The 48,650-nt window shown below is 31.9% G+C and carries 46 protein-coding genes and 2 pseudogenes; 46 read left to right on the top strand and 2 right to left on the bottom strand.

Annotation, left to right across the window (positions count from 1 at the left end; genetic code table 11):
* Nucleotides 1-20: 20 nt before the first annotated feature.
* The 36 genes and pseudogenes from atpF (at nucleotide 21) to adhP (ending at nucleotide 34,194) form a co-directional block, all read left to right on the top strand.
* Nucleotides 21-515, top strand: coding sequence for a F0F1 ATP synthase subunit B (gene atpF / locus HMPREF1984_RS04825; RefSeq protein WP_021766792.1), 495 nt, complete (start codon nucleotides 21-23; stop codon nucleotides 513-515).
* 4 nt (nucleotides 516-519) lie between these two features.
* Nucleotides 520-1,047 carry an ATP synthase F1 subunit delta gene (atpH, locus tag HMPREF1984_RS04830; RefSeq protein WP_021766793.1) on the top strand — a complete coding sequence of 176 codons (528 nt, stop codon included), beginning with the start codon at nucleotides 520-522 and terminating at the stop codon, nucleotides 1,045-1,047.
* An 18-nt stretch (nucleotides 1,048-1,065) separates the two neighbouring features.
* Entirely contained in the window at nucleotides 1,066-2,571 is a 1,506-nt protein-coding gene (gene atpA / locus HMPREF1984_RS04835) for a F0F1 ATP synthase subunit alpha (RefSeq protein ID WP_021766794.1), read from the top strand.
* Between the two features lie 9 nt (nucleotides 2,572-2,580).
* Nucleotides 2,581-3,441 carry an ATP synthase F1 subunit gamma gene (gene atpG / locus HMPREF1984_RS04840; protein ID WP_021766795.1) on the top strand — a complete coding sequence of 287 codons (861 nt, stop codon included), beginning with the start codon at nucleotides 2,581-2,583 and terminating at the stop codon, nucleotides 3,439-3,441.
* A 77-nt stretch (nucleotides 3,442-3,518) separates the two neighbouring features.
* Nucleotides 3,519-4,916, top strand: coding sequence for a F0F1 ATP synthase subunit beta (atpD, locus tag HMPREF1984_RS04845; RefSeq protein WP_021766796.1), 1,398 nt, complete (start codon nucleotides 3,519-3,521; stop codon nucleotides 4,914-4,916).
* Between the two features lie 25 nt (nucleotides 4,917-4,941).
* Complete coding sequence (atpC, locus tag HMPREF1984_RS04850; protein WP_036099822.1) at nucleotides 4,942-5,331, top strand: ATP synthase F1 subunit epsilon; 390 nt, start codon at nucleotides 4,942-4,944, stop codon at nucleotides 5,329-5,331.
* 59 nt (nucleotides 5,332-5,390) lie between these two features.
* A complete protein-coding gene (locus HMPREF1984_RS04855; RefSeq protein ID WP_021766798.1) occupies nucleotides 5,391-6,566 on the top strand; it encodes a DUF4912 domain-containing protein in 1,176 nt (391 codons plus the stop codon).
* A gap of 222 nt (nucleotides 6,567-6,788) precedes the next feature.
* Nucleotides 6,789-8,309 carry a cardiolipin synthase gene (gene cls, locus HMPREF1984_RS04860; RefSeq protein WP_021766799.1) on the top strand — a complete coding sequence of 507 codons (1,521 nt, stop codon included), beginning with the start codon at nucleotides 6,789-6,791 and terminating at the stop codon, nucleotides 8,307-8,309.
* A 48-nt stretch (nucleotides 8,310-8,357) separates the two neighbouring features.
* Nucleotides 8,358-9,374, top strand: a complete 1,017-nt coding sequence (gene truB, locus HMPREF1984_RS04865; RefSeq protein ID WP_036099823.1) for a tRNA pseudouridine(55) synthase TruB — start codon at nucleotides 8,358-8,360, stop codon at nucleotides 9,372-9,374.
* A 135-nt stretch (nucleotides 9,375-9,509) separates the two neighbouring features.
* Complete coding sequence (gene ruvC / locus HMPREF1984_RS04870; protein ID WP_021766801.1) at nucleotides 9,510-10,079, top strand: crossover junction endodeoxyribonuclease RuvC; 570 nt, start codon at nucleotides 9,510-9,512, stop codon at nucleotides 10,077-10,079.
* Between the two features lie 14 nt (nucleotides 10,080-10,093).
* Nucleotides 10,094-10,558: a tRNA (cytidine(34)-2'-O)-methyltransferase gene (locus tag HMPREF1984_RS04875; protein ID WP_021766802.1), complete on the top strand. Its 465-nt coding sequence runs from the start codon at nucleotides 10,094-10,096 to the stop codon at nucleotides 10,556-10,558.
* A gap of 74 nt (nucleotides 10,559-10,632) precedes the next feature.
* Nucleotides 10,633-11,502 (top strand): thymidylate synthase, encoded by an 870-nt coding sequence (thyA, locus tag HMPREF1984_RS04880; RefSeq protein ID WP_021766803.1) that lies wholly within the window; start codon nucleotides 10,633-10,635, stop codon nucleotides 11,500-11,502.
* Nucleotides 11,503-11,551: 49 nt separating this feature from the next.
* Complete coding sequence (locus HMPREF1984_RS04885) at nucleotides 11,552-12,034, top strand: dihydrofolate reductase (protein WP_021766804.1); 483 nt, start codon at nucleotides 11,552-11,554, stop codon at nucleotides 12,032-12,034.
* Nucleotides 12,035-12,058: 24 nt separating this feature from the next.
* Entirely contained in the window at nucleotides 12,059-12,619 is a 561-nt protein-coding gene (locus HMPREF1984_RS04890) for a TetR/AcrR family transcriptional regulator (RefSeq protein WP_021766805.1), read from the top strand.
* Nucleotides 12,620-12,645: 26 nt separating this feature from the next.
* Nucleotides 12,646-13,290 (top strand): lysophospholipid acyltransferase family protein, encoded by a 645-nt coding sequence (locus HMPREF1984_RS04895; RefSeq protein WP_021766806.1) that lies wholly within the window; start codon nucleotides 12,646-12,648, stop codon nucleotides 13,288-13,290.
* 46 nt (nucleotides 13,291-13,336) lie between these two features.
* Complete coding sequence (gene metG / locus HMPREF1984_RS04900) at nucleotides 13,337-15,238, top strand: methionine--tRNA ligase (protein ID WP_021766807.1); 1,902 nt, start codon at nucleotides 13,337-13,339, stop codon at nucleotides 15,236-15,238.
* A gap of 38 nt (nucleotides 15,239-15,276) precedes the next feature.
* On the top strand, nucleotides 15,277-16,698 hold the full coding sequence (locus HMPREF1984_RS04905) for a tetratricopeptide repeat protein (RefSeq protein WP_021766808.1): 1,422 nt from the start codon (nucleotides 15,277-15,279) through the stop codon (nucleotides 16,696-16,698).
* 131 nt (nucleotides 16,699-16,829) lie between these two features.
* A complete protein-coding gene (locus tag HMPREF1984_RS04910; RefSeq protein WP_021766809.1) occupies nucleotides 16,830-17,360 on the top strand; it encodes a TlpA disulfide reductase family protein in 531 nt (176 codons plus the stop codon).
* Between the two features lie 148 nt (nucleotides 17,361-17,508).
* Entirely contained in the window at nucleotides 17,509-17,772 is a 264-nt protein-coding gene (rpsO, locus tag HMPREF1984_RS04915) for a 30S ribosomal protein S15 (RefSeq protein WP_021766810.1), read from the top strand.
* A gap of 102 nt (nucleotides 17,773-17,874) precedes the next feature.
* Nucleotides 17,875-18,732, top strand: a complete 858-nt coding sequence (locus HMPREF1984_RS04920; protein WP_021766811.1) for a lysophospholipid acyltransferase family protein — start codon at nucleotides 17,875-17,877, stop codon at nucleotides 18,730-18,732.
* 83 nt (nucleotides 18,733-18,815) lie between these two features.
* Nucleotides 18,816-19,217, top strand: a complete 402-nt coding sequence (locus HMPREF1984_RS04925) for a hypothetical protein (RefSeq protein ID WP_036099824.1) — start codon at nucleotides 18,816-18,818, stop codon at nucleotides 19,215-19,217.
* 12 nt (nucleotides 19,218-19,229) lie between these two features.
* The gene (rny, locus tag HMPREF1984_RS04930) at nucleotides 19,230-20,804 is read left to right on the top strand and encodes a ribonuclease Y (protein ID WP_021766813.1); all 1,575 of its coding nucleotides are present in this window, start codon (nucleotides 19,230-19,232) and stop codon (nucleotides 20,802-20,804) included.
* Between the two features lie 291 nt (nucleotides 20,805-21,095).
* Entirely contained in the window at nucleotides 21,096-21,860 is a 765-nt protein-coding gene (locus tag HMPREF1984_RS04935; protein WP_021766814.1) for a class I SAM-dependent methyltransferase, read from the top strand.
* A gap of 296 nt (nucleotides 21,861-22,156) precedes the next feature.
* The gene (locus HMPREF1984_RS04940) at nucleotides 22,157-23,383 is read left to right on the top strand and encodes a YARHG domain-containing protein (protein WP_021766815.1); all 1,227 of its coding nucleotides are present in this window, start codon (nucleotides 22,157-22,159) and stop codon (nucleotides 23,381-23,383) included.
* 31 nt (nucleotides 23,384-23,414) lie between these two features.
* A complete protein-coding gene (locus tag HMPREF1984_RS04945; RefSeq protein ID WP_021766816.1) occupies nucleotides 23,415-24,194 on the top strand; it encodes a TIGR00282 family metallophosphoesterase in 780 nt (259 codons plus the stop codon).
* A gap of 3 nt (nucleotides 24,195-24,197) precedes the next feature.
* Complete coding sequence (prmA, locus tag HMPREF1984_RS04950; protein ID WP_021766817.1) at nucleotides 24,198-25,121, top strand: 50S ribosomal protein L11 methyltransferase; 924 nt, start codon at nucleotides 24,198-24,200, stop codon at nucleotides 25,119-25,121.
* A 21-nt stretch (nucleotides 25,122-25,142) separates the two neighbouring features.
* Nucleotides 25,143-25,790, top strand: a complete 648-nt coding sequence (gene cmk / locus HMPREF1984_RS04955; protein ID WP_021766818.1) for a (d)CMP kinase — start codon at nucleotides 25,143-25,145, stop codon at nucleotides 25,788-25,790.
* A 169-nt stretch (nucleotides 25,791-25,959) separates the two neighbouring features.
* Nucleotides 25,960-26,234 (top strand): annotated as a pseudogene (locus HMPREF1984_RS04960) (HU family DNA-binding protein).
* Between the two features lie 86 nt (nucleotides 26,235-26,320).
* Nucleotides 26,321-27,550, top strand: coding sequence for a 3-deoxy-D-manno-octulosonic acid transferase (locus tag HMPREF1984_RS04965; RefSeq protein ID WP_021766820.1), 1,230 nt, complete (start codon nucleotides 26,321-26,323; stop codon nucleotides 27,548-27,550).
* Nucleotides 27,551-27,603: 53 nt separating this feature from the next.
* Nucleotides 27,604-28,302, top strand: a complete 699-nt coding sequence (trmB, locus tag HMPREF1984_RS04970) for a tRNA (guanosine(46)-N7)-methyltransferase TrmB (RefSeq protein ID WP_021766821.1) — start codon at nucleotides 27,604-27,606, stop codon at nucleotides 28,300-28,302.
* Between the two features lie 114 nt (nucleotides 28,303-28,416).
* Entirely contained in the window at nucleotides 28,417-28,725 is a 309-nt protein-coding gene (gene rplU / locus HMPREF1984_RS04975) for a 50S ribosomal protein L21 (RefSeq protein ID WP_036099825.1), read from the top strand.
* A gap of 16 nt (nucleotides 28,726-28,741) precedes the next feature.
* Complete coding sequence (locus HMPREF1984_RS04980) at nucleotides 28,742-29,080, top strand: ribosomal-processing cysteine protease Prp (protein WP_021766823.1); 339 nt, start codon at nucleotides 28,742-28,744, stop codon at nucleotides 29,078-29,080.
* Nucleotides 29,081-29,083: 3 nt separating this feature from the next.
* Entirely contained in the window at nucleotides 29,084-29,377 is a 294-nt protein-coding gene (gene rpmA, locus HMPREF1984_RS04985; RefSeq protein WP_021766824.1) for a 50S ribosomal protein L27, read from the top strand.
* Between the two features lie 149 nt (nucleotides 29,378-29,526).
* Entirely contained in the window at nucleotides 29,527-32,352 is a 2,826-nt protein-coding gene (gene uvrA, locus HMPREF1984_RS04990) for an excinuclease ABC subunit UvrA (RefSeq protein ID WP_036099826.1), read from the top strand.
* Between the two features lie 159 nt (nucleotides 32,353-32,511).
* Entirely contained in the window at nucleotides 32,512-33,048 is a 537-nt protein-coding gene (locus HMPREF1984_RS04995; protein WP_232219686.1) for a DUF1439 domain-containing protein, read from the top strand.
* A 90-nt stretch (nucleotides 33,049-33,138) separates the two neighbouring features.
* Entirely contained in the window at nucleotides 33,139-34,194 is a 1,056-nt protein-coding gene (gene adhP / locus HMPREF1984_RS05000; protein ID WP_021766827.1) for an alcohol dehydrogenase AdhP, read from the top strand.
* Nucleotides 34,195-34,523: 329 nt separating this feature from the next.
* On the opposite strand, the gene HMPREF1984_RS11635 is transcribed toward adhP, so the two are convergent.
* Together HMPREF1984_RS11635 and HMPREF1984_RS05010 are read right to left on the bottom strand one after the other, a co-directional pair.
* Nucleotides 34,524-34,931: a DUF333 domain-containing protein gene (locus HMPREF1984_RS11635; protein ID WP_021766828.1), complete on the bottom strand. Its 408-nt coding sequence runs from the start codon at nucleotides 34,929-34,931 to the stop codon at nucleotides 34,524-34,526.
* A gap of 30 nt (nucleotides 34,932-34,961) precedes the next feature.
* On the bottom strand, nucleotides 34,962-36,056 hold the full coding sequence (locus HMPREF1984_RS05010) for a S1C family serine protease (RefSeq protein ID WP_021766829.1): 1,095 nt from the start codon (nucleotides 36,054-36,056) through the stop codon (nucleotides 34,962-34,964).
* 234 nt (nucleotides 36,057-36,290) lie between these two features.
* Between HMPREF1984_RS05010 and HMPREF1984_RS05015 the strand changes: the two genes are divergently transcribed.
* From HMPREF1984_RS05015 to HMPREF1984_RS05060, 10 genes and pseudogenes are all read left to right on the top strand, one after another.
* A complete protein-coding gene (locus HMPREF1984_RS05015) occupies nucleotides 36,291-37,025 on the top strand; it encodes a DeoR/GlpR family DNA-binding transcription regulator (protein ID WP_021766830.1) in 735 nt (244 codons plus the stop codon).
* 71 nt (nucleotides 37,026-37,096) lie between these two features.
* The gene (gene pfkB / locus HMPREF1984_RS05020; protein WP_021766831.1) at nucleotides 37,097-38,014 is read left to right on the top strand and encodes a 1-phosphofructokinase; all 918 of its coding nucleotides are present in this window, start codon (nucleotides 37,097-37,099) and stop codon (nucleotides 38,012-38,014) included.
* A gap of 3 nt (nucleotides 38,015-38,017) precedes the next feature.
* Nucleotides 38,018-39,952, top strand: a complete 1,935-nt coding sequence (locus tag HMPREF1984_RS05025; protein WP_021766832.1) for a fructose-specific PTS transporter subunit EIIC — start codon at nucleotides 38,018-38,020, stop codon at nucleotides 39,950-39,952.
* A gap of 309 nt (nucleotides 39,953-40,261) precedes the next feature.
* Nucleotides 40,262-41,296, top strand: a complete 1,035-nt coding sequence (locus HMPREF1984_RS05030; RefSeq protein WP_036099827.1) for an ABC transporter ATP-binding protein — start codon at nucleotides 40,262-40,264, stop codon at nucleotides 41,294-41,296.
* A 1-nt stretch (nucleotide 41,297) separates the two neighbouring features.
* Nucleotides 41,298-42,245: an ATP-binding cassette domain-containing protein gene (locus HMPREF1984_RS05035; protein WP_036099830.1), complete on the top strand. Its 948-nt coding sequence runs from the start codon at nucleotides 41,298-41,300 to the stop codon at nucleotides 42,243-42,245.
* A gap of 1 nt (nucleotide 42,246) precedes the next feature.
* Nucleotides 42,247-43,209 carry an oligopeptide ABC transporter permease gene (gene opp4B, locus HMPREF1984_RS05040; RefSeq protein ID WP_021766835.1) on the top strand — a complete coding sequence of 321 codons (963 nt, stop codon included), beginning with the start codon at nucleotides 42,247-42,249 and terminating at the stop codon, nucleotides 43,207-43,209.
* A 10-nt stretch (nucleotides 43,210-43,219) separates the two neighbouring features.
* Nucleotides 43,220-44,128: an ABC transporter permease gene (locus HMPREF1984_RS05045; protein ID WP_021766836.1), complete on the top strand. Its 909-nt coding sequence runs from the start codon at nucleotides 43,220-43,222 to the stop codon at nucleotides 44,126-44,128.
* 173 nt (nucleotides 44,129-44,301) lie between these two features.
* Nucleotides 44,302-46,089 (top strand): oligopeptide ABC transporter substrate-binding protein, encoded by a 1,788-nt coding sequence (locus HMPREF1984_RS05050; protein WP_021766837.1) that lies wholly within the window; start codon nucleotides 44,302-44,304, stop codon nucleotides 46,087-46,089.
* Nucleotides 46,090-46,269: 180 nt separating this feature from the next.
* Nucleotides 46,270-48,072, top strand: a complete 1,803-nt coding sequence (locus HMPREF1984_RS05055; RefSeq protein WP_021766838.1) for an oligopeptide ABC transporter substrate-binding protein — start codon at nucleotides 46,270-46,272, stop codon at nucleotides 48,070-48,072.
* Between the two features lie 199 nt (nucleotides 48,073-48,271).
* A pseudogene (locus tag HMPREF1984_RS05060) lies at nucleotides 48,272-48,650 on the top strand (oligopeptide ABC transporter substrate-binding protein); the annotation flags it as partial.

Consider the following 48,650-nt stretch of genomic DNA (forward strand, 5'->3'; position numbering starts at 1 on the left):
AAATATTAAGGAGAAAAGAAATGTCAGAAGGAGCAAAATTAGTAAATATAGATTTTACAATGGCTATTCAAATAATAAATTTTCTAGTGCTAGTTTATTTTTTCTGGAGAGTTTTTTCAAAGAAAATAGGTAAAGTCCTTGAAGATAGAAAACATCTTGCCTTATCAGAAATGGAAATAGTAGAGGAAGAAAAAGAAAAACTTGATGAACAGAAAAAAGCGATGGAAAAACTGAAAAGGGAATCAAAAAGAAGAGCCAATGAAATACTTATTAAAGCTGAGAGACAGGCAGATGAAAGAAAAGACCAGATTGTTTCTTCAGCAATGAACAATAGGGAAAGAATGATGATGAAAGCTGAAGCGGATATTGAAAAAATGCGACAGAATGCTAAATTTGAACTTCAGAAGGAAGTCGGAGAAATGGCTGTCGAGCTTGCAGAAAAAATTATTAAGCAAAATATAAATGACAAGCAGGATGAAATAATAGACAACTTTATTAATGAAATAGGAGATTAACAGAATGGACAAGGAGGCAATAGCTAAAAGATATGCAACGGCTATTTATGATATAGCTGAGTCTTCAGGTAAAATAGGTGAAATAAGGGAGGCACTTAATATTCTGGCTGAAAACTACAGGGAAGATGAAGATTTTAAATTATTCCTGCTGGATCCGTCAATAAAATATGACAAAAAAGTGGAATATTTACATAAATTTTTTGATTTTGTAAGTGAAGATGCCTTCAATGTAATAAAATATCTTGTAAAAAAAGGAAGAGTTGCCCTTTCTGATAAAATAAGGGACAGCTATTTAAAAATTTATTATGAGAAAAATAACAAATTGCCTGTAAATGCAACTTTTGTAAAGGAATTGTCAGAGAATCAGAGAGAGGCACTTATAAAAAAACTGGAAGGAAAATATAACAAGAAAATAGTATTAAACCTTTCTGTTGATGAAAATCTTATAGGTGGAGGAATTATAAAAGTAGGTAATCAGGTAATAGACGGTTCAATTAAAAATCAGATTGAAAACATGAAGAAAATATTTTAGAACAGGAGGTGTTTTTTCTTGAGAATTAAACCGGAAGAAGTCAGTAAAATTATCCGTAATGAAATAGAAGGATATAATAAATCGCTGGATGTTGCAAATACAGGAACTGTATTGGAAGTAGGAGATGGAATAGCCAGAGTATATGGATTAAGCAAGGCAATGTCAGGAGAACTGCTGAAGTTTGAAAATGGTGTCATGGGAATGGCACTTAACCTTGAAGAAGATAATATAGGAGCAGTTATTTTTGGTGAATCCAGAGGAATAAAAGAAGGAGGAACTGTAAAGAGTACCGGAAAAGTTGCAGAGGTTCCTTCGGGAGAAGGCCTTCTAGGAAGAGTTGTAAATGCTTTGGGAGAGCCTATTGACGGGAAAGGAAGCATTGAAGCTTCAAAATATATGAAAATAGAAAGACCAGCTTACGGAATAATAGATAGAAAACCTGTAAGTGAGCCACTTCAAACAGGAATAAAGGCAATTGACGGAATGTTTCCAATAGGAAAAGGACAGAGGGAACTTATTATAGGAGACAGACAGACAGGAAAAACAGCTATTGCAATAGATACAATAATTAATCAGAAAAATAATGATGTAGTTTGTATATATGTAGCAATAGGTCAGAAAAGATCAACAGTAGCACAAATATATAAAAAGCTTGAAGAACTTGGAGCATTGGAATATACAATAATAGTTGCCGCAACAGCTTCAGAATCAGCTCCTCTGCAATATCTTGCACCATATGCGGGTGTTGCAATGGGAGAATACTTTATGGAGCAGGGAAAACACGTACTTATAATTTATGATGACCTGTCAAAACATGCAGTGTCATACAGGGAAATGTCGCTTCTGCTTAGAAGACCGCCAGGAAGGGAAGCGTATCCTGGGGATGTATTCTATCTTCACTCAAGATTACTTGAAAGAGCCGCTAAACTTAGTGATGAACTTGGTGGAGGTTCTATAACTGCATTGCCAATTGTAGAAACAAAGGCAGGAGATATTTCGGCATACATACCTACAAATGTTATTTCAATAACAGATGGACAGATATTTTTAGAAACAGATCTGTTTAATTCAGGATTCAGACCGGCAATAAATCCAGGAGTTTCAGTATCAAGGGTTGGAGGAAGTGCACAAATAAAAGCAATGAAACAAGTTGCATCAAAAGTGAAACTGGAACTGGCACAATATAATGAACTGCTGGCATTTACACAGTTTGGGTCAGATCTTGATAAAGCTACAAGAGATCAGCTTAACAGAGGGGCAAAAATAATGGAGGTTCTGAAACAGAGCCAATATAATCCATACAGAGTTGAAGAACAGGTTGTATCCTTCTTCTGTGTTACAAATGGTTACTTTGATGATATCCCAACAGAAAAGGTAAAGGCATTTGAACATGACCTGATTGGAAGTCTGAGAACAGAAAATGAAATTTTATCTGAAATAAAGAAGGAAGAAAAAGTTACAGATGAAATTAATGAAAAACTGATTGCATACGTTACAAACTACAAGCAGGATTATGTATGGTAGGTGACATAAATGGCTGAAAATATGAAGGAAATAAAGGAAAGAATTGACAGTGTAAAAAATACCAGTCAGATAACTAATGCAATGAATATAGTTTCTTCGACTAAATTTAAAAAATTTCAGGTTCTTACATTGAAATCAAGGGAATATGCAAAGACAATTGGAATAGCCTTTGATAATCTGGTTGCAGGAATGAAAAGTCATAACTATGAAATATTTGATGGAAAACCTGAAGTGAAGAAAATAGGTATTATTGTAATGACATCTGACAGGGGATTATGCGGAAGCTTTAATTCAAATACCCTTAGAAAACTTGAAGGAATGAAAAAGAATTTTGAAAAGGAAAATAAGGAAGTTTCGGTAATTACAATAGGTAAAAAAGCAAAAGATTACTGCAAGTCAAGAAATATACCGGTAGACAGTGAATATACACAGTTAATACCTGAAACTATGTTTGAAAAAGGAAAAAAAATAAGTGAAGATATTGTACAGTTTTATCTGAATGATTTTTATGATGAAGTGTACATAATTTTCTCAAGATTTGTTTCTGCAATAGAATACAGTATTCAGGTAGAAAAAATTCTTCCAATTGAAAAAAAGGAAGGACTTCCTAATAAGGAATATGTATTTGAACCTTCGGAAGAAGAGGTTTTACGTTCTTTTATTCCTAAAGTGCTGAATATAAAAATATATCAGTCATTACTTGAAAATTCTGCCAGTGAACATTCGGCAAGAATGTCTGCCATGAAACAGGCAAGTGACAATGCTGAAGAAATGATAAACAAACTTACTGTTAAGTATAATAGGGAACGTCAGACAATGATTACACAGGAATTATCTGAAATAGTAAGTGGTTCGGAAGCATTGAAATAAAATTAGGAATAAAGAATAAAAAACTGAAGAAATATATGAAAGAAAAAGATATGAAATAAGCATAGGAGGTTAAAAAGTTGCTTAACAAGGGAAAACTGGTTCAGATAATAGGACCGGTCATAGATGTTAAATTTGAAGATCAGCTGCCAGATATATATAATGCCCTGGAAGTGTATGATGATAATGGCCAGAAGTTAGTTGCCGAAGTGCACTCCCATAATGGTAACAATGTTGTCAGGGCAGTTGCAATGACAGGGACAGACGGACTAAGAAGAGGTCTGGAAGTAGTAGACACAGGAAAACCTATACAGGTTCCAGTGGGAAGACAGACACTTGGAAGAATATTTAATGTATTGGGAGAACCTGTTGATAACGGGGAACCAATCAGTGCAGATTTGATGGATTCAATACATAAGGAAGCCCCTTCATTTGAACAGCAGGGGACTGACAGTGAAATACTTGAAACAGGAATAAAGGTGGTAGATTTACTGGCTCCATATCTTAAAGGTGGAAAAATAGGACTGTTTGGTGGTGCGGGAGTAGGAAAGACCGTACTGATACAGGAACTTATAAATAATATTGCAAAAGGACATGGAGGACTTTCTGTATTCGCAGGGGTAGGAGAAAGAACAAGAGAAGGAAGAGACCTTTATAACGAAATGAAGGAAAGTGGAGTTATTAATAAAACAGCATTAGTTTATGGCCAAATGAATGAGCCACCTGGTGCAAGACTTAGGGTAGGTCTTACAGCACTTACAATGGCAGAATATTTTAGGGATAAGGAAGGACAGAATGTATTGTTATTTATTGACAACATATTCAGATTTACTCAGGCAGGAGCAGAAGTTTCAGCCCTTTTAGGAAGAATGCCTTCAGCAGTGGGATATCAGCCAAATCTGGCAACAGAAATGGGAGCACTGCAGGAAAGAATAACTTCCACAAACACAGGGTCAATAACTTCTGTACAGGCAGTTTACGTACCGGCAGATGACCTTACAGATCCGGCACCTGCAACTACGTTTGCACATTTGGATGCGACTACGGTTCTGTCAAGACAAATTGCATCCCTGGGAATTTATCCTGCTGTGGATCCACTTGATTCCACATCAAGAATACTTGAGCCTGAAATAGTAGGAAATGAACATTATAAAGTTGCAAGGGATACTCAGAAGGTATTACAGAGATATAAGGAACTTCAGGATATAATTGCAATACTTGGAATGGACGAACTGGATGAGGAAGATAAACTGACTGTAAACCGGGCAAGAAAAATTCAGAGATTTTTCTCACAGCCGTTTTCAGTAGCAGAACAGTTTACAGGAATGAAAGGAAAATACGTTCCTTTAAGGGATACAATAAGGGGATTCAAGGAAATTCTGGATGGCCTTCATGATGACCTTCCTGAACAGGCATTCCTATATGTAGGAACTATTGATGAAGCAGTAGCAAAAGCAAGAAAACTTATGAGTGAATAAAAATCTAAAGACAGGAGAATACTATATGGCAACAGAATTTATTGCAAAAGCTGTAACGCCTGAAGGTCTTGTTTTCAGAAAACCTGTAACTTTTTTAAAGATAAGAACAGAGAATGGAGATATTGGAATATTGGCAAACCATATTAATTTCATATCTCCTCTTGGTGCAGGTGAAATGCTTATAAGAGAAAAAGATAATAAGGAAACTTCCTATTATATATCGGGAGGTTTTCTGGAAGTTAGACAGGATAAGGTAGTTATTCTAGGGGAAGATGTACTGGAGGCTACAACGGCAGAAGCTATAAAAATGGCAAGACAGGCTGCAATTGAGCAGGCAAAACAGCATAAAATAAGAGAAGAACAGGATATTTTAGGAAGTAAGAAAAAAATTCAGCAGAATTTGAAAAGAAAATAGTGCAATTATTTCATTTATATGCTAATATATAAATAACAAGTATAAATGGAGATTGATTTATGAAAAAATATCTGGATGAAATGACAAAGGAAGAATTAATACATCTTGCAATGCAGGAATGCGTCCTTCTTGAATTGACTTTTGATAAGGAAAAAATTATGAAAAAGCTTGAAAAGAAAGGATATGAACGTATTAAGGAAACTGAAAGTTTACCTAAAAAAGAAAAAGTTTCAGCAGAAGAGAAAGAAATTTATCTGGATGAAAAAAATGAAAATATAGAAAAAAAGGGAGGCTACGAAGATATGAAAGAAGATTTAAAATTAAAGGGTACAGAAGTAATTGAAGAAGAAATTCAAGTTGAAGAAGTAGACTTTTCTGTAGAATCTATATTTCCTTACAGAAGTAGAAGCTATTACAGAAACTATCCTAACAGAAAGTTAATAAGATCTGTCATAAGAATTCATAGAAGAAGCAGAAGGGATTCTTTTCAGGAAATTTCTTTTAACTATAAGGATATAGATGAAGAACAGATAAAAAAGAGAGAAATTGAAACAGCTATTAACAGTTCAAAATTTGAAAAAGGAAGAGATTATGAAAATAAGTCAAAAGAAGAAGAAATCTATTTTGATAAGGCATATCTGCCTAGTTCTTATTTTGTAGATGAAGTAGTGTTAATGCCTAAAAATCCTACAACATTGTTTGTTTACTGGGAAATAAGGGATGACACGTTTGCAAGATTGTCAGAAAATAATCATGTACTGGATAATGTTGTAATTAAGCTTATGAAAGAGGGTCATGAATATAGAAAAATAATAAGACATGAAAGAATAGGTTCACATTACATTACTGAAGTTGATGCAAGTCAAAGTTATGAAGTGCTTATAGGATATGAAGATCAGTATGGTAACTTTTCAGAAGTTGCCCATTCTCAAGAAGCAATAGTTCCTTCAGATAAATTATCTGATAATTTTGATTTATTATGGGGAACTGTTAAGGAAGATAAAAATACTAATCAGATAATAAAATATATTAACAGTCCTATTCCTACACCTGAAAATCAGGAATTTATAGAGCTTTCCAATGGTGGAAGCGGCATAGCTGATGATGAAGAATTTACAGTGGAAGTTTTGGAAAGACTTTTAAAGGTAGGAGCTTCAGAACAGCTTGTTGAAAGAAGTGAAAGAAAAATAAAACCTGATAAACTGGTAATGATTGGTTCCAGCAGTTCGAGATAGAAGTTAAAGGAAAGTTTATAAAAGTTTTTTATAAATAAAATAACAAGTGAATAAATACTCTAAATAAAGTAAAAAACTCTATAAATTTTGATTTTTTACTTTATTTTTATATTTAGAATATCATATGAATAAATGCGTATAATTTTGTATTTGAAAAAGGCTCATAAAAATGTTAATATATAAAAATATTATAAAATCAAAATATAAATTTTAGGAGGTCAAATGTTTCAAAATCTTGAAAGTTTATTAATATGGATAGTTTCCATAGAGCATATACATTTAGCGATTTATATAATGTTCCTAGTAGCTATTTTAGTTTCAGAAAGATCACCTGAAACAATAGTTGCATGGATTTTTACAATAACTGTTTTTCCAGTTTTTGGATTTATACTGTATCTTGTATTTGGAATAAACTGGAGAAAAAACAGGATAGAATCTCTACAAAATAAGAATCGGAGAAGTTTATTCAAAGGGTTTCCGAGCCTTACAAAATATGATCCTACAGAGATTTTTCATTCCCGTAAAGTAAAACCCGAAGATTTAGATATACTTATGAATAATGCAGGAATTTCCCAGGAAGAAAGTGAAATTGTTAAACTTTTATATGCTTCAGAAGGTACATATCTGACTCACAACAGTTCATATGAAATGTTTTATAATGGGAAAGAAGCTTTTGATTCCATTATTCAGGATCTGGAAAATGCAAAAGAAACAATTTATATGGAATACTTCGTATGGAAATCGGATAAGCTTGGAGAAAAAATAAAGGATATACTAGTAAAAAAAGCAAAAGAAGGTGTAAAGATAAGACTTCTTTTTGATGGAATGGGATCTCTTGGAACAATCTCAGAAAAATACAGGAAAGAACTTTTAAAAGTTGGCGTAGAATTTAAATATTTTCTGGATATAAAATTTGCCCTTTCAAAATTTAATTATAGAAATCATAGAAAAATAACGATTGTAGACAATAGAATTCTTCACACCGGAGGAATGAACCTTGGAGAAGAGTACATAACAGGGGGAAGAAGATTTGAAAGCTGGAGAGATACAAATGTGAGAATAAAAGGGGAACTTGTATTGCATTATCTAGCAATATTTGTAACAGACTGGCTTAACAGTGGTGGGAAACAGGATTTTAAAATGGATGATATAGAAGAAGTAATAGAAGAACATAAAAATCTGCGGAATGAAAGTCCTTATATTATGCAGGTATCATCAAGCGGACCTGATACGATATGGACGACGTTGAAGTATACATATTCAAAGCTTATAACATCAGCTAAAAAGGAAATACTTATTCAGAGTCCATACTTCATACCTGACACTTCCCTTGTAAGCCAGCTGAAGATAGCCGCCCTTTCAGGAGTAAAAATAAAACTCATGATAGCAGGAGTTCCAGATAAGAAGATACCTTACTGGATTGCTGAAACATATTTTGAGGAACTTCTTATGGCAGGAGTTGAAATATATAGATATAAAGCTGGATTTATACATTGTAAAAATATAGTGGTTGATGGAAAGATGTCTACTATGGGAACATGTAATTTTGATATGAGAAGTTTTGAAATCAACTATGAAATAAATTCCATTTTTTATAATGAGGAAATAAGTCAAAGTATAAGAAATCAGTTTTATAAGGATTTAGATTTTTGTGAGGAAATAAAAGAGGAGAATCTGAAAAAAACAGTATTCTGGAGAAAAATCAGAAATTCCCTTTTCAGGGTAGTTTCACCTTTAATGTAATTAAATGGCTGGACTATATTTGTTAATGTGATAAGGCAGGGATGTGAGATGAAAGGAAATAGTATATTTAAAAGTGATGGAATAGTTCTGCTGAATAAAAGCAGAGGGATTTCTTCATTTAAAGCGATAAATAAACTGAAATGGATTATAGGTTCCAGCAAAGTTGGTCATGCAGGAACTCTTGATCCCATAGCTGAAGGACTTCTTATAGTAATGGTAAACAATGCTACAAAATTTTCTGATAATCTCATGAAAAGGGATAAGGAATACTTTGTGGAACTTGAATTAGGTTATGAAACTGATACGTATGATACAGAAGGGGAAATAACTGAAAAATATGAAGGAAATATAGATGTTTCCACAGAAGGGATAATTGAAGCTGTTAACAGCTTTACAGGGGAAATAATGCAGGTACCTCCCATGTATTCTGCCATAAAGATAAACGGAGAAAAGCTTTATGAGCTGGCACGTAAAGGAATTGAAGTGGAAAGGGAAGCAAGGAAAGTAAAAATCTACTCAATAAGGGAAATAAATGTAGAGTATAAGGAAAAATGCAAGATTTCCTTTTATACAGAAGTAAGCAGCGGAACATATATAAGGTCACTTGTGAGGGATATTGGGAGGAAACTTGGTGTTTATGCAACAATGACAAAGCTGGTACGGACAAAAATTGATAAATACAACATTAAAGAGTCTGTTTCACTGGAAGAAATAGAAGAAAAACTAGATAAAGATAAGGAAACATCTGGAGAAAATGTTTGTAAAGATATCTCAAATAATATGGAAAAAGTAAAGGAAATTATTAAATTTAAAAATATAGAATGCATATTTAATTATGAAAAAATAAGTGTTTCAGAAGAAAAATATAAAAAACTGAAAAATGGGATGACAGTTCTTGTGGGATTTAAAAAGTTTAAGGAAATACACACTGTTACAGAGAACAAGCTATACTGTATATATGTAAAAAATGAAATGACAGAACAAAAGGAATTTAAAGGAATTGTAAAAGTTATAAGAAAAGGCCATGATAAAGTGTATTTGAAAAGGGAAAAATATTTCATATAAAATAATATAAAATGAAGTTTTCAGAATATGAAAAAAATATTGAATTTATTAATCGTAATTAAATTTTTGTATTTGAAAAAATAACATTTGTGTGTTATAATAATAAAACAGTAAAAAAATAGAAATGAGGAAAAAATGCGAATTTTGGGTATTGATCCAGGAACTGCTATTGTAGGGTATTCCATTATTGAGTTTGATAAAGGGAAATATAATGTTTTAGATTATGGATGTATCTATACTGATAAGGATGAAGATATGCCGGTAAGACTGGAAAAAATATATGATTCTCTTGACAATCTTATAAAATTATGGAAACCAACTGATATGGCTATTGAAGATTTATTTTTCTTTAAGAACCAGAAGACAATAGTAAAAGTTGGCCAGGCAAGAGGAGTAATAACCCTTGTCGGTCAGAAAAACAGGCTGAATATATTCAGTTATACACCATTGCAAGTTAAAATGGGAATAGCCAGCTATGGAAGGGCAGAAAAGAAACAGATACAGGAAATGGTCAAAATTATTCTTAAACTTGATGAAATTCCGAAACCTGATGATGCTGCAGATGCTCTGGCAATTGCCATAACACATATAAATTCTAAAAACAGTTTTGGAGGATTTACAAGAGGAGACAATATAAGCAAAAAACTTGAAAAACTCAATTCTAATAAAATAAAACTGGAAGATTATAAAAAGCTCATAAGATAAGGAAGGTAAGGGAAATGAATATAGTTCTTTTATATCCTGAAATACATGTCAACACAGGAAATATCGGAAGAACATGTGTTTTAACTAATACAAAACTGCATCTGATAAAGCCGTTGGGATTTTCTCTTGATGCAAAGGAAGTACGAAGGGCAGGACTTGATTACTGGAAGGATGTTCAGTTACATGTATGGGAAAGTTTTGAACATTTTTTTCAGGAAAATATAGAAGGAAAAGACAATGTAAAGCTATATTTTGCAACAACTAAAACAAAACAAAAATACACAGATGTAAAGTATGGTGAAAATGACTACATAATGTTTGGACCTGAATCAAGGGGAATACCGGAAGATATATTGAATAAATACAAGGAAGACAACATTACGATACCAATGCTTCCTTTGGGAAGATCACTAAATCTGTCAAACTCTGCCGCAATAATTTTATATGAGGCATTGAGGCAGAATGGGTTTAAGTTTTAAAAGAATTACATAAATTGATATTGAAATTATAATTTATTCCGGATAAATGATGAAAAGGAGGAGAGAAAAAATAAATGAAAGTATATTTAGACCTTGTAAAATACGTTCTTGAAAATGGAGTGAAAAAGGAAAATAGAACAGGAGTGGATACTATTTCTACATTTGCCTATTTTTATAAAGTTGATTTGAGCGAAGGATTTCCACTCCTGACAACAAAAAAGATGTATTTTAATTCAATGTTACATGAACTTTTCTGGTATCTGACCGGAGAAGAGCATATAAAAACATTGAGAGAAAAAACAAAAATATGGGATGCATGGGCTGATAGTGAAGGAAGACTTGAAACTGCCTACGGAAGATTCTGGAGAAGGTATCCTGTACCTGAAGTTTCACTGGATGGAGAAGTTTTTGCAGATGAAAATAACAAATGGACAAAAAGGGAAGAAAATGGTCAGCTAGTTTTTGATCAGATTCAGTATGTGATTGATACATTAAAGGAACTGAAGGTTAACCCAAATCATAAAAATGGAAGAAGAATGATTGTTCTTGCATGGAATCCAGGAAACGCTTCTATCAGTAAATTACCTCCATGTCATTATACTTTTGCATTTAATGTCTCAGGAAATAAACTTAATTGCCATTTGACACAGAGAAGTGGGGACATTGCCCTTGGAATACCATTTAATCTGGCATGTTATTCATTACTGACAATGATGATAGCTAAAGAATGTGGATATGAACCGGGAGAGTTTGCCCACACTATAATAGATGCACATATTTATGAAAATCACGTGGAAGGGCTTAAGGAACAGCTGAAAAGGGAGCCACTGAAATTGTGTAAAGTTAAAATAGCCGATAAACCTTTTGACGAACTGACTTTTGATGATATAAAACTTGAGGATTATGAAAGTCATCCTGTTATAAAATTTGAAGTTGCAGTTTAACAGGACTAAAATTAATAGAGATTGAAATGAAAAATGAAAAGGAATTGGAATGTTTAGTATAATAGTTGCAATAGGAAAAAATAGGGAAATTGGTAAAGGAAACAAACTTCTATGGCATATACCGGAAGATTTGAAAAATTTCAAGGAGATAACGACAGGAAAAACAGTTATAATGGGGAGAAAAAACTTTGAAAGTATAGGAAGGCCACTACCAAACAGGAAAAATATAGTTTTATCAAAAAATGGGGATAAAGAATCATTTGAACAAAAAGGAATAAAGCTTTACCAAAATTTAGAAAACTTAATAGCAGATTATAAAAATTCTGAAGAAGAGATTTTTATAATTGGTGGAGAGCAGATATACAGGGAATTTATGCAAAAAGGACTGGTTAGAAGACTGTATATAAGTTATATTGAATTTTCAGATTCAGAAGCAGATACTTATTTTCCGGAAATTGACTATAACAGCTGGAAAATAATAAAAGAAAAGAATTATGACAACTGGAAATTCTGTATGTATGAAAAGGAATAAAAATAAGGATTAGGAGAAGGAAATATGCCAAGAGTAAAATTCACAAAAAAAGATATTTTAAAAGCTACTTATGATATTATGAAACAGGATGGAATTCAAAATATAAGTGCAAGGAAGATAGCAAACAAATTTAAAGGGTCGACAGCACCTATATATGCAAATTTTTCAACAATAGAAGAACTTAAAGATGAAATTATAAAATTAGCAGAAGACAAATTAAAAGAATATTTATATGGAAATTATTCTGAAAGAAAACTTATGAATGGAGCAATAGGATTTATACTGTTTGCAAGAGAAGAAAAAGAACTTTTCAGGGCAATTTTCCTGGATGGAGCAAAGGGATTTGAAACATTGTTTAATGAAACTATGGAATCCCTTCTTAAGGAAGAAGTTCTAATGGTAAGTTTTCCAACATTAACTTATGAAACGGCAAAAATGGCTGTACGTAGATTATGGTACTGGGCATTTGGATATGCAACACTTACATGTGTAGGTTCAATGAAAAATGAAACAAATGAAGAAATTGAAAGAAAAATAATAGACATTGCAGATCAATTTAGAAAATTATATGGAGTTGAGGAATAATCTCAATAAATATAAATGGAGAAAATATGAATAAATATAAATTTCTTGGAATGCTCTTTCACTTTATATACAGGGCATTGAGCGGAATAACGAAAAAAGAGTATTATTATGAGATTGAAAATTTTGATATGAACAGCCAGAATATAGTTGTATTTTGGCATAGGAAAATATTTACGGTATGTAATGCTACAAGAGTTATAAAAAAGAAGGCATCAATGGTAAGTGCTTCAAAAGATGGAGAAATATTATCTGAACTTTTAAGAAGAGAAGGAAATGCACTTATAAGAGGTTCTTCAAACAGGGATAATATAAAAAGTCTGAAGGAATCTCTGAGATATGCAAAGGACGGGTATACTCTGGGAATTGCAATTGACGGGCCTAAAGGACCTATATTTGAACCAAAGGCAGGAGCTATTTATATAGCCCAGAAGACAGGATTACCTATTGTGCCTGTAAGTTCCTACTGTAATAAAAAATGGATATTTGAAAAAATATGGGATAGACTTGAAATACCGAAACCCTTTTCAAAAAATATTCATTTTGTGGGAAAACCTTTTTATATAGACAAGAAAATGCCTCTTGATGAAGCAACAGAAATCGTTAAAAAAAATATACATGATGCAGGATTGAAGGCATATGAAATATATAAAGAAAAATACCTTGAAAAATAATTTAAATTACAAATAAATTTAACAATACTGGAAGGAGAAACAAATAATGTCCAATTCATTTTATTTAACAACCCCAATATACTATCCAAATGCAGCTCCACACGTGGGAACAGCATACACTACAATAATTTGTGATGTTATTGCGAGATACAAGAGAATAATGGGATACGATGTATCATTTATGACAGGTGTAGATGAACATGGTCAGAAAATACAGGAAGCTGCAGTAAAAAATGGATTTACTCCACAACAGTGGGTGGATAAAATGTCCTTAAATTTCACTTCCTTATGGGAAAAGCTTAATATTTCCAATACTGATTATTTGAGAACGACTCAGGAAAGACATATTAACAGTGTTAAGGAAATAATAAAAAGAGTATACGAAAAAGGGGATATATACAGAGGAGAATATATAGGAAAATATTCTGTTTCAGAAGAAACATTTGTTCCTGAAAATCAGCTGGTTGATGGGAAATATATGGGAAAAGAAGTTATCGATGTAAAGGAAGCTTCGTATTTCTTCAGACTTTCAAAATATGAAGATGCCCTTTTAAAATATATAGATGAACATCCTGATTTTATAAAGCCTGAAAGCAAGAAAAATGAAGTTGTGGCATTTATAAAACAGGGATTACAGGATTTATCAATATCAAGAACAACTTTTGACTGGGGAATACCACTTGAATTTGAAGAAGGCCACGTAATATATGTATGGTTTGACGCTCTGACAGTATATCTTACAGGAGCAGGTTTCCAGCAGGATGAAAATGAATTTGCAAAGAGATGGACTAATGGAAGGGTAACTCACCTTATTGGAAAGGATATATTGAGATTCCATGCGATAATCTGGCCTGCAATGCTCATGTCTGCAGGAATAAAACTTCCTGATACAGTAGCTGCCCATGGATGGTGGACTGTAGAAGGTGAAAAAATGTCTAAGTCATTGGGAAATGTAGTAAATCCTGAAGAAGAAGTTCAGAAATATGGACTGGATGCCTTCAGATATTATCTGATGAGAGAAGCAACTTTTGGACAGGATGCAGATTATTCTAAAAAAGCCATGATTCAGAGAATAAATTCAGATTTGGCAAATGATTTGGGAAATCTTCTTAACAGAACAATAGGAATGCAGAAAAAATATTTTGATTCAAAAGTAGTTCTGAATAAAGTTGAAGACAAATATGATATGGAAATAAAAGATTTATGGGAAGAAACACTTGTAAATCTGGATAATCACATGAATGAATTCCAGTTTTCTGAAGCGTTGAAGGATATATGGAAATTCATTGGAAGAATGAATAAATACATTGATGAATGTGAACCATGGAATCTGGCAAAGGAAGAAAGTAAAAAAGACAGGCTTTCAACTGTAATGTATAATCTTGTTGAAGGGTTATATAAAATTGCAGTGCTTATAGCACCATTTATGCCTGATACAGCTAAACAAATGATTAGACAGCTTGGACTGGACATAAATCCTGAAGAAATTAAAATTGAAAATGTTAAGGAATGGGGAGTATACCCTGAAGGAAATTCTTTAGGAGAAGCAGTACCATTGTTCCCAAGAATTGAAGTTGAAGAAGAAGCAAAAAAAGAGTATAAGGAAGACCTTAAAATTGAAAATCCTATAACAATAGATGATTTTTCTAAAGTAGAAATAAAAGTCGTTGAAATAGAAAAAGTCAGCAAAGTTGAAGGGGCAGACAAACTGCTTAAATTTATTGTAAATACAGGAAGTGAAAAGAGACAGATTATTTCAGGAATAGCAAAATATTATCCGGATGAACAGGAACTTGTAGGAAAGAAAGTGCCTGCTGTACTTAATTTAGAACCTGTAACATTAAAAGGGGAACTTTCACAGGGAATGCTTCTTACGACAGCCACAAAGAAAAAAGTGACTTTAATAGAAATTGATAATGGGATAAAAACAGGAGCGGTAATAAAATAACATATTAAGATGTAATTAGAATGGGATGATATAATAAAATGAGAAAATTTATATTTTATGTATTTTTAATTTCTCTATTGATAGTATCATGTTCTCAGGATAAAAAAGGGTATGATGCGTTAGAAAAAGGATTAATAGGAATTCTTGAGAAAAAAGATGAAGGATACATATTGCAGCAGCTTGAAAAATCTGCTGAGCAGAAAAATGAAGATGTATTTGCACTGGCGTATGTATATCTGGGAACACAAGGGGAAGAATTTTATAATAAATTTTTAAAGAAAAGTAACGGATATGCAGAATATTATAAAGCAATGTTCCTAAAGGAAACAAATGGTATGGAAGATGAAATTATAAATCTTCTTGAAAGTTCTGCAAAACAGGGAAATAATAAGGCATATTACATGCTGGGAAGTATATATGAATCAAAATTTGAATTTTCAAAGGCTCAGGAGTATCTGAAAAAAGGTAAGGATGCCGGTGAAATATATTCGGTGTATTCATATAACTATAATAAAAACTTATCAGATGTGTATAGCCGTATTGAAGAACTGAATAAAAAACTCAAGGATGATACAATAAACCAGATGGAAAAAAAGGAGTTAGGAACTCTGATTGTGGAAAAGGTATCAAACTATGAAGAAGGATACAATATACTGAAGGACTTCCTTTCTGAAAATTATCCACCTGCCTTATATGCAAAGGCTAAAATTCTGGAATTAGAAGATAAGGAAGAGGAGGCTATTCAAATATACAATGAGATATTTATGAAAAATAAATACTATCTCGCAGGATTTGAGCTGGCATCAAAACTGGTGAAAACTAGTAAAAATTATGAACTTGCAATGAAGGTTCTGGAGGATACGAATTCCGACGAACCGGTAATTTCAGGGTATAAAGGTTTTGTATACGAGAATATGAAGCAATATAAAAAAGCTGAAGAAAACTACCTGAAGGCAGTTGAAAAAAATGATATTGGAATAATGATTTACCTTGGAAGTTTATATGAAAATTTAGGTGAAACTAAGAAGGCAAAAGATATTTATACTAAGGCGTATCATTTAGGTTCGGTGGATGCGGGATATAAGCTTTCATATCTGCTTGAAGAGCTGGAGGAAAATAAGATTAAGGATAGTAAAAATAATAAAAAAGATAATGCTAAAAAAGACAGTAAAGATGATGTCAAAAAAAGTAAGGAAGCTAAAAAAATACTGGAAAATCTTGTTAAAAATGGCGATGATTATTCAATGGTTGATTTGAGCCTTTATTATCCTCAAGGAGATCCTAATATCAGAATTTTAAACTTGAAAGCTGCGGCAAAGTTAAATAAGACAGCCTTCTATAACCTTGGAGTATTCTACTATGAGAAGAAAAACAAGGAAAAGGCAAAGTTCTATTTAAAGGTTGCTAAGGAAAATGGTTACGATATAGGTACGGTATTTGAAAGATATATAAGAAATTAGAAATAAAATTCAAAAGGCAATAAAAGAAAAATCGGTTAGTATTGTTTGTAAATGAAAATGATGAAATGGAAAATAGAATTTCAGAAAATTTTATTTAAAATAAAAACCTGAGAGGAAGGATTGGATTAACAATGAAAAAATTAATATTGCTAATAATGATGGGGACTATGTTTGCAATAGGATGCAGTAAAAATAAAGACGTAGCGGAAACAGTAAAGGAAAATAAGACTGAAACTGTAAAAGAAGCATCATCAGGAAATGAAATGCCGGCATTTACTTTAACAGATCTGGAAGGAAAAACGTTTGACAGTAAAAGTCTGCTGGGAAATGGGAAAAAGACTTTATTTGTTGTAGCGGCAGAATGGTGTCCGCACTGTAATACTGAAATGCCACATATTCAACAGTTTTACGATGAAAATAAAGATAAGGTAAATGTTGTAGTAGTATTTAGTAATGTGAGATCAAGTCTTGATGCAGTAAAAAAATATATATCAGAAAATGGATATACAATTCCTGCATATTATGATGCAGATGGTTCTGTCTTAAACGGACTTGGAGTACAGGGATTCCCATTTAACATAAAAGTTGATGGTACTAAAATAGAAAAAACATTAGAATTACCTGTAGATTATGGAAAACTTGCAAGTGAGTTTGCCCAATAAAATAAGTACGAAAAATTATGATAGGAAAAAATAAATATTTACTTTACAAAATTCAGTAAATATGGTATTATTATAAGGAATTTTTTCTATGAATATAGGTTGCCTCTATATTCTTGGATTAAATAATAAAATTTAGGAGGAAATATTAATGGCAATGAAACCAAAAAAAGAAATTATTGAAACATTTGGAAAAAACTCACAGGATACTGGATCAGCAGAAGTTCAGGTAGCATTACTTACAGAAAGAATTAATCATTTAACTGCTCACTTGAAAGTACATTTTAAAGATGTTCACTCAAGAGTAGGATTATTAAAAATGGTAGGTAAAAGAAGAAGATTATTAAATTACATCAAAAACAGAAACGTAGATGACTATAGAGAATTAATAGACAAATTAGGAATCAGAAAATAGTAATTCAGGAAAGGGGCTGTCTCAAAATAAGCTTTTGAGGGAGCCTTCTTTATAATATTTGGTTATCATGAATTAATATAGTGAATTATAATGAGGTAAGATATGGCATATAAATTAAGTGAAAAAATTGTTGGAGGAATTGTTGCAGCAATAAGAAAGATACTGTCTTTTTTTCCTCTGAAGGTTAGATATTCATTTTTTGAAAATTTAGGTTTGTTGGGTTATTATTTGATAAAAAAACGGAGAAAATTAACTTTAGATAATATAAGACAGGCTTTTCCTGAAAAAAGTGATGAGGAAGTAGTTAGGATTGCTAAAGAATCATATAAAACAATGGGAAAAATGATAATGACTTCCATTTATCTTGAAGAAATTACTTCAAACGGAAATACAGTTATGGAAAATGAGGAGCTTATGCTGAAGGCCTGTGAAAATAATGAAAAGGCTGTCATAATAGTTTCGCTTCATCTGGGAGGATTTGAAGCAGGAAGTATAATGAGAAACATAAGAAAATTTTATGCTGTTTTCAGAAAACAGAAAAATAAAAAGCTTAATGATTTAATGACAAAATGGCGTGAAGAAGGTGGGCTTCATTCCATACCTTTGAGAGATAGTGAAACATTGAATGATGCTTTGAGAAATAAGACAATAATAGCCCTTGCATCAGATCATCATGCAAATGATGTGGAAATAGAGTTTTTTGGAAGAAAGGCAAAGGCAGTATCAGGACCGGTTCTACTTGGATTAAAACACAAAGTTCCTCTTGTATTGGCTTATGCTATTTTTGAAAATAACACTATAAAAGTTGTAAATAAAAAAATATTGGAAATAGAAAAACAGGGAAATTTAAAGGCCACTGTAAAGTTTAATATGCAAAAAATATTTCATGAATTTGAAGAAATTATAAGAGAATATCCTGAACAATATATGTGGCAGCATAAAAGATGGAGAGAAGAATAAAAAATATAGAAATTATCTTTAATCGCACTTGAATAACAAAAAAAAGTATGATAAAATTATATAGCGAAATTTTTGGAGGGAATATGAAAAAATATTTATTTCTACCAATTTTGTTGATTTTTATAAGTTGCACTACTGTTAACGCATCTAAAATCGTGTCACGAACTGAAATCGAGAAAGTCAATACTGAAGTTACGAACACTATTGGGAAGTTAAAAGAAGCAGCAGAATTGAATAAATACGAAGAATTAAAAGAATTTTTCTTACCTACATTTAAAAATAATTATATTGTGAAAAATATAGAGCAATATGATCTTTCAAGATTAACATTTATGTTTTCAGATGTGAAGGTTATTACAAAAAACAGGGCAAGTGGGACAATGATAATAAATTATGGAAACCAGAGTAATTATTATATAGTAACTTGGAAAAAGACAGAAGAAAACGGTAAATGGAAGATTTCAAATGTAGCAGAAAAAAAATAAGAAAGGAGAAATATGCCATTACCAATAACGATTTTACTGATTATTATTTTTTCTTTTCTAACTTTTTTTATTGCCTATTTTTATGGGAGTTCAATATTTAAGAAAAAATATGGAGAACTTAGTGAACTTGAATTGAGAATAGTTGATGCAAAAAGAAGACTTGAGTCTTCTAAAAAAGAAGTTGAAAGAGAAATAGAATCATTTAGAAAAGAAGAAACACTTAAAGTAAAGGAAGAATTACTTAATGAAAAGAAAGTTGCCGATGAAGAAATAAAGAAAATGAAATCGGAGATTGTTTTTAAGGAAGAAAGAATTGCAAAAAAAGAAGAAATACTTGAAACAAAAACAGAAAGACTTGAAGAAAAAGAAACAAAAATAGAAAAGCAGCGTGAAAAACTAGTAAGAAAAGAAGTTGAACTGAATGACCTGATTTCTAAGGAAGAAAAGGAATTAGAAAGAATTTCTGAACTTACGAAGGAGGATGCGGCAAAAATCATCCTTACAAAACTTGAAAATCAGCTTGATCATGATAAAGCAGTTCTTATAAGAGATTTTGAACATAATCTTGACAGAGAAAAAGACAGAATTTCAAAAAGAATTATATCTACTGCAATAGGAAAAGCTTCTGCAGATTATGTTGTAGATTCTACAATTTCAGTTATCCAATTACCTAGTGAAGAAATGAAGGGTAGAATAATCGGAAGAGAAGGAAGAAACATAAGAGCGATAGAAGCGGCAACAGGAGTTGACCTTATAATAGATGATACACCTGAAGCAGTTGTTCTTTCATCATTTGATGGTGTAAGAAGGGAAGTTGCAAGAATTGCACTTGAAAAACTTATTTCTGACGGAAGAATACATCCTACAAAAATAGAGGAAGTAGTTGCAAAAGCACAGGAAGAAGTGGAAGAAAGTGTACTTGATGCGGCGGAACAGGCTATATTGGAAGTTGGAATACCAACACTTCCAAGAGAAGTATTAAAGGTATTTGGAAGATTAAAATTCAGAACATCATTTGGACAGAATATATTACAGCACTCAATAGAAGTTGCTCACATAGCTGCGGCTCTGGCGGCAGAAATAGGAGCTAATGTTGATGTTGCCAAGAGGGCAGGGCTGCTTCATGATATAGGAAAAGCTTTTTCTCATGAGCAGGAAGGATCACACGCAATAAACGGTGGGGAATTTTTAAGAAAGTTCTCTAAAGAAAATGAAATAGTAATAAATGCGGTTGAATCACACCATAATGAAGTAGAGCAGTTAAGTGTTGAAGCTGTACTTGTACAGGCGGCAGATTCAATTTCAGCTTCAAGACCGGGAGCAAGAAGAGAAACACTATCTAACTACCTGAAGAGGCTTGAACAGCTTGAAGAAATAGCAAACAGCCATGAAGGAATTGAAAGCTCATATGCAATTCAGGCTGGAAGAGAACTTAGATTGATTGTACATCCTGATGAAATTGATGATGATAAGGCAATGATACTTTCAAGGGAAGTTGCCAAGGAAATCGAAGAAAAAATGCAGTACCCTGGACAGATAAAGGTTACAGTAATTAGGGAAACAAGAGCTATAGAATATGCAAAATAATTAAATTGTAAATAAAATGTGAATATGAAATAGGATTAGTTGAAAGGACTGATTTCTGTGAAAGACAGAAGTCAGTCTTTTCGATTTTTAAGAAATAAAGTGAAAAATAAAGTGTATAATTAAATTAAAATTTTTGATTAACTCATTCTTTTGATTGACATAAGAATTAGAAAAGTGATATGATGAACGAATAAAAAAATGAGAAATTAGAATTTGTAGAAGTGAGAAAAATATAATGGCAACATATTCAACTTAAATCGAAATAATATAAAATTACGAGGAGATTATAAGATGAACAATTATATAAAAGTAAATGAAGATAGATGGAATAATGTAAAAAATGACTATACTGAGCCATTGGCACATGAAGAATTAGAAGAAGTTAAAAATAATCCAATTTCTGTTGCATTAACTGTTGGGAAAAAAGTTCCAAAAGAATGGTTTGAAAAAGCAAATGGAAAGAAGATATTAGGTTTAGCTTGTGGTGGTGGACAGCAGGGACCAGTTTTTGCTATAAAAGGTTATGATGTAACCATAATGGATTTTTCTAAATCACAATTACAAAAAGATGATATGGTTGCTAAAAGAGAAGGCTTAAAAATCAATACAGTTCAAGGTGATATGACAAAACCATTTCCATTTGAAAATGAAACTTTTGATATCGTTTTTAATCCAGTTTCAAATGTATATGTAGAAGATTTAGAAAATATATATAAAGAAGCTTCTCGAGTATTGAAAAAGGGTGGGTTGTTAATGGTCGGATTTATGAATCCCTGGATATACATGTATGATGCGGACATTGTATGGGACAAACCTGATGAGGAATTACTTTTAAGGTTTTCAATACCTTTTAATTCGAAAGAGCTTGAAGAGGAAGGCAAGATAACCATAAATCCAGAATATGGATATGAATTTAGCCATACCTTAGAAACTCAGATTAGAGGACAACTTAAAAATGGTTTCGCTATGATAGATTTTTATGAATCGTGTGACAAAAGACATAGATTATCACGTTATGGAAATGATTATATAGCTACACTTTGCATTAAACTATAATGTTATAGAACATACTTCAGAAGAATAGCCCGTTTTATTTTCTGCAAGGGTTAAAATCTAAATCCCAGTTTGTCGAAGTAAAATAATTAAATAAAAAAATTACATAGAACTTTCATTGAAACTTATAATATTAAGATAAAATGAAAGTTTTTTATTATCATTATTTTTCAGTATATTAAAAAACTAAAAATAGCAAAAGTGCTAAAATTATAAAATAAAACTATAAAAAAACAATAATATATAGTATAATAATAACGTAATACAAATAAGATTAAGCCAAAAAGGAGTAATGAAAAATGAAAAAATTTTTTAAATTAAGATTTTGGTTTTTGTTTATGGTAATTATGTCTGTTTCTTTTGGGAATGACTGGGAATTCAGTTCGAGGGGAGAAAATATCATACCGATTGAAACTTCTCAAGTATCTATAAAAAAAGAAGAAATTAGAATGAAAATTGTTAATGACGGAATGGATGTAAAAGTAAAATTCATATTTAACAGTCCAGTTTCAGAAGAAAAAATAATAGGATTTATAACTCCTGAAGGGGGATTTGATAATGATGACAATTATCAATGGGACGGAGAAATGCATTTTAAGAATTTCACAACTGTAGTGAATGGAAAAACTGTAAAATCCAATGTTGAGAAAATGAAGGATTTTTATAAAAAAAATGTCTTAAGTAAAGAAGAAATGAAAAAGTATAATGTTGAAAAATATAAAGATAGTTATATATACTATTTTAAAGCAAATTTTGTAAAGGGTGAAAATACTGTTGAACATAGCTATAACTATTCAGGAAGTCATGGAGTAGGATATAATGATTTTCAATATGTATGGACAACTATATCAAAATGGAAGAATAAGAAAGTTGATGAATTTGAACTTATTATTGAACCTGGAGACAGTTTTGTTTCCTTACCTTATACATTTTGGAAAAATGGAAAGAAAATTAACTGGGAAATTGTAGGGGAAGGGAAAATTGATACAGCAGTGAATGAAATAACTGAAAGTTCTACAAATAGAAAAACAGTAATGAAAAGAGTGTATGCAAAACTTAAAAATGGTTATATAGCATACAGGACAAAAGATTTTGCTCCTGATGATGAATTTTGGATGGAAGATGTAATAAATATAGTAAATAATTATTTTCCATACGAAAAAACAGAAAAAGGATACATTTTTACTGATGATAACTTTGATTATGCCAGTTTAATGTGCTGTTATGTGACAGAGCCTTATAGCAAAGAAAAATATGAAAAATATGAATATTATAAGGCAGATTTGGAAGTCAGCAGGGAGAAGGAGGAAGAACTGAAAAAATTGTCTAATAAGGAGCTTGAAATTTTAAGAAACTATCCATTTGCCCTTGCAGGATATGATTTTTCAAGAAAAGACCTGAAGGATTATTTTTCACAGTTTATATGGTATTATCCGATAGGAAAGGATGTAGAGGTACGTGTATATCCTGAAATTACAAAAGTAGTTGACAAAATAATGGAAGAAAGAAAGAAAAATAGCAAATAAATTTTATACGAAACAAGGAAAGAAGGAAGAAATGAAATTTTTAATAATTGGAGATGTGGTTGGAGAGCCAGGAAGAAATATTTTGTTCAAGTATCTGGAAAAAAGAAAGAAGAATTATGACTTTATAATAGTCAATGCAGAAAATTCAGCGGGAGGTTTTGGAATAACTCCTAAAATTGCTGAACAGATATTTTCAAGAGGAGCAGATGTAATAACACTTGGAAACCACACTTGGGATAAGAAGGAGATTTATTCTTATATTAATGAAGCGAAGAATTTAATAAGACCGATTAACTTTACAAAGGAAGCTCCTGGAAAAGGATATACAATAGTTGAAAAAAATGGTAAGAAAGTAGCTGTTGTAAATGCTCAGGGGAAGGTTTTCATGCCTCCTATAGCATGTCCGTTTCTGGCAATGGATGAAATAATTCCTGAAATACGTAAGGAAACAAATATTATTATTGTGGATTTCCATGCTGAAGCCACTTCTGAAAAGCAGGCGATGGGATGGAATCTTACAGGGAAAGTTTCAGCCGTTTATGGTACTCACACCCACACTCAGACAGCAGATGAAAAAATACTTCCAGGAGGAACAGCATACCTTACTGATGCAGGAATGACAGGAGGACATGACGGAATACTTGGAATGAACAAAAAGGAAAGTATACAGAGATTTAAGGATGGAATGCCTTCAAGATATTCTGTATGTGAAGAGAATTTAAGGATAAATGGTCTTGAAGTTGAAGTAAATGAAAATACAGGAAAAGCTGAAAAAATAAAAAGAATTAACATGCATTATGACGAGGTTTAATAGATGAAGTGGATAAAAGTAAAAATAGATTATTTTTCAGATGAACTTAATCAGACTAAGGAAAACTTGATTAATATACTTTCTGAAATAGGGATAAAACAGATAGAAGTTTCTGATTTTTTCACAGATAATTCTTTAGATTATAATGTTAATTTTAAAAAAGAAAGTGATGTATGGAGTATTACAGGATATATTATTGATAACAGGTTTGCAAACCTGAAATTAAATATAATTTATGAAAAATTATCTGAATATAGTGAAGCCAAGGAAGATTTCATATATGAAATATATACTGCAAAATGTTCTGATGAAGACTGGCAGGATGAATGGAAAAAATATTTCCATACAGTAAATATTACTGAAAATATAGTTATAAAACCAAGCTGGGACAGTTATGAGGCTATTGATAATGAAATAGTCATAGAGATAGATCCTGGTCTTGCATTTGGAACAGGAACGCATGAAACAACATCTTTATGTGCAGAATTTCTGGAAAAATATTCTGTAGGAAGAAAAAAACTTCTTGATATAGGATGTGGTTCGGGAATTTTAATGCTCATAGGGAAAAAAATGGGAATAGAAAAAGTAACAGGAATAGATATTGATGAAAAGGTTGAAGAAGTTGTACTTGAAAATTTTGACAAAAATGATATAAAGGATAATTTTCAGGTAATAATAGGAAATCTTGTTGAAGATATAAACGATAAATACGATATTGTTGTTTCAAATATACTGGTAGATGTACTGACTGAACTGCTTGAAAGTATAGAAAAAACTCTTGAAAAGGATGCAACTGTTATTTTTTCCGGAATACTCGCAGAGAAGGAAGAAGCTTTTGCTGAAAAAGCAGAAAAGTATAATTTACAGAAGTTAGACAGAAAAGAAAAGAATAACTGGGTTTCCCTTGTATTTAAATATGTGGGATAAATCTATTCAGGGAGGAAAAAGATGATTATTGCAGTAGATGGACCTGCCGGAAGTGGAAAGAGTACAATTTCAAAACTTCTTGCAAAGGAACTGGGACTTGTGTATCTGGATACAGGTGCCATGTATAGACTTTTTACATTGAAGATGCTGAAAGAAAATGTTTCATTTTCTGATAATGATAAAATAAATGAATTGCTGGAAAAATTGAATATTAATATAGAAAATGACAAATTTTATCTTGATGATGAAGATGTAAGTAAAGAAATAAGAAAGACAGATGTTGCTGAAAATGTTTCTAAAACAGCTGCAATAGATGAAGTCAGGGAAAAAATGGTAAGTCTCCAGAGGGAATTTTCCAAATCCAAAAATGTAATTTTAGATGGAAGGGATATTGGAACTGTTGTTTTTCCGGAAGCAGATATAAAAATATTTCTTGTTGCAGACCCTAGAGAAAGGGCTGAAAGAAGATTTAAAGAATTGAAGGCAAAAGGAGAGAACATTTCTTTAGATAGTATATATGAAAATATTTTGAAACGTGACAAGCTAGATTCTACAAGAGAAAATTCACCTCTGAAAAAGGCAAATGATGCAATTGAAGTGGATACTACAGGAAAGAATATAGAAGAGGTAAAAAATATAATATTAAACCTTTATAATAATAAAGGATAGTATGTTAGTAAAAAACTAATGATATGAAAACTATACAAAAAATCAAAAATATGATTAAAAAAATATATCGGAAAAAATAAAAAAATGAAAAAAAGGACTAGACAAAATTCCAAAATAGTGTATAATAGTTAAAGAATTATTATAACAAAAATAATGGAGGTAAATAAGTATGTCAAAAAAAGAATTTGTGAAGCTTATGCAAAAGCTACAGGAGAAACTAAAAAAAGAGCAGAAGAATTAGTAAATGAATTTTTAGGAACAGTTGAAAAATCTTTAATAAAAGGTGAAACAGTTCAATTCGTTGGATGGGGAACATTTGATGTTCAAAAAAGAGCTGCCAGAACAGGAAGAAACCCTCAAACTGGAAAAGAAATCAAAATAGCTGCTAAAAAAGTAGTTAAATTCAAAGTAGGTAAAAAATTAGCTGAAAAAGTTGCTAAGTAATAAACTGCAGAAAACAAGTTAAGGGACTGTTTCAAATAGAGAAAATCTATCAGGAACGGTCTTTTTATATATGGAAAGGACATTGTATGATTATAGTTTACAATATTCTGAGATATTTTTTATATGGAATAATAGGTATAGTTTCAATCTTTAACAAAAAACTGCGTATATTTTTCAATAAACGGCTGAAACAGGATTTCAGTAAAAGGAAATTTTCAAATAATAAAAATGAGGCTATACTTATTCATATGTCATCTGTTGGAGAATTTAATCTTTCAAGGGAATTGATTGACAGACTTATTTTAAAAGGAGAAAATGTAATACTTTCAATAATGACTGATACTGGAAAAGCGGCTGCTGAAAAAGGTTATGGAAATAATGAAAATGTGGCAATATTTTATTTTCCTCTGGATGATTATGTATGCCTGGCAAATCTTTTTAAAACATACAAAATAAAAAAGACAGTTATAATTGAGACTGAAATATGGCCAAATCTTTATTCTGTTGCATCTGAAAAGTCAGAACTTTATATTATAAATGGAAGGCTTACTGAGAAGAAAATGAAATCCTATCTAAAAATAAAAGGATTCATAAAAAAATTGCTTAATAAGGCTGAAAAAATAATGGTTCAAAGTGATGAAGACAGGAAAAGATATGTAAGCCTTGGATTAACTGATGAAAAAGTAAAGGTATATAAAAACTTGAAATATTCAATAAAATATGAAAAAATATCTGAAGAAGCAGAAGAGAAGTACATTGAAAATAATATTCAGAAGGATAAAAAAATAATAGTCTGTGGAAGTACACGTCCTGGCGAGGAAAAAATCTGGCTGGAAGTATTTAAGGAAATAAATGAAGAAAAAGAATATCAGCTTGTATTAGTACTTAGACATCTTGATAGAATTGATGAAGTTATAAATGAGATACATCAGGTTTTTCCAGAAGGTGAAAATTCAAAAATTAGTTATTCGTTAATGTCTGAAGATAAAAAGACAGATATACTGGTAGTGGATAAAATGGGAGTTTTAAGGGACTTCTATCAGCTTGCAGATTTTGTATTTGTAGGTGGAACACTTGTAGATATTGGAGGACATTCGATATTGGAACCTCTTTATTATGGCAAGAAGCCTATAATTGGAAATTATTATCAGAATATAGCTGAAATAGTGGAAGATGCAAAAAAAATGAGTTTCATAAAAATAGTTGAAAATAAAAATGAAATAGTCGAATATCTAAAAAAATCTGAAAAAGTTGATACATCAGAGTTTTTTAGAAAAAATAATGAGATAGATAAAATTTTAGAGGAACTGGAATAATTATCCCTATAAATTCTATTAAAAATAAAAATGAAAGGAAATTGAAATTACAGATGGGAACAGTTGAAAATAAAAAGGAAGTATGGCAGTATTTTTTTGAAAAGCCAAAAAAGAATTATAATAAATATATGTTTGAAATGGTGGAATATCCTGATTATCTAATGTATGACAATGAAAAAGTTGACAGCTACAAAGGAAAATGGAATGAATTTTTTGGAAATGACAATGATATATTTCTTGAAATAGGTTGCGGAAGTGGAAATTTTACAGTTGGAAATGCTGAAAAGTTTAAGGATAGAAACTATATTGCACTGGAGCTGAGATTTAAAAGACTTGTGCTGGGAGCGAGAAAATCTCAGAAAAGACATTTGAAAAATATTTTATTTATAAGAAAAAGAGGAGAAACTGTACTTGAATTTATTGGAGAAAATGAAATTTCAGGAATGTATATTAATTTTCCTGATCCTTGGGAAGGCGAAGAACATAAAAGGCTTATAAATAAGGAACTTTTTGAAAGAATGGATATTATTTTGAAAAAAGGTGGTAAACTTTACTTTAAGACAGATCATCAGCAGTACTATGAAGATGTACTTGAATTACTGAAGGAAATTGATGGATATGAAGTAGTTTATCATACTGATGATTTGCACAATACTGAAAAGGCTGCAGAAAATATTAAGACAGAGTTTGAACAGTTATTTTTAAGTAAACATAATATGAATATAAAATATGTGGAAATTGAGAAGAAGTAGGGTAAAATTAATTTGACAAATAGTCTAAAATATGATATAGTATCACAGTATACGCATAAATTGGGTGGCTAATACCTATAATTTAGCGATTTTGAAATTTTGGAGGTGGACGAAATGTTTGCAGTAATTAAAACAGGTGGAAAACAATATAAAGTTCAAGTTGGATCTGTATTAAAAGTTGAAAAATTAGCAGCTGAAGTTAATTCAGACGTAGAAATCAAAGAAGTTTTGTTAGTAGGAGAAGGGGATAATGTAACAGTTGGAACTCCTTTTGTTGGAACAGCTTCTGTTGTAGCTACAGTTAAAGAACACGGAAAAGGTGACAAGAAAATAAACTTTAAATACAATAAAAAAACTTACTACAGAAAAAAAGGACACAGACAGCAATATACAGCAATTGAAATCAAATCAATAAATGCTTAATTGATGTGTGGTTTAAATGATAAAGATAAAATTTCTGAAAAAAAATGAAAGAATTATATATTTTGAAATAACAGGACACGCTAATCATGGTGAATATGGGGAAGACATAGTATGTTCAGCTGTTTCTTCGGTTTCCCAAATGACTTTAAATGGTCTGCTTGAAATTTTAAAACTGGATGGCAGACTTCAATATGAAGAAACGGAAGGATATATAGTCTGTGATTTAGATAAATCTGATTTGACTGATGATGAAATTGAAAAGTCAGAAATTCTAATCCAATCGATGTATTCATATTTAAAAGCAGTGAAAGAAAGTTATGGAAAGTATGTAGAAATAAGAGTTAGGGAGGTATAAAAAATGATATTAAAATTAAATTTACAGTTATTTGCCTCAAAAAAGGGACAAGGATCTACTAGAAACGGAAGAGACTCTAATCCTAAATATTTAGGTGTTAAAAAATATGATGGTGAAGAAGTAAAAGCTGGAAATATAATTGTAAGACAAAAAGGAACTAAATTCCATGCAGGAACTAATGCAGGTTTAGGAAAAGATTACACATTATTTGCTTTAACTGACGGATACGTTAAATTTGAAACTTTTGGAAAAGGTAAAAAGAGAGTAAGCATCTACGCTGAAAGAAAAGAAGCTTAATAACTGATAATAATAATTAGAAAGACAGATTCCTTGTGGGATTTGTCTTTTTTTGCAATATAATAAAACTTGTTTTTTTCAAAATAATATAGTAATATTAGAAGAGAGGTTTTTAATAAAAAGGCAAAGTGAAAGGAAATTTTATTATAATGAATGATAAGATAAAAATAGTGGGAGCAAGGGAACACAACCTGAAAAATGTAAATATAGAAATACCAAAAAACCAGTTTGTTGTTATTACTGGAGTATCAGGAAGTGGAAAATCTTCCCTTGCTTTTGATACAATATATTCAGAAGGTCAGAGAAGATATGTTGAAAGTCTTTCAGCATATGCAAGAATGTTTATAGGCCAGATGCAGAAGCCTGAACTGGACAGTATAGAAGGACTTTCCCCGGCAATATCAATAGAGCAGAAAAGTGTTTCAAAAAACCCAAGATCAACTGTAGGAACAACTACGGAAATTTATGATTATATGAGATTATTATGGGCACATATAGGAGAGGCACATTGTCCAATATGTGGTCAGAAGGTGGAAAAACAGTCTATTGAAGAAATTACAGACAGTATAATCGAAAATGGAGCAGAAAAAGATAGGTTAATAGTTCTTGCACCAGTTGTCATTGATAAGAAAGGTACTCATAAAAATTTATTTCTAAATTTACAGAAAAAGGGATTTCAGAGGGTTAGAGTGAATGGGGATATTCTAGATTTAAATGATGTTATAGAACTTGATAAAAATAAAAGACATAATATAGAAGTTGTAGTGGACAGAATAGTGATAAAGCATGATGATAAGGAATTTCTGAGCAGACTTACGGAGGCTGTGGAAACTGCGAGTGAACTATCTGAAGGAAAAATAATTGCAAATATAAATGGAAAAGATAACAAATATAGTGAAAATTTTGCATGTTCCGATCATCCTGATGTGGTTTTTCCGGATATTGTTCCAAGATTATTTTCATTTAACGCACCTTATGGAGCATGTGAAAGCTGTAATGGACTTGGTTCCACCCTTGAAGTTGATGAAAAGAAGCTTATTGTAAATGAAGATCTGACCTTGAGGGAGGGAGGAATAATTTTCCCAGGTGCATCTACTCAAAAAGGCTGGGGATGGGAACTTTTTACATGCATGGCAAAAGCTCATAAAATAGATATGGATAAAAAGGTTTCTGAGCTGACTGACAAAGAAAAGGAAATAATATTTTATGGAAGTGATAAGAAATTTAAATTTGTCTGGTCGGGAGACAGCTTCAGCTATAATGGCTACAGAGAATTTGAAGGAATTGTAAAAAGCATTGAAAGAAGATACAGGGAAACTGCTTCAGAGTCAATGAAGGAAGAAATAGAAGCTAAATACATGACAGATAGGACATGTAAAACGTGTAATGGAAAAAGATTGAAGGATGTAGTGCTTGCAATAACTGTAAATGGGAAAAATATAATAGATCTTACAGAAATGAGTGTTACAGAAGCACTGGAATTCTATGAAAATATAGAACTTACCGAAAAACAGAAACAGATAGCAACGGAAATTCTGAAGGAAATAAAGGAAAGACTGTCTTTCATGATAAATGTGGGACTGGATTATCTTACATTGTCGAGAATGACAAAAACCCTTTCAGGAGGGGAATCCCAGAGAATAAGGCTGGCAACCCAGATAGGAAGCCGTCTGACAGGAGTTATATACGTACTTGATGAACCAAGTATTGGTCTGCATCAGAGGGATAATGACAGGTTGCTGGAAGCATTGAAGGAATTGAAGGATATTGGAAATACTCTTGTTGTGGTGGAACACGATGAAGATACAATGAGGGAAGCAGATTATCTTATAGATATGGGACCTGGAGCCGGAATAAATGGAGGAGAAGTTGTTGCGGCAGGAACTCCTAAGGAAGTGCTAAAAAATAAAAACTCACTCACGGCAAAATATCTTACTGGAAAAGTTAAAATAGAAGTTCCGGAAAAAAGAAGAAAATCAGATAAGGAAATAAAACTTAAGAATGCAAAGGGAAATAATCTGAAAAATGTGACAGTGAGTATTCCTCTTGAAGTATTTACAGTGGTAACAGGTGTTTCAGGAAGTGGAAAGTCTTCACTTATTAATCAGACGCTGTTTCCGGAACTGCATAACAGATTAAATAAAGGAAAGCTTTATCCCCTTGAAAATGGAGGAATTGACGGGCTTGAACATTTGGAAAGGGTTATAGATATTGACCAGTCTCCAATAGGAAGAACTCCAAGGTCAAATACAGCAACATATACGAAAATATTTGATGATATAAGGGATCTATTTTCACAGACTAAGGATGCAAAAGTAAGGGGATATACAAAAGGAAGATTTTCCTTCAATGTAAAAGGTGGAAGATGTGAAGCCTGTGGAGGAGCAGGAATTAATAAAATTGAAATGAACTTTCTGCCTGATGTATATGTAGAATGCGAAGTGTGTAAAGGTAAGAGATATAACAGGGAAACGCTTGAAGTACAGTACAAAGGGAAAAATATTTCAGAAGTACTTGATATGACAGTGGAAGAAGCATATGAATTTTTTAAAACAATACCTGTTCTTGAGAGAAAACTTCAGACACTTATAGATGTGGGAATGAACTATATTAAATTAGGCCAGCCTGCTACTACCCTTTCAGGTGGGGAAGCCCAGAGGATAAAACTTGCTACTGAGCTTTCAAAGGTTTCAAGAGGGAAAACAATTTACATACTTGATGAACCTACGACAGGACTGCATTTTGAAGATATAAGAAAATTACTGGTTGTACTGGACAGGCTTGTAGAAAAGGGAAATACCGTACTTGTAATTGAACATAACCTGGATGTGATAAAATTTGCTGATTATATTATAGATGTAGGACCTGAAGGAGGTCATAAGGGAGGACAGATTATTGCCAAAGGAACTCCTGAACAAATTGCTAAGTCGAAAAAATCCCATACAGGAAAATTTTTGAAAAAATATCTGAAATAGAAATACAATATATTGTATTAGAATTAGAAAAATAGTATAAATACTATTTACAGGGAAAATATATAAGAAAACAAAGGGAAAAGATTTAAAATAGGAGTATCTTGAAAAATTCAGGATACTCTTTATTTTATGGATTAAAAAATGAAAGGAATGATACAAATGAAAAAATCAATAAAATACATTTTATTATTTGTGGTAATGATATTTGGACTTTTATCGTGTGATTTTCTTGCAAATAAAACGATACACGTTCCAAAGTCAATAATTCAGGAAAAGACAGATAAAAAGTTTCCAATTACGAAAAATTTTCTAGTGGCAAGTGTAACTTTAAAAAATCCAAAAGTTGATTTCAAAGATGAGAAATTACTTATAGAAGCAGACTATAATATAAACTTGCTGGATGAAAACAGTAAAGGTAAAATGTACCTAAGCAGTGGGATAAGATATGATGAAGCAAAGGAAGAATTATATCTTGTTGATTTATCAGTAGACAAAATAATCAATGATAAGGGAGAAGAAACTGCAAATTCAAAAGCAGAAAAAACTTTAAAAACATTGATAACTAATTATGTGGAAATGTCACCTGTATATAAATATGGTGAAGAAGAAAGAAAAAAGGAAGCAAAAGGTAAAAAATCCAAGATAAAGGTAAAAAATATGTATATAAAAGACGGTAAATTCTTTGTGAGAACATAAAAAGAAAATAATAACTTGATTTTTTTTCAAGTTAGGAGTATAATAATATTTGAACGGATATTTAAATATTAAACTTAGGAGGAAATTAACATGAAAGCAGTAGTTGTAAATGAAAAAGGAAGTGGGGAAGTACAAGTAATCGAAAAGGAAATACCAAAAGTAGGACCAGGGGAAGCGCTTGTAGAAGTTGAATACTGTGGAGTATGTCATACAGACTTACACGTTGCAAATGGAGATTTTGGAAAAGTTCCAGGAAGAATATTAGGACATGAAGGAATAGGAATTGTAAAAGAAATCGCACCTGATGTAAAATCATTAAAAGTAGGAGACAGAGTAAGTATTGCATGGTTCTTTGAAGGATGCGGTGTTTGTGAATACTGTACAACAGGAAGAGAAACTCTTTGTAGAGAAGTTAAAAATGCAGGATATTCTGTTGATGGTGGAATGTCAGAATATTGCCTAGTAACTGCTGATTATGCAGTAAAAGTTCCTGAAGGATTGGATCCGGCTCAAGCAAGCAGTATCACATGTGCAGGAGTTACAACATACAAAGCTATAAAAGTAGGAGATTTGAAACCGGGACAATGGGTTGCAATATACGGTGCAGGAGGATTAGGAAACTTAGCTATCCAATATGCAAAACACGTATTTAACGCTCATGTAATCGCAGTAGATATTAATGATGATAAATTAGCACTGGCAAAAGAAGTAGGTGCTGACCATGTAATCAATGGTAAAAAAGTGGAAGATGTTCCAGGATTAATAAAAGAATTATCAAAAGGAGGAGTTCACTCTGCAGTAGTTACAGCAGTTTCAAAAGTTGCCTTCAACCAAGCTATTGATTCAGTACGTCCAGGAGGAAAAGTAGTTGCTGTAGGATTACCTTCAGAAACAATGGATTTACCTATAGTTAAAACAGTTCTTGATGGAATAGAAGTTATCGGATCATTAGTTGGAACAAGAAAAGATCTTGAAGAAGCATTCCAATTCGGTGCTGAAGGAAAAGTAGTTCCAGTTGTTCAAACAAGAGCACTTGAAGATGCACCTGAAATCTTTAAAGAAATGGAAGAAGGAAAAATACAAGGACGTATGGTTCTTGATATGAAAAAAGGAAAATGCGGATGTGGATGTGGACATAATCACTAGAAAGTATCTGAAATTATAATAAATATAGAACATAAAAACTATATTTCTTCATTTACTAAAATTTTGCTTATATAAAACAGTTATTCATAAAGAAAAAGTCAAAATTTGCCTGAAAAATTAGGCTATTGACTTTTTCTAAATTCATTTTCTGTTTTAAATTGTAAAATTTTAAATAATGTGAAATATAGTTTTTTACATTTTAATAATTTAATTCAGGTGAATAATAAAATAAAAGGACTGTCTCAAAATAGTGAAAATATAGTTTTTACCTTATTTCTAAGTATTCTTTTTAAGACATCCTTTTATTTTTTAGTTATTATTAAAATTCCTTATTTTTTGGGTTTTATATTACAACTTTCTGTACAGTCATTAATTATTGCTTCCGGTTTAATATGTACTTCAGGAGTACCTTTTTCTGTCAAGTTATTATTTTTTCTGTAAAAATCCCATTCATCCACTTCTTTTCCATTTTTAAATTTACAAATTCCGTACTCATTTCCATCGTTATCTTTTCTTATGATTGACTCTCCACCTTGTTCAACGCAGTATACTGAAGCAGGATTTGCTGCACCAATCATTTTTTGCTCAGGAAAATTTTCGTTCACATAGTTGTTGTCAGTAGAAGTATTTTGCTCAATATTTACCGGTTTTGTTACTTTTTTACTCATATCCTTGTTGTGTGCCTCCAATGGAACTGATAATAACATAATTAATAAAATTCCAAATAATTTTTTCATTATTCCTCCTTGAATTTACTTGCTCATAAACTATTTAAATTTTTCAAGAGTGACATTTATATTTTTTTCTTTTCCATTTGAGTAAACTTTTAAATTAACAGTTTCTCCGATTCTTTTTGCAGCCAGTTCACCTATAAAAGTACCTGCTGAATTAACTTTCTTTCCGTTAAGTTCCAAAATGACATCATTATTTTTTAATCCATATTTTGAAGCAGGGGAATTAGGATATACTTTCTTTACTATAATTCCTGTAGAGTAAGGTATTTTTAATTCCTTAGCACTTACAGATGTAAGATTTTCAACTGATATTCCTATATAAGGACGTTCATATTTTCCAGTTTTTATAATAGAATCCTTTACATTCTGTGCAAGGTTTGAAGGTATTGCAAATCCAATTCCGATACTTCCTCCAGTTGTTGAGAAAATAGCAGTATTTACACCTATTACATTACCACTGATATCTAAAAGTGGTCCTCCGCTGTTTCCTTGATTTATTGAAGCATCAGTCTGAATAAAGTTTTCAATCTGCTCTATTCCAAGTGAACTTCTTCCGGAAGCTCCAATAACTCCAACTGTCATTGAACTGTTAAGTCCTAACGGATTTCCAAATGCAATAGCCCAGTGACCGATTTTAATGTTATCAGAGTTTGCAAATTTTAAAGGGGTAAAAGTTTTGTTTGAATTAATTTTCAATACTGCAATATCAACTTCTGGTGAAGAACCTACAAGTTTTGCAGAGTATTCTTCCCCATCTCCAAATTTTACAAAAATTTCGTCAGAACCATCAATAACATGGTTGTTTGTCATAACGTAACCATCGCTTGAAATAACAAATCCTGAACCTAAACTTCCTGATTCCCTTTTTTCCTGTCTTCTTCCTGAAGTACCGAATAAAAATTCTTCAAGTGGATTATAAGTGTTAACTATTATTGTTTTTTTTGTACGGATATTAACTACTGAATGTTTTGTTTTTTCATATACATTTGAAAAGGCATCCTGAGTTTTGTCAGTGACATTTGCTGTAGTCTGTACATTTACGTTATTATTTGTCTGTGCAGCAGTATCTGCAAATGCTCCTGTTGCAGCTAACATAAGCCCTGCAATCATAATATTTTTTATTTTCATAAAAAACTCCTTCCATTTTTAGTGTAAGTATATATTACATTTTTTATATTAGAAAATAAGTAGAATTATAAATGATATATTCTTAGAACACTAAAAACAGTAAAATTAAAGCTTGTGAAAAAAAATGAAAAAAAATGAAAATTTTTGAAAAAATATGTTGACATTATGGTAAAAAAAGTATATTATATTGGCAAGAAAAGCAAGACAATAATAAATATGAAATGAGAAGATGAGATGCTGGAAATAGACAGATTTGAAAAAATATTGGATGAACTGGAAAAGAAAGGAAGACTTTCATATCAGGAATTAGATAGTATAATGAAAGTTTCTGCTTCAACAATAAGAAGAGATATTGAAAAAATGTTCAAAAATGGTCTGTTGATAAAAATAAAAGGCGGAGTTGCACAACTGGAAAAATTGAATTTTGATCCAAAAATAGCAGACAGGTTCAATAGGAATGTTGAGGGAAAGAAGGAAATAGCTCAAAAAGCATTCAAAAGGATAAAAAAAGGTGATTTTATTTATCTTGATGCAGGGACAACAGTTTTCTATCTTATTGAAAAATTAAAGGACATTGAAGTAACGGTTATAACAAATGGGACTATGCATATCGATGAATTATTAAGAAATAACATAAGGACAATTGTAGCAGGTGGAGAAATAAAGGGACTTACAGGAGCAGTTGTAGGCATTGAAACTGTTGAGTTTCTGGATAAATATCGTTTTGATAAATGTTTTCTGGGAACAAATGGCATAAGCTTGAAGGCAGGTTTTACAACGCCTGAAGTTAATGAAGCCATGGTAAAGAAAAAAGTGCTGGAGCTTTCAGAAGAAAAGTATATACTGGCTGATGAAGATAAGTTTGACAAAATATCAAATATAAAGTTTTCACCACTTGAAAATTGTAAAATAATTACAACAAAAAAGGCTATTAAAGAAAATAATAGATATAAAAAATATTTTTATTAGTAATATTAAACGTAATTTTCAATAACAGCTTATGATAAATAATATTGCAATAAAAAAGAGAAGGAGGAAATATGATTTATACGCTTACATTGAATCCTGCACTGGATTATGACATGTATCTTGAAGAAGAACTGAAGCCGGAACATCTGAATTTGAGTAAAAAAGTAAACTTCAGGGCAGGCGGAAAAGGAATAAACGTGTCAAAAGTTCTAAAAAATCTTGGTGTAGAATCTACTGCAATAGGTTATGTTGCAGGTTTTGTAGGAGATTTTATTGTCAGAGATTTGAAAGAGGACAACATTAATGCAGAATTTGTAGAGCTTGAAGGAAATACAAGAATAAATGTAAAAGTAAATGGTAATGACAAGGAAACAGAACTTACAGGATTGTCACCTGAAATTACAGGTGAGAAACTGAAGGAACTGACTGAAAAAATTTCACATTTGAAGGATGGGGACATTCTGGTGCTTTCAGGAAGTATTCCAGAAAGTATAAGCAGAAGCATATATAAGGAATTATCAGAAAATGTAAAGGCAAATGTTGAAATAGTGCTTGATACAAGAGGAAATTTATTACAGGATAATATACATGGAAATTTTTTCATTAAACCAAATATACATGAATTAAGGGATATGTTTAATGAAAAGCTTGAAACAAAAGAAGAAATAGTAAAAAAATGTTCGTTTTTCTTGGAAAGAGGAGTTAAAAATATTATTATTTCACGTGGTGGAGATGGGGCTTTACTCGTAAATAAGGACTTTGTACTGGAGGCAACTGTACCGAAAGGGGAACTTATAAACTCAATTGGTGCCGGAGATTCAATGGTTGCAGGATTTATTGCAGGACATGTGAAGGGATATTCGATAGAAGATTCTTTCAGATTAGCAGTGGCTTCAGGAAGTGCAACAGCTTATTCATATGGATTGGCTGAAAATGAACTTGTTGAAAAACTGTACAAAGAGATAAAAATAATCAAGGAGAGTGTGTAGAGTATGAAAATATCGGATTTACTGATTAAAGACAGAATAAATCTGGATGTACAGTCAAGTGACAAGACAGGAATTATAAGAGAATTAGCAAAATTGCATGAAAAAACAGGAGTGCTGAATGACTATGAAGGGTATGTAAATGCCTTGATGGCGAGGGAAGCACAAAGTTCAACAGGAATAGGGGAAGGAATTGCGATTCCTCACGCAAAAACAGAATTTGTAAAAGAACCTGCACTTGCAATGGGGAGAAAAAAGGAAGGTATTGAGTATGATTCCCTTGATGGAGAACCTGCAACACTGTTCTTTATGATTGCGGCTCCAGATGGTGCAAATAATACACATATTGAAACATTGGCAAGATTATCACAGCTTTTACTGGATGATGATTTTAAGGCGGCTCTTGAAAATGCCGCGACAGCAGATGAAGTAGTGGATATTATTAATAAAGCTGAAGCTGAAAAGTTTTCAGGGGAAGAGAAAAAAGAAGAAGTAGCTGAAGTTGAAAGTCCTCAAGTTTCAGAAGATAAACCGTATATAATAGCTGCAACAGCTTGTCCAACAGGAATTGCACACACATATATGGCGGCAGAAGCATTGAAAAAAGCCGCAAATGAAATGGGTGTAAATATAAAGGTTGAAACAAATGGGGCTGACGGAAGAAAAGATGTACTTACAGAAGATGATATAAAGAAAGCAAAAGGTGTAATTCTGGCAATAAACAGAAACATTGAAGTGAACAGATTTGATGGAAAACCATTAATTCAGGTTGAAGCAAAAGAAGGAATAAATAATGCAAAAGGATTAATCCAGAAGGTTTTAGATGGACAAGCTCCAATTTTCCATGCAAGCGGTTCTTCAGAAGCATCAGAAGGATCTTCTTCTGAGAAAAAAGGACTTTATAAACACCTGTTGAGTGGAGTTTCATATATGCTTCCATTGGTAATAAGTGGAGGAATATTAATAGCATTGGCATTTTTAGTAGATACAATAACAGGACATGCAAATGCCGGTGGTGGATTTGGTTCAACAAGTTATCTGGCAAAATTATTTATGACTGTGGGAAAAGCCGCATTTGGATTATTCCTTCCAATATTGGGTGGATATATAGCTTACAGTATAAGTGAAAGGGCAGCCTTAACTCCAGGACTTGTAGCTGGACTTCTGGCTAGTACTCCTCTTGTTGAAAATGGTCCTGTTTCAGGATTTATAGGAGCGTTAATAGGTGGATTCCTGGCAGGTTATGTTGTTAAATTTCTAGTATGGGCATTTAAAGGGTTACCTAAAGCTTTAAATGGATTAAAAATGATTTTATTCTATCCAGTATTTTCAGTATTAATAACAGGTTCAGTAATGTGGCTTGTCATTAATCCAATTGCAACTGGGTTAAATGTATGGATGAATAACGGATTAGGTTCAATGCAAGGTGCAAGTGCAGTATTATTAGGTGCTTTATTAGGTGGTATGATGGCTCTTGACATGGGAGGACCTATAAATAAAGTTGCTTACGTATTTGGAACAGGTACACTTGCAACAACTATGACAACAGGTGGAAGTTTCTCAATGGCGGCAGTTATGGCAGGTGGAATGGTACCTCCAATAGCAATTGCAATGGCTTCACAATTATTTAAAAATAAATTTACTGAACAGGAAAGAGAAGCAGGACTGACTAACTACATAATGGGACTGTCATTTATAACAGAAGGAGCAATCCCTTATGCAGCGGCGGATCCTACGAGAGTAATTCCGGCAAGTGTAATTGGTTCTGCAATAGCAGGTGCATTAGTAGGATTATTCCAGATAAAAATACCTGCACCTCATGGTGGGATACTTGTAATGGCATTAAGTAACAATTTCTTCCTATATTTAGTTTCAATATTGCTTGGAAGTTTTGTTGCAGCAGTAATTTTGGGAATATTAAGAAAAAAAGTAACTGAATAATTGGGACAGCTTCAAGTATAAAAAATGAAAAGACAATTTTGAAAAGTTTAAAGTATAGGAGTACTTTAAAGGGAAAAATAATGGTAAAAGCTATGAAAATAAAAAAGATAAATGTAGCATATAGAAAAGATAAATAAAATATATAAATTGGGAAAAATCGCCTTTCTAAATATATAACTGAGAATGAAGTTAGTGTTTAGAGGCGTTTTTTTAAAAAAAAAGTATTTAAAAATATCAAAATGTGGTATAATAAAACAATCAAAGATAAATAATAGTAATAAATATATTTTGAGTAAGAGGAGAAGAAAAGTGGAAGAGAACAAGACTTTGTTGAAAATCAACAACCTATATACGAGTTTTCGTATTAAAGATGCATATTATCCTGCTGTGGACAATGTCACGCTTGAGCTTAACAAGAACGAAATACTTGCAATAGTTGGAGAATCAGGTTGTGGAAAAAGTACACTTGCGACATCTGTTATAGGATTGCATAATCCTATAAATACGAAGTCGGAAGGAGAAATCATCTACAAGGGAAGAAATTTACTCACTTTGACTGAAGCTGAGTATAATGAAGTAAGAGGAAATGACATAGGAATGATATTCCAGGATCCCCTTTCAGCATTGAATCCCCTGATGAGAGTAGAAGAACAGATAGAAGAAGGATTAATCTATCACACTAAGCTGACAAAGGCTCAGAGAAAAGAACGTGTTCAGGAATTACTTGTACAGGTTGGAATACCTAAACCTGAAAGAGTGGCACGACAGTTTCCGCATGAGCTTTCAGGAGGAATGAGACAACGTGTAATGACAGCAATAGCACTTTCGTGTAAACCTACAATTATAATTGCTGACGAACCGACAACAGCACTTGATGTTACAATACAGGCACAAATACTGGATCTGCTTAAATCACTTCAGGAAGAAATACAGGCTGGAATAATACTGATAACACATGACCTTGGGGTAGTTGCGGAAATGGCGGATAGAGTTGCTGTAATGTACGCAGGTCAAGTAGTTGAGGTTGCTTCAGTAAATGAATTGTTTAACAATCCAAAACATCCTTATACAAGATCACTGCTGAATTCTATACCTCAAATGGAACAGGAATCAGACAAATTACATGTAATACAGGGAACTGTACCGTCTCTTAAAAATTTAAAGAGAACAGGATGTAGATTTGCACCAAGAATACCATGGATTGGACATGAAGAACATGAAGAAAATCCGGAAATGCATGAAATCTCACCTGGACATTTCGTAAGATGTACATGTTGGAAGAATTTCTATTTCGAAGATAACAATGAAGAAAAAATAAATAATCATGAATCGGAGGAAGTATAAGATGAGCTTTATTGAAATAAAGAATCTAAAGGTTCATTATCCTATTCGAGGCGGTTTTTTTAATAGAATTGTGGATCATGTTTACGCGGTAGATGGTGTAGATTTGACGATAGAAAAGGGAAAAACTTATGGTCTTGTAGGAGAATCTGGATCAGGAAAATCAACAATTGGAAAAGCAATTATAGGACTTGAAAAAATAAAGGATGGAACAATTACATACGAAGGAAAAGTAATTGAAAAAAGAAGAAGCAGAAAATCAGATTATAATCAGAATATACAGATGATATTTCAGGATTCACTTTCAAGTTTGAATCCAAAAAAGAGAATAATTGATATTATAGCTGAACCTTTGAGAAATTTTGAAAATCTTACTGACAAGGAAGAAAGCAGAAGAGTTTCTGAACTTCTTGAAATAGTTGGAATGACTGATGATGCACTTTATAAATATCCTCATGAATTTTCCGGAGGACAGAGACAGAGAATTGGAGTTGCAAGGGCAGTAGCAATAAAACCAAAATTAATTATTGCGGATGAACCTGTTTCAGCTCTTGACTTGTCAGTTCAGGCACAAGTTCTGAACTACATGAAGGAAATTCAGAAGCAGTTTGGATTGAGCTATCTGTTTATTTCGCATGACCTTGGAGTTGTAAAACATATGTGTGACCATATATCTATAATGTATAGGGGACGTTTTGTAGAAACTGGTGAAAAGGCTGATATCTACAATAATCCGCAACATATATATACAAAAAGACTTATAGCGGCCATTCCTGAAGTAAATCCTAACCACAGGGAGTCAAATAAAGCAAAAAGACTTGCTGTTGAAAAGGAATATAGGGAAAATGAGCTGGAATATTATGATGAAAATGGAAAAGTATATGATTTACAGAAATTAACAGATACTCACTATGCCGCCTTGGCACATAAGGTAAAAGGAGGAGAAAAGTAAGATGTGGAAAACAGTATTGAGAAGAGTATTAGTAATGATACCTCAATTATTCATATTGAGTATATTAATATTTATACTTGCCAAAAAAATGCCGGGAGATCCTTTTACTGGATTGATAACACCTCAGACAAGTCCGGCTGTATTGGAAGAACTGAGAAGAAAAGCGGGATTTTATGATCCTTGGCATATACAGTATATAAGATGGATGGGAAATGCCTTTAAAGGTAATTTTGGAATGAGTTACACATATAAACTGCCTGTAAGTACATTAATAGGACAAAGGGTAAATAATACATTTATATTGTCATTGTTCAGTATGATACTTACATACACACTGGCAATACCTTTAGGAGTGCTTTCAGGAAGATATCAGAATTCGCTTCTTGACAGAGGGGTTACATTATATAACTATGTGAGCTACACTATACCTACATTCGTATTATCACTTATAATGGTATGGTTCTTTGGATATACATTAGGATGGTTCCCAACTACAGGATCAGTTACAATTGGGCTAACACCTGGAACATTTAAATATTTCATTGACAGAATACATCATATACTGTTACCTGCAATAACATATGCAATACTTAATACAACAGGTACAATACAGTATTTAAGAAATGAAATAATTGATGCAAAATCACTTGATTATGTAAAAACTGCAAGAAGTAAGGGTGTACCTGAAAATGTAGTGTATTCAAGACATATATTTAGAAACTCAATTTTACCAATAGCTGCATTCTTTGGATATTCAATTACTGGACTTTTAAGTGGTTCAATATTCATAGAAAGAATATTCAGTTATCCAGGAATGGGAAATCTGTTTATATCGTCTATCGGATCAAGAGATTACAGTGTAGTTACTGCATTGATTTTATTGTTCGGATTTTTAACATTGATGGGAAGTTTACTATCAGATATTATCTTAAGTATAGTAGATCCAAGAATCAGAATAGAGTAGGTGGTATAGAGTGAAAAAGGATAAAAATAAGACGGAAAATAATAATATAACTGTCAGTGAAAAACCGACAGGATTTACAGTCATAATGAGGGAAATAAAAAAAGATAAGTTTGCTATAATTTCCCTTATAATTCTGGGAGTACTGTTTTTAACAATATTTATCGGTGCATTCCTTACAAATCAGGAAGAGGTAATGAAAATAAGCCTTCTTGACAAATATGCGGCACCAGGTGAAGGATTTTATCTTGGAGCAGATTCCGGAGGAAGGGATATTTTAGGACAGCTTATAATAGGAGCTAGAAACTCAATTATAATAGGGGTTACAATTACAATTTTAACTTCCGGGATTGGGATAGTAGTAGGGCTTGTAGCAGGATATTATGGTGGGATAGTAGACGATCTGATAATGAGATTGATAGACTTTATTATGATATTACCAACATTAATGCTGGTAATAGTATTTATAACTATTGTTCCAAAATACAATATTCTGACTTTCATTTTCATAATGACGGCTTTCTACTGGGTAGGAACAGCAAGACTTATAAGAAGTAAGGCTCTTTCAGAAAGTAGAAGAGATTATGTTCATGCGTCAAAGACAATGGGAACAAGCGATTTGAAAATAATATTCAGGGAAGTACTGCCAAATATAAGTTCAATTATAATAGTTGATTCAACATTGGCTTTAGCAGGTAATATAGGGATAGAAACAGGACTTAGTTTCCTTGGATTTGGACTGCCACCTTCAATACCTAGTTTAGGAACACTTGTAGGATACGCAACAGATCCGGAAGTACTGTCTTCAAAGCTTTGGATATGGCTTCCAGCATCAATATTGATATTAATAATGATGCTTTGTATCAACTATGTAGGACAGGCTTTAAAGAGAGCGGCTGATGCAAGACAAAGATTAGGATAGTTTTAATTTAATAAATTTACTGAAAAATGGAAATATGAAACGGATTGTTTAATTGAGTTAAGAAATGGATATTTCAAAAACATATGTTATTAAACATTCCGTTTTTTTAAAAAATTTAACTTTTAGAATATAGATATTAGTTAAATAAAAGAAAAAAACCAGGAGGTAAGAAAATGAGCAGAAAGAAAATAGTCATGCTGTTTTTATTAACAATTATGTTATTAGTGACCGCGTGCGGACCAGGGGAAAAGAAAAGTAAGACAGGGGATACAGGAAATGAAAATGTGGCATTTCCAGTTAAAACATCAAATGATGGTCAAGCTGTAAAGGATGCGGTTTTAAAAGTGGCAATAGTAAAGGACTCACCATTGGTAGGATTGTTAAGTGATGTAGTTTATTCAGACGGTTATGATGGAATTCTTGTTGATAACTTTTTAGGTTCAGGTATATTTGAAACAGATGAGAATTTTGAAGTGACAGACGGAGGAATTGCAACTTTAACAGTAGATGCTGCAAATAAAAAGGCAACTATAAAAATAAAAGATGGAATGAAATGGTCTGACGGACAGCCTATTGTTGCTGACGATGTAATTTATGCATACGAAGTTGTTGGAAATAAAGATTATACAGGTATAAGATATACTGATGACAACGAAAAAATAATAGGAATGAAGGAATATCACGAAGGAAAAGCTTCAACTATATCAGGAATAAAAAAAATTGACAACAGTACAGTTGAAATTTCATTCAATGAAATTGGTCAGGGAATATATACATTAGGAAATGGTCTTATAGGATATGCCCTTCCAAAACATTATTTAAAGGATGTAGCTATAAAAGATCTTGAAACATCAGAAAAATCAAGAAATAAAGTTCTTACAACAGGACCTTATACAGTTGAGAAAGTAATACAGGGAGAAAGCTTGGAACTTAAGGCAAATCCTTATTTCTATAAGGGTAAAGCAAAAACTGAAAAAGTTACTGTGGAAGTTGTAAACTCACAGACAATAGTTTCAGCTCTAAAAGCAGGAAAATACGATATAGCTTATCAGATACCTACAGATTTATATAAAACATTTAAAGATCTGGATAATCTTCAAGTACTTGGAAGACAGGAATTATATTATTCATATATGGGATTCAAAGTGGGAAAATATGATAAAGAAAAAGGTATAAGTATAGTAGATCCAAATGCAAAAATGGCAGACATAAGATTAAGACAGGCTCTTGCTTACGGACTTGATATAGATCAGATGGTGAAAGCTTTCTATCATGGATTAAGAGAAAGAGCTACAACATCAATACCTCCTGTATTTAAGAAATATTATACAAAAGATATAAAAGGATTCCCTTATAATCCTGAAAAGGCAAAACAGCTTTTAGATGAAGCAGGATATAAAGATGTAAATGGTGACGGATACAGGGAAGATAAAAATGGAAAACCATTTGAAGTGAGAATAGCTTCAATGGCAGGTGGAGACATAGCTGAACCGTTAGTACAGTTCTATATACAGCAATGGAAGGAAATAGGTATAAAAGCTGTACTTGCAACAGGAAGACTTATAGAATTCAACAGTTTCTATGAGAAAGTAAAAGCTGATGATCCTGAAATAGATGTATTCTTTGCTGCATGGGGAACTGGAAGCGACCTGAATGCAATGAAGGTAAAAGGACCACGTGCGGCATTTAACTATACACGTTTTGTTTCTGACGAAAACACAAGACTTATGGAAGACACTGCAAACCCTAAAACATTGACAGATCCTAATTATAAGGCAGAAGCTTATAAAAAATGGCAGGAATACTTTATAAATCAGGCAGTAGAAGTACCTCTGACATATAGATACGAAGTATTCCCTGTAAATAAAAGGGTAAAAAATTATAATATTTCATATGGAAGTGCCGGAGGAGTTTATACAATAGAATTAACAGCGGCTGAACCTATAAAAGCAAAAAATTAATATTAATGAATTATATAAAATTGCACTTTTTAATCTTAATAAAAGATTTGAAGTGCAATTTTTCTGTATTTTTTCAAAAATTATAATAAAAATTGAAAAATTTTTGAAAAATATTTGCCAATTTTAAAAAAAGGTGGTAAACTCTAGATATAAATAAAAAAATACAGGAGGTTACAAAAAATGAAAATTAGAAAGTCAATTATGCTCTTTCTGGTTGCTATAATGATGCTGCTTACAGCTTGCGGACCGGGAGAAAAGAAAAGTAAGACAGGTGGAGGAGAAACTGTAGATGCTTCAAAATTTCCTATTGAAACTACAAATAAAGAACCTGCAGTAAAAGATGCAGTTCTAAAAGTTGCAATAGTAAAGGATTCACCTTTGATTGGTATTTTTTATTCAGATATCGGTCAGGGAGATGGGTTTGATGGCTTACTAATAGCTACTTTTTTTAGAAATGAAATATTTGATCTGGATGAAAACTTTGAAATTACAGATACAGGAATGGCAACATTATCTGTCGATGCCCCAAATAAAAAAGCTACAATAAAAATAAAAGATGGAATAAAATGGTCAGATGGACAGCCATTGACAGCTGATGATATTATATTTGCATATAAAGTAATAGGAAATAAGGACTATACAGGTGTAAGATATAATGATGAAAATGAAAAAGTAGTAGGAATGAAGGAATATCATGAAGGTAAAGCACAGGATATTTCAGGACTTAAGAAAATTGATGACAAAACAGTAGAAGTTTCATTTACAGAACTGGGACAAGGTGTTTACACTGGAGGAAATGGATTAATAGGGTCAGCATTACCTGAACACCACTTAAAAGATATTCCTATAAAAGATCTTGAAAAATCAGAAAAAGTAAGAAACAAAATGATAACTCTTGGTGCGTATACTATAGTTAGCGGAGTTCAAGGAGAAAGTTTAGAACTTAAGGCAAACCCATATCACTTCAGAGGTAAACCAAAAATTGAAAAAGCAACAGTGGAAGTAGTAAACTCAAATACAATTGTATCAGCTTTAAAAACTGGAAAATACGATATGGCTTTACGTATACCTACAGATTTATATAAATCATATAAAGATTTAAATAACCTTGAAATACTTGGAAACCAGGAATTATATTATTCATATATGGCTTTCAAAGTAGGTCACTTTGACAAGGTAAAAGGTGAAAATATAACAGATCCAAATGCAAAAATGGCAGATGTAAGATTGAGACAGGCATTAGTTTACGGACTTGATGTAGAGCAAATGGTAAAAGCTTTCTATTATGGATTAAGAGAAAGAGCTACAATGGCTGTACCTCCAGCATTTAAAAAATATTATTCAAAAGATATAAAAGGATTCCCATATGATCCTGAAAAAGCTAAAAAGTTATTGGATGAAGCAGGATATAAAGATGTAAACGGAGATGGATACAGAGAAGATAAAAATGGAAAACCATTTGAAGTAAGAATAGCTTCAATGGCAGGTGGAGATATAGCTGAACCGTTGGCACAGTTCTATATACAGCAATGGAAGGAAATTGGTATAAAAGGTGTTCTTTCTACAGGAAGACTTATAGAATTTAACAGTTTCTATGATAAAGTACAGGCTGATGACCCTGAAATAGATGTATTCTTTGCTGCATGGTCAGTTGGAACAAACTTGAATCCAATTGAAGGTGGAGGAAGAAAATCACCATTTAACTTCCCAAGATTCGTTTCAGATGAAAATGATAAATTAATGGCTGAAATATCAAGTCCTAAAACATTGGAAGATCCTAATTATAAAGCAGAAGCTTATAAAAAATGGCAGGAATATTATATAAATCAAGCAGTTGAAGTACCTTTAACTTACAGATATGATTTATCTCCTGTAAACAAAAGAGTTAAAAACTTCTATGTAGGATACGATTTGTATAAAAATGGTAAAATGGTTAACCAGTGGGAACTTACTGCTGCAGAACCTATAAAAGCAACAAATTAATAGTTAAATATAACTGTTATATATGAAAATTATATAAAAAATATAAGATATCGAAAAAGATGTAAAATCGATTCAAACGCTGATAAATAAAGGTTTATCAGCGTTTTTTGCAATGTGAAAAAAGTATTGATATAATTTATTAAAAGTGCTAGAATAAATTAAGTTAATATATCAATAAAAAAACTGGAGGTAGGTTAGTATGAAAATTAAAAGTGTAGTTTCAGTGTTAGTTATGATGATGTTGTTAATGTCATGTGGACCAGGGCAGAAAAAGAGTGCTGATGGAAACAAGAATTCTGAGAGTATAAAATTTGAAACAGAAACTCAGAATAAAGATAATGCAGTTCCAGGAGCAGTTCTAAGTGTTGCAATGGTTAAGGATTCACCATTGGTAGGGATATTTAATGAGGCAATGTATAAGGACGGTTATGACGGAGATATAATTGAATGGTTTTTAACAAATGTCATTTTAGATATTGATGAAAACTTTGAAATAACTGATACAGGAATAGCAACATTAAATGTAGATCCGGAAAACAAAAAAGCAACTATAAAAATAAAAGATGGAATGAAATGGT

Origin of the sequence: Leptotrichia sp. oral taxon 215 str. W9775 (assembly GCF_000469505.1) — a bacterium.
Classification (GTDB): Bacteria; Fusobacteriota; Fusobacteriia; order Fusobacteriales; family Leptotrichiaceae; genus Leptotrichia_A.

What these genes read in the sequence shown, in the direction of transcription:
- HMPREF1984_RS04940 (WP_021766815.1), top strand. Translation starts at nt 22,157, where the DNA reads ATGAAAAAATTTTTTAAATTAAGATTTTGGTTTTTGTTTATGGTAATT.
- metG (WP_021766807.1), top strand. Translation starts at nt 13,337, where the DNA reads ATGTCCAATTCATTTTATTTAACAACCCCAATATACTATCCAAATGCA.
- HMPREF1984_RS04905 (WP_021766808.1), top strand. Translation starts at nt 15,277, where the DNA reads ATGAGAAAATTTATATTTTATGTATTTTTAATTTCTCTATTGATAGTA.
- HMPREF1984_RS04980 (WP_021766823.1), top strand. Translation starts at nt 28,742, where the DNA reads ATGATAAAGATAAAATTTCTGAAAAAAAATGAAAGAATTATATATTTT.
- atpF (WP_021766792.1), top strand. Translation starts at nt 21, where the DNA reads ATGTCAGAAGGAGCAAAATTAGTAAATATAGATTTTACAATGGCTATT.
- ruvC (WP_021766801.1), top strand. Translation starts at nt 9,510, where the DNA reads ATGCGAATTTTGGGTATTGATCCAGGAACTGCTATTGTAGGGTATTCC.
- HMPREF1984_RS04965 (WP_021766820.1), top strand. Translation starts at nt 26,321, where the DNA reads ATGATTATAGTTTACAATATTCTGAGATATTTTTTATATGGAATAATA.
- uvrA (WP_036099826.1), top strand. Translation starts at nt 29,527, where the DNA reads ATGAATGATAAGATAAAAATAGTGGGAGCAAGGGAACACAACCTGAAA.
- HMPREF1984_RS04925 (WP_036099824.1), top strand. Translation starts at nt 18,816, where the DNA reads ATGAAAAAATATTTATTTCTACCAATTTTGTTGATTTTTATAAGTTGC.
- adhP (WP_021766827.1), top strand. Translation starts at nt 33,139, where the DNA reads ATGAAAGCAGTAGTTGTAAATGAAAAAGGAAGTGGGGAAGTACAAGTA.
- truB (WP_036099823.1), top strand. Translation starts at nt 8,358, where the DNA reads ATGAAAGGAAATAGTATATTTAAAAGTGATGGAATAGTTCTGCTGAAT.
- HMPREF1984_RS05050 (WP_021766837.1), top strand. Translation starts at nt 44,302, where the DNA reads ATGAGCAGAAAGAAAATAGTCATGCTGTTTTTATTAACAATTATGTTA.
- HMPREF1984_RS11635 (WP_021766828.1), bottom strand. Translation starts at nt 34,931, where the DNA reads ATGAAAAAATTATTTGGAATTTTATTAATTATGTTATTATCAGTTCCA.
- HMPREF1984_RS04890 (WP_021766805.1), top strand. Translation starts at nt 12,059, where the DNA reads ATGCCAAGAGTAAAATTCACAAAAAAAGATATTTTAAAAGCTACTTAT.
- HMPREF1984_RS04995 (WP_232219686.1), top strand. Translation starts at nt 32,512, where the DNA reads ATGAAAAAATCAATAAAATACATTTTATTATTTGTGGTAATGATATTT.
- opp4B (WP_021766835.1), top strand. Translation starts at nt 42,247, where the DNA reads ATGTGGAAAACAGTATTGAGAAGAGTATTAGTAATGATACCTCAATTA.
- atpC (WP_036099822.1), top strand. Translation starts at nt 4,942, where the DNA reads ATGGCAACAGAATTTATTGCAAAAGCTGTAACGCCTGAAGGTCTTGTT.
- HMPREF1984_RS05035 (WP_036099830.1), top strand. Translation starts at nt 41,298, where the DNA reads ATGAGCTTTATTGAAATAAAGAATCTAAAGGTTCATTATCCTATTCGA.
- HMPREF1984_RS05055 (WP_021766838.1), top strand. Translation starts at nt 46,270, where the DNA reads ATGAAAATTAGAAAGTCAATTATGCTCTTTCTGGTTGCTATAATGATG.
- HMPREF1984_RS05015 (WP_021766830.1), top strand. Translation starts at nt 36,291, where the DNA reads ATGCTGGAAATAGACAGATTTGAAAAAATATTGGATGAACTGGAAAAG.
- cls (WP_021766799.1), top strand. Translation starts at nt 6,789, where the DNA reads ATGTTTCAAAATCTTGAAAGTTTATTAATATGGATAGTTTCCATAGAG.
- HMPREF1984_RS04875 (WP_021766802.1), top strand. Translation starts at nt 10,094, where the DNA reads ATGAATATAGTTCTTTTATATCCTGAAATACATGTCAACACAGGAAAT.
- HMPREF1984_RS05025 (WP_021766832.1), top strand. Translation starts at nt 38,018, where the DNA reads ATGAAAATATCGGATTTACTGATTAAAGACAGAATAAATCTGGATGTA.
- HMPREF1984_RS04920 (WP_021766811.1), top strand. Translation starts at nt 17,875, where the DNA reads ATGGCATATAAATTAAGTGAAAAAATTGTTGGAGGAATTGTTGCAGCA.
- trmB (WP_021766821.1), top strand. Translation starts at nt 27,604, where the DNA reads ATGGGAACAGTTGAAAATAAAAAGGAAGTATGGCAGTATTTTTTTGAA.
- HMPREF1984_RS04945 (WP_021766816.1), top strand. Translation starts at nt 23,415, where the DNA reads ATGAAATTTTTAATAATTGGAGATGTGGTTGGAGAGCCAGGAAGAAAT.
- atpH (WP_021766793.1), top strand. Translation starts at nt 520, where the DNA reads ATGGACAAGGAGGCAATAGCTAAAAGATATGCAACGGCTATTTATGAT.
- HMPREF1984_RS05010 (WP_021766829.1), bottom strand. Translation starts at nt 36,056, where the DNA reads ATGAAAATAAAAAATATTATGATTGCAGGGCTTATGTTAGCTGCAACA.
- rplU (WP_036099825.1), top strand. Translation starts at nt 28,417, where the DNA reads ATGTTTGCAGTAATTAAAACAGGTGGAAAACAATATAAAGTTCAAGTT.
- HMPREF1984_RS04885 (WP_021766804.1), top strand. Translation starts at nt 11,552, where the DNA reads ATGTTTAGTATAATAGTTGCAATAGGAAAAAATAGGGAAATTGGTAAA.
- rny (WP_021766813.1), top strand. Translation starts at nt 19,230, where the DNA reads ATGCCATTACCAATAACGATTTTACTGATTATTATTTTTTCTTTTCTA.
- HMPREF1984_RS04935 (WP_021766814.1), top strand. Translation starts at nt 21,096, where the DNA reads ATGAACAATTATATAAAAGTAAATGAAGATAGATGGAATAATGTAAAA.
- HMPREF1984_RS04910 (WP_021766809.1), top strand. Translation starts at nt 16,830, where the DNA reads ATGAAAAAATTAATATTGCTAATAATGATGGGGACTATGTTTGCAATA.
- cmk (WP_021766818.1), top strand. Translation starts at nt 25,143, where the DNA reads ATGATTATTGCAGTAGATGGACCTGCCGGAAGTGGAAAGAGTACAATT.
- atpG (WP_021766795.1), top strand. Translation starts at nt 2,581, where the DNA reads ATGGCTGAAAATATGAAGGAAATAAAGGAAAGAATTGACAGTGTAAAA.
- prmA (WP_021766817.1), top strand. Translation starts at nt 24,198, where the DNA reads ATGAAGTGGATAAAAGTAAAAATAGATTATTTTTCAGATGAACTTAAT.
- HMPREF1984_RS04895 (WP_021766806.1), top strand. Translation starts at nt 12,646, where the DNA reads ATGAATAAATATAAATTTCTTGGAATGCTCTTTCACTTTATATACAGG.
- thyA (WP_021766803.1), top strand. Translation starts at nt 10,633, where the DNA reads ATGAAAGTATATTTAGACCTTGTAAAATACGTTCTTGAAAATGGAGTG.
- rpmA (WP_021766824.1), top strand. Translation starts at nt 29,084, where the DNA reads ATGATATTAAAATTAAATTTACAGTTATTTGCCTCAAAAAAGGGACAA.
- HMPREF1984_RS04855 (WP_021766798.1), top strand. Translation starts at nt 5,391, where the DNA reads ATGAAAAAATATCTGGATGAAATGACAAAGGAAGAATTAATACATCTT.
- rpsO (WP_021766810.1), top strand. Translation starts at nt 17,509, where the DNA reads ATGGCAATGAAACCAAAAAAAGAAATTATTGAAACATTTGGAAAAAAC.
- pfkB (WP_021766831.1), top strand. Translation starts at nt 37,097, where the DNA reads ATGATTTATACGCTTACATTGAATCCTGCACTGGATTATGACATGTAT.